Below are 57671 nucleotides of genomic sequence, written 5' to 3'. Positions count from 1 at the left end.
CGATGCGGGCTATGCCGGGATCAACTGGCCGACCGAATATGGTGGCCAAGGGCTGACCCATCTCGAAAAAGTGACTTTCGACGCCGAGGAAATGAAGCACGGTTTCCCCAGCTTCTACTTCGGCATCTCGCTCGGCATGCCGGTGCCGGTGGTGATGCAGTTCGGCAGCGACAAGGAATTCGTCAAGGAACGCGTGCTGAAGGCGCTGAAGGGTGAGGAAATCTGGTGCCAGCTGTTCTCCGAGCCCTCGGGCGGCTCGGACCTCGCGGGTCTGCGCACCCGCGCCGAACCCGACGGCAATGGTTGGAAGATCAACGGCCAGAAAGTGTGGACCAGCTGGGCGCATTACAGCGACTATGGCGTCATCGTCGTTCGCACCGACCCGACCGTGCCCAAGCACAAGGGGCTCACCTATTTCTGGGTCGACATGAAAGCGCCGGGGGTGACGGTGCGGCCGATCAAGCTCGCAGGCGGCGACAGCCATGTGAACGAGGTGTTCTTCGACGATGTGAAGATCAGCGACGATCACCGCATGTCGCCCGTCGGCGGCGGCTTTGCGGTCGCGATCACCACGCTGATGATCGAACGCTATGTCGCGACCGACAGCGCGGGTTTTGGCCCGCACCTCGACCTGTTTGTCGATCTGGCCAAAGACACCTCTCTCAACGGCAAGCCCGCGATCGAAGACGGCCGCATCCGGCAGCAGATCGCGCGCAATTATGCGATGCGGTCGGGGCTCGATTCGATCAACGTCCGCGCGCGGCTGATGATGCAGGCGGGGATGATTCCGGGCGCCGAGGGATCGCTCAACAAGCTGGTCGCGGTGCGTTCGCGCCAGAAACTCTCCGAACTCGCGATCGACCTACAAGGCACCGGCGGTTTCGCGTTCGACGAACATGCCTCGCAAAAGGAGGATTGGGCGTCGAGCTGGATCAACGCCCCGACCGGACGCATCGCCGGCGGGTCCGACGAAACCTTGCTCAACACGATCGCCGAAAAGGTGCTCGGCCTGCCGCAGGACCACCGCCCCGACAAGGGCGTCCCGTTCAACCAGATCCCGGCCTGAGGAGGCGCGCATGAAATTCGATTCCACCACATCGGCCGTTGTTACCGGCGGCGCTTCGGGACTTGGCCGCGCCACCGCCGAAGCGCTGGCGGCGGCAGGGGTCAAGGTCGCGATTTTCGACATCAACGAAGCGCTCGGCGAAGAGGTCGCCGCGTCGATCGGCGGGTTATTCTGCAAGGTCGATATCACCGACGAACAATCGGTCTTGGACGGCTATGCCAAGGCACGCGCAGCCCACGGCCAAGAGCGCATCTGCGTCCACTGCGCAATGACCTCGCGCCGCGGCAAGACGCTCGCCTATGACAAGGAAACCCGCACCTTCCGCCGCACGCCGACCGAGGACTATGCCTATGGCGTGGCGGGCATCTTGACCGCCAGCTATCGCATCGGCTCAATCGCGGCCGAAGGCATGGCGACCTTGCCCGACCTCGAAGACGGCGAACGCGGCGCGATCATCTTCACCGCCTCGGTCGCGGCGCAGGACGCGCAGATCGGGCAGGTGATCTACGGCTCGGCGAAAGCAGGCGTGAACGGCCTTGTGCTGCCGATGGCACGCGACCTGATGGACCTTGGCATCCGCGTCAATTCGATCATGCCCGGCGTGTTCGGCACGCCCTTGCTGGGCAATATGAACCCCAAGGTGAAGGAAAGCCTCGAAGCGTCGGTCCCCTTCCCCAAGCGGCTCGGCAAGGCCGAGGAATATGCCAGCCTCGCGATGGAAATGATCCGCAACACCTATTTCAACGGCCAGGCCGTCCGTCTCGACGGCGCGATCCGAATGGCCCCCCGTTGAGACATGACACCGTCCCCTTTCCGTTCGTGTCGAGCGAAGTCGAGACAGGTAAAGCCATGCACGAACTCGGCGTGTCTCGACTTCGCTCGACACGAACGGGGTAGAGGTCAGCAAATCCCTAAATCATGATGTTCCCATAATTTCCTTCTGAAAGGATACTTCCATGCCCGAAGCCTATATCATCGACGCCGTCCGTACCCCGCGCGGAGTTGGCAAGCCCGGCAAAGGCGCGCTGTCGCACCTCCACCCGCAACATCTCGCCGCCACGGTGCTGAAAGCGATCAAGGAGCGCAACAACCTCGACACCGCGACGGTCGACGACATCATCTGGTCGACGTCGTCACAGAATGGCAAGCAGGGCGGCGACCTTGGCCGGATGGCGGCGCTGTCGGCGGGTTATGACACCAAGGCGTCGGGGACGACGCTCGACCGGTTCTGCGGCGGCGGCATCACCTCGGTCAATCTGGCCGCCGCCACCGTCATGAGCGGCATGGAAGATTGCGTCATCGCGGGCGGCACCGAAATGATGAGCTACACCACCGCCTTCGCCGCTGAACAGGCCAACGCTGGCCTGCCGCCGCGGCTGATGGGATCGGGTCATGAAGCGCTCGACGAGCTCCACCCGCAATCGCATCAGGGCGTCTGCGGCGACGCGATCGCGACGATCGAAGGGATCAGCCGCGAAGATCTCGACGCGCTCGCGCTGGTCAGCCAGCAGCGCGCCGATCGCGCAATCAAGGAAGGCCGTTTTGCCAAATCGGTCGTCCCAGTGCTCAACCCCGACGGCAGCGTGGCGCTCGACCATGAAGAATTCCCGCGCCCCGAAACCACCGCCGAAGGACTGGCGTCGCTCAAGCCCGCTTTCACTGGCCTGGCTGATTTTGACCTGGGCGGCGGCTTCAGCTTCCGTAAGCAGATCAACCGTCGCTATCCCGATGTCGAAATCCAACACTTCCATCATGCCGGCAACTCGTCGGGCGTTGTCGATGGCGCCGCCGCGATCCTGCTGGCGTCCAAAGACTATGCCGACAAGCACGGCCTGAAACCCCGCGCACGCGTCGTCGCTTATGCCAATATCGGCGACGATCCGACGCTCATGCTCAACGCTCCCGTCCCCGCAGCGAAAAAAGTGCTCGAAAAGGCCGGACTGAGCAAGGACGACATTGACGTCTGGGAAATCAACGAAGCCTTTGCGGTCGTCGCCGAAAAGTTCATCCGCGACCTCGATCTCGACCGCGATAAGGTGAACATCAACGGCGGAGCGATGGCGCTTGGTCACCCGATTGGCGCTACCGGTTCGATCCTGATCGGCACCGCGCTCGACGAGCTCGAACGCTCGGGGGGTCGCTACGGCTTGGTTACGATGTGCGCCGCGGGCGGCATGGCGCCCGCGATCATCATCGAACGCATATAATCAACCTTTGTCATTGCGAATGGAGCGAAGCAATCCAGAGCGGATTACGCGCGCACTGGATTGCTGCGTCGCTTCGCTCCTCGCAATGACGAGCTGATATAAATCTGGGAGACACGACATGGCTGGGCCGCTGAAGGGCATCCGCATCATCGAATTTGCCGGGATCGGCCCCGGTCCCTTCTGCGGCATGATGCTCGCCGATCATGGCGCCGAGGTGATCCGCATCGACCGCCCCGGCGGCTTCATGGACCCGCGCGATCCGCTCAGTCGCAACCGGACATCGATCGCGCTCGACATGAAAAACCCGGAAGCGGTCGCGATTGCGCGCGATCTTTGCAAAAGCGCCGACGGGATCATCGAGGGATATCGTCCCGGCGTGATGGAGCGGCTCGGGCTTGGTCCCGACGTGCTGCTCGCCGACAATCCCAAACTGATCTACGGCCGCATGACCGGCTGGGGGCAGTTCGGCCCCTACTCCCAGGCCGCGGGCCACGACATCAACTATATCGCGCTCTCGGGCGTCCTCCACGGCATCGGGCGCGCGGGCGAAAAGCCGGTGCCGCCGGTCAATTATGTCGGCGATTTCGGCGGCGGCGGGATGATGCTCGCCTTCGGCATGGCGAGCGCGCTTGTCCATGCGGCGAGGACCGGCGAGGGTCAGGTGATTGACTGCGCGATGACCGACGGCTCGGCGCTGCTCGCGGGCATGACCTGGGGCTTCAAGGCGATGGGACGACTGAAGGACGAAGCAGGCGTCAACCTGCTCGACGGCGCGGCGCATTTCTATGACAGCTATGTCTGCGCCGACGGCAAATTCATCTCGATCGGGTCTATCGAACCGCAATTCTATGCACTGCTGCGCGAAAAGACCGGCCTTGCCGGCGATCCCGATTTCGATGCGCAGCTCGATCCGTCGAAATGGCCGGTGCTGAAAGACAAGCTGACGGCGTTGTTCAAGACCAAGACGCGCAACGAATGGTGCGCGATCATGGAGATGACCGACGTCTGCTTTGCGCCGATCCTGTCGCTGACCGAAGCGCCCCAGCATCCGCACAATGTCGCGCGCGAGACGTTTCTCGAGGTCGGCGGCGCGGTCCAGCCCGCTCCCGCACCGCGCTATTCGGCGACGGTCAACGACACCCCGCGCGCGGCTCCGGCGGTCGGCGCCGATGGCGATGCGGTGCTCGCGGGGCTTGGTTATGACGCGAGCAAGATTGCGGCGCTTCGCGATGGTGGTGCGGTTCGGTAGTGGATGCTCGTTCAATCTGAACCGTAGCCCTGAGCCTGTCGAAGGGCGCTTCTCGGATAAGCGCCCTTCGACAGGCTCAGGGCTACGGTGATGACCGCGTGGTACAGATCAGGCTTACCGCGCGGTCAGCGCTTCCCACAGCCCCTGTCCACCAAGCCCGGACACCTGCCGCCCCAGCTTCGCCGCCCAATAAGCATCATTGCCATGCTCGCTGCGCCAGCGCATCAGCGGGATCGTCACGCGGTTCAGTTCATATTCGGCGGTAAAGCCGATCGCGCCATGCACCTGATGCGCGATTGCGGTCACCACCCCGACCGCGCGGTTGGCGCGCAACTTCGCCGCCGCCATCTCGAAATCCGCCGCGGCAGGATCGAACCCCACCGCATCCAGCCGCGCTGCCAGCGCCGCCGCCGCCGCCTCGACCGCGCGCACCTCGCACGCCATCACCGCAAGCGATTGCTGCACCGCCTGGAATTTGCCTAGCGGCCGTCCGAATTGCTGCCGCGTGTTCACATGCTCGATCGATAGCGCCAGCGCCTGTCCCATCGCTCCCGCCATCAGGCTGACCGTAGCGGCAGGCTGCACAGCGTCCGGCGCGATCAGCCCAGCCACCGGCAGGTCTGGGACCATCACCCCCGCGATCTGCAACACCGCATTCACGTCGCCCCAATCACCGCCGAAACCGCCATCGGCTTCGGGCACGAGCAGCAGGCCGAACCCGGCCTCGTCAATCGGCGCCATCCCCGCGGTGGCGGCCTCTGCAAACACCGCCCGCGCGGTATCGCACAGCATCTCGCGCGCCGCGCTCATCTGAGGCCCAATCCGCGTGCGATGATCCCGCGGATCACCTCGCGCGTTCCGCCGCGCAGCGAAAAGCTGGGCGATGCGATCAACAGCGCGCGCAGCAATCGGCCAAGGTCGCCCGGATCGTCCCACGGACAATCGACGATGGCCTGCACCCGGCGCGGCATGTCCTGTTCGAACGCATTGCCCAATTCCTTGACCACCGACGCCTCGACCATCGGATCCTCACCCGCCGCCAGCTTCGCGGCGGTCGACATCGACAATTGGCGCAGCGTCCACATCTCGGCGGTGAGCTCTCCGATCAGCGTCGCGACAGCGGCATCGGGATCGGCGCCCGCCGCATCGATCAGCGCGGCGAGCAGCGCGTGACTTGACAGATAGCGCTCCGGCCCCGACCGTTCGAGACCCAGTTCAGCGGTGACCTGTTGCCACCCTTGCCCCCGCGTCCCGACCAGCGCGCCAAGCGACACCAGCACATCGTCGAAAAACACCTCGTTGAAGTCGTGGTTACCCGCCATGTCGATGATCGGGCGGATCGTGATGCCGGGAGTGTCGAGATCGATCAGCAGCTGGCTCAATCCCGCATTGCGCTCGCTGCCCTCCTCGGTGCGGACGAGCGCCAGCATGATGTGCGAGAAATGCGCTCCGGTGGTCCAGATTTTCTGACCATTGATCCGCCAGCCCTCGGCGGTTTCGCGCGCCGTGGTCCGCACCGCCGCCAAGTCGGACCCTGCCCCCGGTTCGGACAGCCCGATGCACGCATAAAGTTCACCCTTCGCAATTCCCGGCAAATAGCGCTGGCGCTGTTCCTCGCTGCCATAACGCACGATCAGCGGCCCGGTCTGCCGGTCCGCGATCCAGTGCGCCCCGACCGGCGCGCCCGCCGCCAGCAATTCCTCAATGACCACATAGCGTTCCAGCGGATGCCGATCGCCGCCGCCATATCGCGTCGGCAAGGTCATCCCGATGTACCCCGCCGTCCCCAGCGCGCGGCTGAAATCAGCATCGAAGCTCGCCCAGCTATTGGCACGCGCGACGACATCGCCCTGCGGCTGGTTCACCGCGAGCCATGCCCGCAATTCGGCGCGCAGTGCCGCAACGTCGCCGGGCGGATCGAAGGGATAGAGCGCAAAGCCTTGCATGTCCCGACAGCCATGCAATAGCTTTTCCCGAGCAGCAAAAGGATTTTCACATGGGCGAGTTTTTGAGTGTCGAGCGGCGGGGCAAGATCGCGATCCTGACGATGATCAAGCCCGAAAGCATGAACGCGATTGGCACCCATGAAGACTGCCAGGACATCATCGACACGCTCCGCGATCTTCGCGAGGACCGCAGCGTCAGCGCGATCATCCTGACCGGCAGCGGCAAGGCGTTCAGCGCCGGCGGCAATCTGAAGGGCATGCAGGATCGCACCGGCATCGGCGTGCTCGACCAGCCCGATTCCACCCGCAGCAATTATCGCAAGGGCGTACAGGCAGTGATCCGCGCGCTCATGGACTGCGAAGTGCCGATGATCGCCGCGGTCAACGGCCATGCCATCGGCCTGGGCGCCGATCTGGCCTGCACCTGCGACATTCGCATTGCGGCGGAAAGCGCAAAGTTCGCGTGCAGCTTCATCAAGGTCGGGATCGTTCCCGGCGACGGCGGAGCATGGCTGCTGCAAAAGATTCTCGGCTATCCGCGCGCCGCCGAACTGTTCCTGACCGGCGACCGCTTTGACGCCGTGCAGGCAAAGGAATATGGTCTGGTCACGGACGTCGTCCCCGACGCGGAACTGCTCGATCGCGCCGTGGCGATTGCCGAACGGATCGTGTGCAATCCGCCGCGCGCGCTGCGCCTCACCAAAAGGTTGCTGCGCGAGGCGCAGCATAGCCGGATGAGCGACATCTTGGAGCTCAGCGCTGCCTATCAGGCGATCGTGCACGAAACGGCCGACAATCGCGAGGCGATCAACGCCTTCGTCGAAAAGCGCCCACCGGTGTTTACAGGAGAATGACCATGATTGCCGAGCGCGTCCTGCCCCTGAGCGGCGTCCATAATTTCCGCGATTATGGCGGGTATGCGGTCGAGGGCGGCGGGCGGCTTCGCGACGGCATGCTGTGGCGCTCGGCGCATCACGAAGCGGCCACCGACGAGGATCTGGCGGCGCTTGACGCGCTGGGGCTCGAAACCATCATCGACCTGCGCGGCGACGACGAGCGCGAATTGCATCCGTGCCGCCGGTCGGAGAATTTCTCGGCGCGCGTCTTGTTCGCGGGCGGCGTGACTGCAGGGTTGGCGCCGCATCTTCAGGCGGCAGGCGGGACGATCGATGTCGAGACCGCGCGGGCGCGGATGATCGACACCTATGCCGGCATGCCCTATCGCCCCGCGCTGGTCGCGACGCTGCGGCTCTATCTGGCGGCGCTCGCCGAATATGACGCGCCAAGCCTCGTCCACTGCGTCGCAGGCAAGGACCGCACCGGCTTTGCCGTCGCGATCGTCCACCGGCTCCTCGGCGTCCATGAGGACGATCTGATGCACGACTATCTCCTCACCAACACCGCGGGCAAGATCGAGGAACGGATCGCGCAGGGCGCGGCGCATATCCGCGCGCGCTATGGCGCCGAAATCCATGACGACGCGATCCGCGCGCTGATGTCGGTGAACCCCGCCTATCTCGACGCGGCCCTCGCCACCGTGCGCCGCGATCATGGCGATGTCGCGACCTATGCCGAGGCGGTGCTGAACTTCACCCCCGACATGCGCGAGGCGATCGTGGACAAGCTGGTGGTATACTGAACCATCCCAAAAACCGTAGCCCTGAGCCTGTCGAAGGGCGCTTCTCGGGTAGGCGCCCTTCGACAGGCTCAGGGCTCCGGTGAGACTCTTACTCCGCCTTCACCAGCACCCCGCCCTTGACCACCGCATCGACGCTTTCCAGCTGGCGAACATCGGCCAGCGGATCGCCATCGACTGCGACGATGTCGGCATAACGCCCCACCGCAATCGCCCCGACGTCCTTTGCGCGGCCCAGCGCCTCGGCCGCATTCTTCGTCGCCGCTTGGATCGCCTGCAGCGGGGTCATCCCATATTCGACCATGACGCGGAACTGCCCGCCGACCTGGCTGTGCGGCATCACCCCGGCGTCCGACGCGAACACCATCCGCACCCCGGCGCGGTGCGCTTTCCTGAAATTGTCGCGCTGGATCTGCGCGATCTCGCGATCCTTGCGCAGATTGTCCTCGAGCACGCCGTTCTTCGCGCCCTCGGCCTGCGTATATTCGGTGTTGAAGATGTCCATTGCGAACCACACCGGCTGCTTGCGGGCCACCGCCATGCGGATGCCCTCGTCGTCGACCAGGCTCGCATGTTCGATCGTGTCAATCCCCGCAGCGATGGCGGCGCGGATGCCCGCCGCACCATGCGCGTGCGCAGCGACCCGCAATCCCCATTGATGCGCCTCGTCGGCAATCGCGCGCAGCTCGTTCTCGGGCACCTGCAACTGCCCCGGTTCGGTGTTGCGCGAAAAGACGCCGCCCGTCGCGCAGACCTTGATCACCTCGGCGCCATATTTGCGTTGGCGGCGAACCTGATAGCGCAGTTCTTCGGGATTATCGCCGATCCCCTCTTCCTTGCCGTCCGCTTTCTCCAGGCTGGGCGGCAGGAAAGTGCTGTCGCAATGCCCGCCGGTCGCACCGAGCGCATAGCCCGCGGGGACGATGCGCGGCCCGGTGGCGTAGCCAGCATCGATGGCCTGTTTCAGCCCGATGTCGTTGCGGTCGCCTGCGCCGACGTTGCGTACCGTCGTGAAGCCGGCGTCGAGCATGTCGCGGGCATTTTTGACCGCAGTCATGCCCCAGAAACTGTCGGTAAACTCCAGCCCGCGATAACCGCCGATGTCGGCGGGACCGTCGAGATGGACGTGCATGTCGATCAGCCCGGGCAGCAGCGTCTTCTGCCCCAGATCGATATGCTTGACGTCACTGCCCCAGCGGACCGTGCGCGCATCGGCAATATTGGTGATGCGGCCATCGGGTCCGACAAAGATCGCGGGATATTCGACCGTCTTGCCGGTCAGGACATCGACATAGCGCGCCGCGGTGATGACGGCCTGACCCGTCGGCGCCTGCGCTGCCGCCGAGACAGCAAAAAGCGCCGCCGAGCCCAAACCGATTCCCCGCAGAAAACTGCCGAACTTCACTCGCGATTGCATGTTTGACCCGCCCTGTTGTTGGTGCCCATCACCCTGATGGCAAAGGCGATAAAATTAGGACAGCGGAATCTTGTGCTGCGCCAGATAGTCGTAGTCCGGTCGGCAGGCGTCGGCGACGCTTTGCGCCCCCGAAGTCAGGTCGGGCTGCGGCTTGTCGGGCGCGCCGAAGCCGATGCTCGATGCCACCGCATCGTACCAATGCGAACCCCACACACCATCGGTCGGGCGCAATCCGGCCTCCCAACGCAGCATCGCCGGATCCCACCCGATTCCGAGCGCCGCGCACAATTTTTGCAACATCGCCGCCGGATCGCGCAGGATGTCGGCACTGTCGATCACCGGCGGGGCATGGCCAAGCCGATCGGCCTCGCGGTCGAAAAATTCGACCTGCTTGTCGGTGCCGAGATGGTCGGGACGCACCGCGACGCGCTTGGCGGCATAGCTCGCCACGACGCGCGCCGGGTCGCGGATCAGGAACGCGTGGCGCAGGCCCGGCAGGTCGTGATGCGCGATCGGTCCGACCATGTGGTGCGCCATATGCTTCTGGTACCAGATCGGCGCGCCGGTCGGACATCGTCCGCTCATCGCCCGCGCCACGCCGTGCCAGTCGCAGTCCATCGACGCCATAACCTCGTCGGCCATCGGCTGCGGGTCGCCGGTTGCCTTCAGATAGGCGCCGTAAAAGGGCTCGTCGGTGACGAAGCTGTCGGCGCGGCTGCCGAAGCTGCGCATCATCGCGGTCGACAGGTTGCGCGGTCCCGACCACATTGCGATCTTGAGCGGCTCCCCGCTCGGGGCGATGCGGATCGTCATCGCGCCGCTTTCCTTCTTCCGTTCGTGTCGAGCGAAGTCGAGACACGCTGGCGCCAGACGTGTCTCGACTTCGCTCGACACGAACGGGATTGGGAGGGCCGCCTATCCATCGAGCGCGCCCGCAATATCCCGCTCGATCAACGCCTTGTACAGCCCCTGCAGCCGCTCGACCATCGGCCCGCGACCGTCGGTGAGCTTGCGGCCGTCGATCGTATGCGCCGGAACCACTCCCGCAAAGGTGCCGGTCACAAAGGCCTCGTCGGCGCCGTGAACCTCGGTCAGTGAGAAATTCTTCTCGAACACGGGAATATCATTCTCGCGGCAGAGGCGGATGACATTGCTGCGCGTGATCCCGGCGAGGCAATAGTCGCCGCTCGACGTCCACACCTCGCCCTTGCGGACGATGAAGAAGTGCGTCGAATTGCACGTCGCGACAAAGCCGTGCGGATCGAGCATCAACGCCTCGTCGGCGCCCGCCTGTGCCGCCTGAATACAGGCGGTGATGCAGTTGAGTTTCGAGTGCGAATTGAGCTTCGGATCCTGCACCGCCGGATCGCCGCGGCGCACATGTACGGTGAACAGCGACAGGCCTTTTTCGACCGTCGAGGGGAGTGGATCCTTATGCTCGGCGATGATGACGATCGTCGCGGGCGAGATGACGACGCGGGGGTCCTGATACGGAGTCGAGCGGATACCGCGCGTGACCATCAAGCGGATATGACAGGCGTCCATGCTGTTGCCGTCGATCGTGTCGTAGAGCCGCTGCACCAACGCGTCGCGGCTGATCCCGATGTCCATCGCGATCGCCTTGGCCCCTTCCCACAAGCGGTCCAGATGCTGGTCGAGGAACGCCATGCGTCCCTTGTGGACGCGAATTCCTTCCCACACGCCGTCGCCCAGCATGAAGCCGCTGTCGAACACCGACACGCTGGCCTGTGCACGTGGCACCAGCGTGCCGTTGATGTTGATCAGGATCGCGTCGTTGCGCGGATCGGGGACGAAGTCATGCGTGCCTTGGGCCATGCCCCCTTGGTAGCCGCTCGCGCGCGGCTGTCGAGAGCGAAGCGGCCGCTAAATTGCCTTGCGTCCAAAGCTGGCGGGGTGCGTCGACACGTGGGACGCGGCGTCGTCGGCATCGACCGACACGTCGCCGACCAGCCCGGCCTCGCGCTTGCTCATATAATTGGCAAAGGCGGCATCGGGATCGAACTCCGGTTCGACCAGAACCTCGCCCGGTTTCAGCCTGGCTTCGAAACCCATATCCGCACCATTTTGGGCGCCAGCAGCCGTACCCAGATTCTTGATGATCAGCGGCAGCGCGATCAACAACCCGCCGACCACGACCAAAATGATCCAAGGGGAAATGTCCATGCCGAAGCTCCCGCTATTCAGCGGAGCGCAATAGCAGTGACAGTTTACGATTCCCTTAGTGCGCCGCTGCCGTTCAGGCGGCCACGCGCGACCCACCACACCGCCGTCAGCGCGAACGCCGTGCCGAGCAACGTCCCGCCGACGATGTCGCTCGCCCAATGGACGCCTAGCATGATGCGCGAAAAGGCGTTGAGAAGGATCATCGCGATCGCCAGCGTCCAGGCCGCGGCGCGCCAACGCGGCGGTGCCAGCCAGGCAAGCAGCAGATAGACCACCGCCGCGCTCGTGGCATGCCCGCTGGGGTAGGCAAAGCTCGTCTGATGATCGAGGTGATCGATCACATCGGGCCGCGCGCGACCGAAGCCGAGCTTGAGCAGGCTCGACGCCAGGTTGGCGAGCAGCGACGCCCCGCCCAGCGCCACCGCGCAGCGCGGCCCGCACCAATGCCAGACGAGCCCGCACAACAGAATGACGATGATCCAGCGCGGAATGCCGCCGCCGATCCAGCTCACCGCCTGCATGAACGTCACCAGCGCCGGATCGACCAGCTCGACGCGCAGCGCGAGCGCGGCGGAAACCGCCCGATCGATGTCTTCGGTCCATCCCGCGCCGACCGCAAAGCCCAGCAGGATCATCGCCATCAGCATCAGCGCCGCCATCGTCGGCACCTGCCGCCCCGTCATGCTCACCCGCCCGTCTCCCTTGTCATGCGCGCGCCCGACCGGCGCCATGCGTCCAGCTGTCCGGCAAAGCGCCGCAATTGATCGACCCCGCCCTCGACATCATTGTCGAACAACCGCACCTCCCGGTCGCCGCCTCCGCTGCGGTAGCGAAGGTACAGTCCGTGCCGCAAACGCGCGCCGATCCGCGCCGCGCCGCCGCCGCCCTCGCCGGGCAGGCGATCGGCGCGGTCGACAATCATCTGGGCAATATCGCCCACCGGCACCGGCTTCGCGGCGCCATAGCTTGCATGAAGATGCAGCGCATGGCCCTCGATCCGCGCCGCAACCCCGCCGCGCACCACGCGCACGCCGAACCGCCCGACATAGAACAGGCTGGCGCTGCCCAGCAGCAACAGGAACGGGATTTGCAGCGATCCGAGCACGCCGTCGCCCCGACGGACCGGCGCGGGAAATTCCAGGCCCGGCAGCCCGATGGTCGGCGGCGGCGCGATACGCTCGGCATGTTCGATCCACGCCAGCGCGAACGCCGCGGCGGCGAACACGGCGAACAGCAGCGCCTTGCGCAGGTTACCCGTGCGCGAGAAATACAGGATCGACGGGTTCACGCGGCGGCGCCGGATCGCGGCGCGCGATCAGATATGCAGCGGCCGCCCGAACGCCGCCAGCACGCCCTCGTGCATCGTCTCGCTGAGCGTCGGATGCGGGAAGACGGTGCCGATGAAGTCATCCTCCACCAGTTCGGCGGTCTTGCCGATCGTATAGCCCTGAATGAGCTCGGTGACCTCGGCGCCGATCATGTGCGCGCCGAGCAGCTCGCCAGTCTTCGCGTCGAACACGGTCTTGGTGAACCCTTCCGCCTCGCCCAGCGCAATCGCCTTGCCATTGCCGATGAACGGGAAGGTACCCGCCTTGACCTCGTAACCCAGCTCCTTCGCCTTCGCTTCGGTCAGCCCGACGCTCGCGATCTGCGGGCGGCAATAGGTGCAGCCGGGGATGTTGCGCACGTCCATCGCGTGCGGGTGATTGCCCGCAATCGCCTCGACGGCGATCACCGATTCGTGCATTGCCTTGTGCGCAAGCCATGGCGGCGCGGTGACGTCGCCGATCGCCCAGATGCCGGGCACGTTGGTGCGGCACATCGCGTCGGTGTCGATATGCCCCTTGGTCGTCTTCACGCCCAGCGCTTCCAGCCCGATATTCTCGGTGTTCGGGACGATGCCGATCGCGACGATCGCGTGGCTAAATTCGGCGGACTCGGTCTTGCCGTCCTTGGTCTTGATCTTGGCGGTGACGCCGTTCGCAGTCGCCTTCAGTTCTTCGACCCCGGCGCCGGTGAAGATCGTCATGCCCTGCTTCTTGAGCTGCTTCTCAAGGAACGCCGACACATCGGCATCTTCGACGGGGACGAGCCGGTCGAGCAATTCGACGACGGTGACTTCGGCGCCCATATCCTTGTAGAAGCTTGCAAATTCGATCCCGATCGCGCCCGATCCGATGACAAGCAATTTCTTGGGCATTTCGGGCGGGACGAGCGCGTGGCGATAGGTCCAGATGCGCTTGCCGTCGGCGGGCGCGAAGGGCAGATCGCGAGCGCGGGCGCCCGTCGCGACGATGATATTCTTGGCGGTCAGGGTTTCGCTACCCTTATCGCCTTTGACTTCCAATTTGCCCGGAGCCGTCAGCTTGCCCTCGCCCATATGGACGGTGATCTTGTGCTTCTTCATCAGGAACGCCACGCCCTGGCTGAGCTGTTTCGCGACCCCGCGGCTGCGCTTCACGACCGCGTCGATGTCGGCGCTGATCTGCTGCGCGATCAGGCCATAATCGCCCGCATGCTGCATATAATGATAGATTTCGGCCGAACGCAGCAGCGCCTTGGTCGGGATGCAGCCCCAGTTGAGGCAGATGCCGCCGAGATTCTCGCGCTCGACGATCGCAGTTTTGAGCCCGAGCTGCGCCGCGCGGATCGCCGCGACATAGCCGCCGGGGCCGGAGCCGAGGACGATGAGGTCGTAGTTGGTGTCAGCCATTATGGGCTCCTTGAAAAGCCCCTCTCCCCTTGCGGGAGAGGGGTTGGGGTGTGGGGTCGGCGCGCGTCTGCGCGCCAGAAGAATCGATGGCGTGCAATATTGCTTCGGCAATACCGTCGCAGTTGTTCAGCACGTCGTTGTTCCAGAAGCGCAGAATACGAAAGCCTTGCGCTGCCAGATAGGAATCGCGGTCGGCATCATAGGGGCTTTCTGAATGCTGCCCACCGTCCGCCTCCACAATCAATCGATGCTCGAAACAGACAAAGTCGGCGATGTAGAGATCGTCGATGATGACCTGCCGCCGCCATCGCAGGTCGGCCAACCGCTTCGCGCGCAGGATTGACCAGAGCCGACGTTCGGCGTCGGTCGGGCTCGACCGCATCGCGCGGGCGCGTTCGAGCAAAAGTGCCTTGCGGGCGAGAATGTCGGTTACTGTCTTATGCGCCGCAGACGCGGCGCGGACCCCACTCCCCAACCCCTCTCCCGCAAGGGGAGAGGGGCTTTGGCCCCTCGCGGGCATCTTACGCCACCAACCCCAGCGGGTTCTCCACCAGTTCCTTGAAGGTCTTCATCAAGAGCGCGCCGTCGGCGCCGTCGATCGCGCGGTGGTCAAAGCTGCCGGTGGCCGACATGACGGTCGCGATCGCGAGCGCATCGTCGACCACATAAGGCCGCTTCTCGCCCGCGCCGATCGCCATGATCATCGCCTGCGGCGGGTTGATCACCGCGGTGAACTGCTTGATCCCCATCATGCCCATGTTGGAGATGCTGGCGGTGCCGCCCTGATATTCATGCGGCTGGAGCTTGCCTTCCTTCGCCTTCGCCGCGAGTTCGGCCATTTCGGTCGAGATTTTCGACATCGACTTGCCGCCCGCGTCGGTGATGATCGGGGTGATCAGCCCGCCCGGGATGCTGACCGCGACCGAAATGTCGGCGCGACTGTACTGGCGCATCACATCGCCGCCGAAGCTGACGTTGCACGCCGGCACGCGTTCGAGCGCGACCGCGAGCGCCTTGATCAGCATGTCGTTGACGCTGAGCTTGACGCCGCGGCTTTCGAGGCTGGCGTTGAGCTCGCCGCGCAGCTTGAGCAGCGCGTCGAGGCGGATGTCGACGGTCAGGTAGATGTGCGGCGCTTCCTGCATCGACTGCGTCAGGCGGCGCGCGATCGTCTTGCGCATGCCGCTGAGCTTGGTGTCCTCGTGCGGGATGCCGAAATCGGGGATCGGGCCTGCCGTGGCAGGAGCCGAAGTCGCAGCAGGCGCTGCTGCCGCAGGTGCGGCTGTGCTGGGGACGGCTGCGGGCGCAGCGACACCTGCCGGAGCGCCGTCGAGGTCGTCCTTGACGATGCGGCCGCCCGGGCCGGTGCCGGTGATCGTCGCAAGGTCGATGCCGCGTTCGGCGGCAAGCCGCTTGGCGAGCGGGCTGGCTTTGATGCGGTCGCCTTTTTCCGTCGTCCCAGCGGAAGTTGGGACCGCTGGGGTGGGTTCGCTGACGGGAGCGGCCCCAGCTTCCGCTGGGGCGACGTCTTTGGCTGGCGCGGGCGCTTCGGCCTTCGCCTCAGCCGCGGCAGACGCAGCAGCAGGTGCCGGAGCCGCCTTCGCGCTCCCCGCGTCCTCATCGTCACCCGCGATCACCGCAATCACGGTGCCGACCTTCACCCCATCGGTGCCCTCGGCGACCAGGATCTGGCTGACCACACCCTCGTCGACCGCTTCGAATTCCATCGTTGCCTTGTCGGTCTCGATCTCGGCCAGCAGGTCACCCGATTTGACGCTGTCACCTTCCTTGACCAGCCATTTGGCCAGCGTGCCTTCCTCCATCGTCGGCGAGAGGGCGGGCATCTTAAGTTCGATTGGCATGTCTAGGCGTGTCCCTGTCAGTCTTGCAGGCCGGGCCTGCCGCTACGGATTCGTCCCTCGTCATAAGAGCATCGTTCGTCAACGTCCATTGGCGCAAACTTGCGTTTCATACGAATGTGACGCACTCTCTACGCACAAAAAGCATAGGGGGTCGGGGCGATGCGGACATATCTGGTGGTAATCGACGACAGCCCCGAAGCGAGTATTGCGCTGCGCTTTGCGGCGCGGCGCGCGGCGCGGACCGGCGGCGGGGTCGCGGTGCTGGCGATCGTGTCGCCGCAGGATTTCGTCGCCTTTGGCAGCGTGCAGGCGACGATCGAGGCCGAGGCGCGCGAACATGCCGAGGAACTGGTTGCCGCCGCCGCCGATGCGGTCGTGCAAGAAGCGGGGGTGACGCCGCAGATCATGGTCAAATCGGGCAAGCCCGCCGATGTCGTGCGCGAGGTAATCAACGCCAGCGACGAGATTGCGGCGCTGGTGCTGGCCACGGCAGCGAGCGGCGCGCCGGGGCCGCTGGTGGCGCACTTCACCGGGCAGGACGCCGGAACGCTGCCCTGTCCGGTGATGATCGTGCCGGGCGGGATCGACCTCGCCCGGCTCGATGCATTGAGTTAGACGGTAATCGTGCGCGGCAATGCCGCCGCGCCCTTCGCTTCGTAAATCGCAAAAAACAGCACGCCGATCGCCTGCACAAAAACAACTGCGATGCCGATCGCGGTCATCTGGGCCGCGAACATCGCCAGCACCACAAAGCTTGCGATGACCCAGCCAAGATTGCCGACCGCGATCAGGTTGGCGAGCCCCTTGTTCGGCGCCTTCTGGCTTGCGACGAACAGCATCAGCAACGCTGACGGCAACCCGATCCAGCCTGCGACGGTCACCAGTTCGGAGGGGAGGCCGAGCAGGGTGGCGACCGTCGCAGTTGCAAAGACGCAAAAGACGAACAATCCGGTGCAGGTGATGGCATCGATAATCAGCGTGTTCTTGAGATTGAAAAGCGACATTGGGGTTCTCCTTTCGGGATGACCCCTTCCGTCTGCCGCGCGGAACGCCGCCAGTCGATTACGCGCAAGGTAATGGAAAAGCAGAAAGCCGGGGTATAGCTCTCGCGGCAAAGGAGACGATGATGCAACCCGCACCCTTGGGCGCCCAACTTCGCGAATGGCGCAGCCGCCGCCGGATGAGCCAGATGGACCTGGCGCTCGACACCGAGATGTCGACCCGGCATTTGAGCTTTATCGAAACGGGGCGGTCAAAACCGAGCGCGCAGATGTTGCAGCGGATCGCCGATCGTCTGGAAGTCCCGCACCGCGCCCGCAACGCGCTCCTCCTCGCCGCGGGCTATGCCCCAGACTATCAGGAACGTCCGCTCGACAGTCCCGAAATGGCGGGGGTGCGCGCGATCGTCGAGCATGTGCTGAAGGGTCACGAGCCCTATCCCGCGCTCGCGGTCGATCGCCACTGGAACCTGGTCGCCGCGAACGGCGCGATCGCGATCCTCACCGCGCAGGTCGCGCCCGCGCTGCTGGCCCCGCCGGTCAATGTGCTGCGCATCGCGCTGCATCCCGAGGGGCTGGCGCCGCAGATCGTCAACTATGGCGAGTGGCGCGCGCATATATTGGAGCGGATCGACGTCCAGATTGCGACAAGCGCCGATACCGGATTGATCGCGCTGCGCGACGAGCTGGCGAGTTATGCGGTGCAGAGCGACGACCACAGCGCCGAACATCGCGACAGCCACGCGAGCAGCATCGCGGTCCCGCTGATCCTCGACACCGATGCCGGGCGGATTTCATTCGTGTCGACGGTGACGATTTTCGGAACGCCGGTCGATATCACCCTGTCGGAACTGGCGATCGAAGCGTTTTTTCCGGCGGATGCAGAGAGTGCAGCGTTGTTGCAGAAATTGGCGGGCAAGTGATCTCCCTTCCCTTGCAGGGAGGGAGAGTTAGCGCCGCCGCCCCTTGTGCTTGATGTTCGCCGGCCGCCCGCGCTTGCCGACCATATGCTTGCCCGCCTTGTCTTTCCCGGTCGCCTTCCCCTTCACCCCGTCGCGGCGCGGCGGGCGATTGCGGAAGCCGCCTTCGGGCGCATCGGGCAGCTCGAAACGCAGCGCGCCGCTCACCGGGTTGGCGTCCATCAGCCGCAGGTCCAGCCGCTGACCGACGCTATAGCTGACGCGGCCATGCTCGCTGTCGAGGCTGCGCGCCGCTTCGTCGTAGAAGAAGCGTTCGCTGCCCAGCGTCGACACCGGCACCAGCCCGTCGCCGCCGAGACCGTCAACCGTCGCGAAAAAGCCGAAGGGCTGCACCCCGGTGATCCGCGCCGCGACGATCTCGCCGGTCTTGCCCGCCAGATAGGCCGCGACATAGCGATCGACCGTCTCGCGCTCGGCCTCCATCGCGCGGCGTTCCAATGCGCTGATCGCTTCGCCGATGCGCGACAGCCCCTTGGCATCGGCCTCGCCCAGTCCGGTGCGCGCGGGCAGGTTCCTGGGTTTGCCCGGGACTTCGAGCCGGTAACTGTCGACGAGCGCGCGGTGGACGATCAGGTCGGCGTAACGCCGGATCGGTGAGGTGAAATGCGCATAACTGCCGAGCGCGAGGCCGAAATGGCCTGCATTGGCGGGGCCGTAATAGGCCTGCGTCTGGCTGCGCAGGATCGCCTGCATGATCTCGGGCAGCCGGTCGTCCTCCGAAAAGCCGTCGATCAGCCGGTTGAACACCGCGGGCGTGATCACCTGCCCCAGCGCGAAGCTCTGTTCAAAGGTTTCGAGATAGTCCTTGAGACTGACCAGCTTCTCGCGGCTCGGCGGCTCGTGGATGCGGTACATGACCGGCGATTTCTTCGCCTCGAGCGCTTTTGCCGCCGCGACATTCGCCGCGATCATATAATCCTCGATCAGCCGCATCGAATCGAGCCGGTCGCGCACGCGGATTTCGGCAATGCCGCCCGCCTCGTCGAGGATCACCTGACGTTCGGGCAGGTCGAGGTCGAGCGGCGCGCGGGCGGCGCGCGCTTTCGCGAGCAAAGCCCAACAAGCCCACAGGCTCCGCAGCGTCGGGAGCACATCGGCATCCCAATCATCCCGCGGCGTATCGGCATCATAGGCCGCTTGCGCATGTTCATAGGCGATGTTGGCGCGCAGCCGCACGAGCGCGCGGTTAAAGCGCCATGACGTCACCTTGCCATGCTTGTCGATAACCAGGTGGCACGCCATCGCGGCGCGGTCTTCGCGCGCTTTCAGCGAACAAACCCCCGCCGACAGCGTTTCGGGGAGCATCGGCACGACGCGGTCGGGGAAATAGACGCTGTTGCCGCGCCGCCGTGCCTCGCGGTCGAGGTCGCCGTCGGGGCGGACATAAAAACTGACGTCGGCGATCGCGACGATCGCCTTATAGCCGCCCTGGTTGCCCGGATCCTCGTCGGCGATCGCCCAGACGGCGTCATCATGGTCGCGCGCGTCGATGGGGTCGATCGCGACGATCGGCAGGTCTCGCAAATCCTCGCGCCCGTCGGCGGTAAGCGGCAGCCCGGCCGCGCGCTCGGCCTCGGCGATTGTCTCGCCGTCGAAAACATGCGGGATTTCGTGCCGCGCGATCGCGATCATGCTCAGCGCCTTCGGCGCAAAGGGGTCGCCGATCCGGTCGATGACCTTCGCCTTGATCGCCGCGCCGCGTCCGGTCAGCTCGGCGCGCACGAGGTCGCCGATGTCGGCATCGCCCTTGTCCGCAACCGCGAAGTCGAACCGTGCGCGCTTGTCGGCGGGACGCAGCCAGATCATCGGCTTGCCGCCCGGACCGACGTCCTCGACCAGCACGCCGATCACCGTCTCGGCGCTCGCCGCGAGCCGTTTCATCGGATGCGCGACATGCCCGTTGCCGCGCTCCTCGGTGCGCGCAAGGATGCGGTCGCCGACGCCAAGCGCGCCCTTTCGTCCCTGCTCCATCACGCGCAGCCGCGGCGGCGGCGCGGTTCCTTCCCAGCGGTCGGGAACCGCCCAGAGGTTGCTGCCCTCGATCGCGACGACGCGCAGCACCGTCACCCGCGGCAGGCCGCCATGCTTGTGGAACGCCCGGCCCGGCGCCATGTCGACCAGCCCCTCGTCGGTCATGTCCTTCAGCAGCGCCTTCAATGCGATCTTGTCGTTGCCGTGCAGCGCAAAATGTTTGGCGATCTCACGCTTGCCGACCGCATCCTTACTCGCTTCGATAAAGCGAAGGATCTGCTCGCGCGTCGGGAGTCCGGGCTGTGGCTTGGGCTTTTTCATCCGACGTCGCGCAGTTTGTTCGCACGAAGACACGAAGACACGAAGAGCGTCGGGTCATTCAGCAGGCGCCGGACGCCTTCCTTAAATGTCGGGGTACCGAAGTTCATGACAAATCCGTGGGTCAAACCCATTAATCTCAAATAAGTAATAACCTGCTTCGCATGAACCGGGGCGGTTGTCTCGCTCGACTTGAGCTCTATCAAGCCCCTATCATCGACCAGCAAATCGATCCGAAAGGCGTTGGGAATGGCAATGCCGTCGTAGGTCAAGTCGATCGGTACCTGCCGATCGACTTTTAGTCCTAATGCACACAGTTTGGCCGCCAACATCGCTTCGTAGGCCGACTCCAGTAAGCCGGGGCCAATATCCTGATGAAGTTTGAAGCCGCAATCGACGACGATAGTGCAGAGCTGTTCGATATCCATGCCCTGCCCCCTTCGTGTCTTTGTGTCTTTGTGCGAACCAAATCTCGCAACGCCTAAATCAGTAGGTCCGCCCGATCAGCACCCGCTCGACCGCCGGTTCGCCAGTGAAGAAGCAGGCACCGTCGGCGGGCGCGGCGTCCATCGGCGTGTTGCGCATCGTGAGCTTCAGCGACTTGAGTTGCTCGACGATCTTGTCGAGCGCCGCGCCGGTCGGGCGCGACCATTGCACTTCGGCCCAGCCGACGAACTTTTCGTCGCCCGCAAAATGCGCGGCGAGGTCGGTGACGTCGCGGCGGATATTCGCGTCGAGGCGCTGTTTCGCCTCGGCGTGGAGGCTCGTCTGGATGTCGGCGAGCGTTGCGACCGCATCGGCGACGAAATCGCCCTTCGCGATGAACGCCGAATTGAGCTTGCCGTCATCCTTGTACAGCCGGTCGCGGCGGATGATCGCCACATTGCCGCCCGCAACGTCGCGCGGGCCGACCTCGACGATGATCGGTGCGCCCTTCTTGACCCAGCCCCAGCGTTTGGTCTGCGCCTTGTTCGCGCCGGTATCGAGCAGTACCCGCACCGGTTCGCGGAACGCGTCGAGCGCTTTCAGCTGCGCCTCGAGGTCGCGGCAATAATCGAGGATCGCGGCGTCCTCGTCATTGTCGCGCAGCATCGGCACGATAACGATCTGGTGCGGCGCGATGCGCGGCGGACAGCGCAGGCCATCATCGTCACCGTGCGTCATGATCACGCCGCCGATCATGCGCGTCGACACGCCCCAGCTCGTCGTGTGGCACAGCGAATGACCGCCGTCCTTATCCTGATACCGAATGCCCGCGGCCTCGGCGAAGCCGGTACCGAGGTAATGCGAGGTGCCCGCCTGCAAGGCCTTGCCGTCCTGCATCATCGCCTCGATCGAATAGGTCGCGACCGCGCCCGGGAAGCGCTCATTCTCGGGCTTTTCGCCCGCGACGACCGGCATCGCCAGCACATCCTCGGCAAAGGCACGGTACATTTCGAGCGCGCGCAAGGTTTCCGCCATCGCATCGTCCTTGTCGGCGTGCGCGGTATGCCCCTCCTGCCACAGGAACTCGCTGGTGCGCAGGAACATGCGCGTGCGCATCTCCCAGCGCACGACATTGGCCCATTGATTGACCTTCAGCGGCAGGTCGCGCCAGCTCTGTACCCAACGGCTCATCGCGGCGCCGATCACCGTCTCCGACGTGGGGCGAACGATCAGCGGTTCTTCGAGCTTTGCCTCGGGGTCGGGGACCAGCTTCCCCTTGCCGTCGCCGATCAGGCGGTGATGGGTAACGACCGCCATTTCCTTTGCGAAACCATCGACATGATCGGCTTCCTTCTCAAAGAAGCTCAAGGGTATGAACAAGGGGAAATAGCAGTTCTGGACCCCGGCATCCTTGATCGCCGCGTCCATCACCGTCTGGATGCGTTCCCAGATGCCATAACCCCACGGCTTGATCACCATACAGCCGCGCACGCCCGATTCCTCGGCGAGATCGGCTTCGGCAATGACGTCCTGATACCAGGCCGCAAAGTCGGCCTGCCGGGTTACGCTGAGCGCATGTTTGACCATGAAATATCCGATTTTTCTGTCGTTGAGGGCGCCGCGGCACCCATCTGTCACTTCTTCGCGAGTTCGGCCTTCAGCGCCGCCACTTCGGCCTTCAGCGCCGCGATTTCGGCGTCCTTGGCCTTCGCACCGCCCGCGCCCGGGATAAATGCCCCCGCGGCCTGCTGGAACATTTCCATGTTGCGCCGCGTAAGCTCGGCCAGCGGGTTCGAACCCAGCGCGCCTTCGAACGCCGCACGGACATCCTGCTGGTTCTTGCGGAAGGCGGTCATCGATGCTTCCAGATATTGCGGTACCATCGACTGCATCTTGTCGCCATACATGCCGATCAGGTGGCGCAGGAAATTGACAGGCAACAGCGTTTCGCCGCGCGTTTCCTCGTCCATGATAATCTGGGTTAGCACATTATGCGTAATGTCCTCGCCGCTCTTGGCATCGACGACGCGGAATTCGCGCCCGTCGCGGACCATCGTCCCCAGATCTTCGAGCGTGATGTAACAGCTGCGTTCCGTGTCATAGAGCCGCCGGTTGGCATATTTCTTGATCGTGACGACGCCATCGTCCGCCGCCGCCTTGGACTTCGCCATCTTGACCCGCGCTCCTTGTTGTACCGCATCCTGGCGACTGCGCCGCGCGGGATAAATGTTTGATCGGTGCATTAGCACCAAATTATGATGCATCGCAACATGCGCGACCTACGGTCCGGCGATGCGGGCAGCGGTCGATTCGGCGTCCGCGACATGCGCGTACGTGATGGTTGTGCATTGCAGCGTCGGCAAGCGGCCAAGCCCCCGCGAGCGCTTGCAACCACGCCACCAAAGGCGCGCAAGGCACCTTGCGTAATTTAGTTTCTTCTGAAATTACAATTTTGGCATAAACGGCGTGAAAAATCCCATTCGACGGAACTTCATTACCGCACCTTCGACTGGCCGCATGAACGCCCTATCGGAGGCCCGTCTGCCGACCTGTTGCGAAAATGGCACAACCCTCGACCGAGTTGAACCGGTGCCACAAAAATCACATCAAAATTTCATCAAAAGCTTGTGCCGCTCGAATTTTTTGTCTTTTTAGAGGGCAACCCGTTCACTCTCATCTTTTGAACGGCAACCGGGGAATAACATTATGAAGAAGACTAGCCTGCTAGTGCGGGGCTCGGCCCTGACTCTCGCTTTGTTCAGCGCCATGCCGGCGATGGCCCAGGATCCCGTCGCGCCTGCCGACGAAGCAGCGACCGCCGATGAAGGCACCATCGTCGTCACCGGGTCGCGCATCCGCCGTCCGAACCTTGAATCGACCGTGCCGATCACGTCGATCACGGGCGAGAGCTTTTTCCAGCAGGGTCAGACCAATATTGGTGACACGCTGAACGATCTTCCCCAGCTGCGCAGCACCTTCGCCCAGCAGAACCCGGGCCTCGGCATCGGCATCGCCGGTCTGAACCTCCTCGACCTTCGCGGTCTCGGCACGCAGCGCACGCTGGTTCTGGTCAACGGCCGCCGTCACGTCCCGGCCGACATCCTCAACAACGCCGTGTCGCCCGACATCAACACCATCCCGAACGACCTCATCGAGCGCGTCGACATCGTTACCGGCGGTAACTCGGCGATTTACGGTTCGGACGCCATCGCCGGCGTCGTCAATTTCGTGCTCCGCCGCGACTATGAAGGCATCCAGCTGCGCGCCCAGGCCGGTGTGGCCGATTCGGGCTTCGGCGGGAACCAGTATATCTCGGGCATGGTCGGCAAGAATTTTGCCGAAGATCGCGGCAACATCACGCTGCACGCCGAATATGCGCGCAATGACCGCGTTTTTGCGTCGGACATTCCGGAATTCCGCTTGAACAACGGCTTTGGCGTTATCGATGCCGATGCCGGCGCCGGTATCGTCAACGGTGGCGACGGTTTCCCCGATCGCACCTTTTTCCGTGGCCTGAGCAGCGCCAGCATCCACTTCAACGGCCTGATCCCCGTCAACCAGCAGAATACGCCTGCCGCAGCCTGCGGCCGCGGTACGGCAGCGAATAACGGTGGCCCGAACAGCAACGGCACACCGTATAACTGCACCTATATCTTCACCAACGATGGCCGTCTGGTTCAGCAGACCGGCACGCGCTTCGGCTCGGGCATCATTGGTGGGATCGTCGGCGGCAATGGCCAGACCGGTCGCGAAGGCAAGACCCTGTCGGTTTTGCCGTTCACCGAACGCTACAACTTCAACATGCTGTCGCGCTACGAGTTCAGCGAAGCCGCTGAAGTCTTCCTTGAAGCCAAGTGGAACCGTGTGAACGCACTCGGCAACAACGCCGGTCCGTCGTTCTTCCAGGGCGTGCAGTCGGCGTTCGACTTCCGCGAACGTCCGCGCATCGACAACCCGTTCCTGAACCCGGCCGATCGCACGACGCTCGCCAACGCGATCCTCGCGTCGGGGTGCCGCACCGACCTTCAGGTAACCTGCCCCGCCGGCGGCAACCTGACCGCAACGGACATCGCCAACATCAACAACGGCAGCTACCGCTTCGTTCTGGCGCGTAACCTGCTTGACGTCGGGCTTCGTGACGAAGCGTTCCAGCGCGACACGTGGCGCGTGGTTGGCGGCCTTCGCGGCACGTTCAACGAAGACTGGAGCTACGAAATCTCGGCGAACTATGGCAAGTTCAAGGAAGCCATCACCACCGACGGCTTCCTCGATCGCCAGCGTTTCATGCTGTCGATGGACGCGGGCCGCAACCCGGTGACCGGCCAGATCCAGTGCCGTTCGCAGTTCGACCCGACCGCGGCGCTGCCGATCCAGCGGACCGACGCTGTTTCGACTGCAATCGCGGCGCGCAATGCTGCTCGCCTCGCCGCCGATATTGCTGCCTGCGTTCCCTACAATCCGTTCGGATCGCAGGACAACACGGCCGCCAAGAACTATTTCGCCCGCACCTTCACGGCGCGTTCGGGCCTCGACCAGCTCGTGCTGTCGGGCTTCGTCTCGGGTGATACCAGCGGCTTCTTCAACCTGCCGGGCGGCCCGGTCCGCTTCGCAATCGGTGCCGAGTATCGCGAAGAAAACGCTTTCTATCAGCAGGATGCGTTCGTGACCGACGGCTTCACCAATGGCGTCTCGATCCCGAGCTTTGAACCGAATACGTTCAAGGTGAAGGAATTGTACGGCGAACTTCAGCTGCCGCTGCTCAAGGAAGTGCCGTTTGCGCACGAACTGACGATCAGCGGTGCGGGTCGCGTTGCCAAATATCAGGGTAACGTCGGCACGGTGTATTCGTACAACGCCGGTCTCGACTGGGCGCCGGTCGAAGACATCCGCTTCCGCGGCAACTACAGCCGCGCCGTTCGCGCACCGAACGTGTCGGAAACCGCATTCCCGCTGGTCCCGAACTTCGCGCCGAACTTCGTCGATCCCTGTAACCCCGCGCAGCGCGGTTCGGGCGTTCGTCTGGCCAACTGTACGGCGGCCTTGGGTGCGTTCCTCAACAATCTGACCGACATCACCCAGTCGTTGGCGATCGTCAGCGGTTCGAACCCGAACCTGACCGCGGAAACATCGGACAGCTACACCTATGGTGTGGTCATTCAGCCGCGCTTCATCCCGGGCCTGAACCTGTCGGTCGACTATTACGACATCAAGGTGAACGGTATCATCGTGGCGCTGACCGCACAGCAAATCGTGAACAGCTGTTACGACTCGGCGGATCTGAACAACGTGTTCTGCGGCCAGTTCACGCGTAACCTGAGCGGCGGGCCGAACAGTGCGGGTGACGCATCGGGCCGTATCGTCAGCAACTCGCTGATCGTGGCGCCGGTGAACTTCGCCAAGCGCGTTCGCGAAGGTATCGACGTCAACCTGTCGTATCGCACCGATCTGGGTTCGGTGAAGTTCAACACGAACCTCATCTACACCCACAACCTGACGGTCAGCAACTTCCAGGACTCGGTCAATCCGGACTTCGAAAACCGGATCCTGGGCGAGCTGGGCGACCCGAAGGACGAATTCCGTTGGGACTTCGACTTCGAAAAGGGTCCGTTCACGCTGGGCTACCGTCTGCGCTACATCGGCCCGATGCTCCTCACCACCTATGAAGATCTGAACGAGCTGAACGGTCTGCCGCCGGCAAACATCGACTTTGCCGACCGCGAAAAATATCCGGCCGTTTTCTATCACGACCTTCGCTTCGAATGGGACGTGAACAAGGAAGCGGGCGGCCCGAACCTGAACTTCTACGTCGGGATGGACAACATCCTCGACAAGATGCCGCCGCTGGGTACCACGGCAACGGGTGCGGGTAGCGCGATCTACAGCTTCCGTGGTCGTACGGTTTACGCTGGCGCTCGCGCCCGCTTCTAATCGCGACGCGATCGAAATAGATTGGGGGTCGGGACGTTGTTCCGGCCCCTTTTCTTTGCTCAAAAGGACAGGTTTTGCAGCTGAGCAATCACGATGCCGAACGCCTCGCAAAAGAAGGCGTCGATGCACTCCAGCGTGGGCAATCGGCCATCGCCCGCGCGCGCTTCGAAACAATCACGCAGAGCGGCCGCGCCAATGCGCAGATTTGGCTGCTCCTCGCGGTCGCCTGCCGGTCGGATGGCGATCGCGTTGCCGAAGAAGCCGCGCTCGATCAATTGCTCGCCCTCGAACCGCAAGCGGTCCGCGGACACATCATGAAGGGTGACTGCCGCGCCCATGCTGGCGATGATCGCAATGCGCTGCAACGCTATGAAATCGCCCTTCTTGTTGCCCAGCGCCAGGAGCTGCCACCCGACCTGCACAGCGAAGTGCAGCGCGCGGAAACATGGGTCGCGACGTTCAAGGCGCGCATTGTCGAGCAGCGCGAAGCCAAACTCATCGATGCCGGGCTGCCCCCCGACGCCCGCAGTCCCCGCTTCCAGCAGTCGCTCGACATACTCGCGGGCCGCAAGCGCATCTTTGTGCAGGAACCCACGGGCTATTACGTCCCCGAGCTGCCGCAGATCCAGTTTTACGACCCTGCCGCGTTCGCTTGGGCTTCGGCGCTTGAGGCTGCGACCGGTGCCATCCGCGACGAGCTTGTGGCGCTGCTCGCGGCGGGGGGCGACGGATTCCGGCCCTATATGACGTCCCACGTCGATCGGGCGCGCGCCGACGCCAATCCATTGCTCGACAATAGCGACTGGAGCACCTTGTTCTTTGCCGAAAATGGTGCGCTGTCGGACGATGTCATCGCCCGCTGCCCCAGGACCTGGGAGGCAGTGAATGCCGTACCGCTGCCCTGGATCGCGAGCTCGCCGACGGTGATGTTCTCTTTGCTCCGCCCCGGCGCGCGGATTGCCCCGCACAACGGGATGCACAACGCCCGGCTGATCTGCCACCTGCCGCTTATCGTGCCCCCGCAATGCGCCTTTCGCGTCGGTAATGACGTGCGGCAGTGGGAAGAAGGCAAGCTGCTGATCTTTGACGACACGATCGAGCATGAGGCATGGAACAACAGCCACGAGGATCGCGTCGTGCTGATCTTCGACATCTGGCGCCCCGAACTTAGCGACCGAGAGCGTCAGGAAATTGCGACCTTCTTTGCCAATCCAGCGCTGGATTGAAGCGCGTGCAGTCGTCGAACATCGTCGAACGAGCCAATGCGTTGCTGGATGCCGGGCGCGCGCAGGCGGCGGTCGACCTCCTCATCGACGCGGCGAAACGCGGGTATGGTGACGCGCTTTACGAGCTCGCGCTGTGGCACGTGTATGGCACCCCGGTGCCGCGCAGCTTTGCCGCGGCGCGGGCGCTGTTCGAAAAGGCCGGCGCGGCGGGGCATCGCGGCGGGACGCTGACCCATGCGGTGTTTGTCGCTATCGGCGCGGGCGGCCCAGCGGACTGGGGCGCGGCGCTGAACCTGCTCGACAAGGCGGCCAAGCATGATCCCGACGCGGCGCGCCAGCGCGAACTGCTCGCGGCGATGGCGCTGACCCCGACGGGCGATCCGGCCTCGACATCGCCGGTCGAAACGCTGGCGACGTCGCCGACGCTCGGTGTCGTGCGCGGCCTGCTCACGCCCGATGAATGCGCGCACATCATGGCGCTTTCAGCGCCCAGGCTGGTGCCGTCGATCGTCGTTGATTCGACCACGGGCCGTGAAATTCCGCACCCGATCCGGACCTCCGAGGGTACGGTGCTGGGCCCCATCCAGCAGGATCTGGTCATCCACGCGATCGACCGGCGGATTGCAGCGGCGACACGCACGCGCGCCGAGCAGGGCGAACCGCTCACCGTTCTACGATATGCGCCCGGTCAGCAATATCGGCTGCATCATGATTGCCTGCCCGGCGAAAGCAATCAGCGCGTGATGACGGCCATCGCCTATCTCAACGACGATTATGACGGCGGTGCGACGCAGTTTCCGTCGGTCGGCGTCGAGTTTCGCGGTCAAACCGGCGACATGATCCTCTTCGCCAACACGCTCTCCGACGGCCAAGTCGACGAGCGCAGCCGCCATGCCGGGCTACCCGTTACCCGCGGCGAAAAATGGATCAGTACCCGCTGGATACGCATCCACGACTTCGACCCGTGGGGGATGCGTCCGGTTTAGCCCCAGACGCGCTCGAACCGGCGGCCGAGCCCGGTGAGCAACTCATATTGCGACAGCCCGCTCCGCGCCGACACGGCGGGCAGGTCGTAGTCGAGGCCCAGCCATTCGCCCTCACCCAGGCCTGCCGCATCGCTGACATCGAACGCGGTGAGGTCCATCGACACACGGCCGACCAGCGGCAGTGCCCGCCCCTGCCACGTCGCGCGCCCGCTGCCCGCGTGACAGCGCAGATAGCCGTCGGCATAGCCGAGGTTGACCACCGCGATGCGGCTGTCGCGCGCTGCCGTCCACGAAGCGCCATAGCCGACCGTCTCGCCCGCGGGGACCGGACGCACTTGCAGCACGCGCGCTTCTGGAAACGCCACCTGACCGATATGGCCTGCAGCCTCGCCGCGCGGGATGCCGCCATAAAGCGCGATCCCCGGACGCGTCAGGTCGAACGCATATTCGGCGCCCAAGCAAATCCCGGCGCTGTTCGCGAGGCTGTATCGCCGCGCCGGGATCCGCTCGCGCAGCGCCCGGAACGCGGCGAGCTGCCGCGCATTCTGCGCGCTGTCCTCGTCCGCCGACGCCAGATGGCTCATCAGCGTGTCGATCACCAGTCCGTCGAGCGCACCGCCCAGCGCTTCCTCGACCCGCAGCCCCAGCCGGTTCATGCCCGTGTCGACCATGACGTCGCACGGTCGCGCTTCACCGGCGTCGCGCCAGCGCCGCACCTGTTCGACGCTGTTCAGCACCGGACGCGCCGGTAGCAGCCGCGCGGCGACCATGTCGCTCGCTCCGACCCCATGCAGGACCGACAGCGACACGCCCGCGGACAGCGGCATCAACGCGGCCGCTTCGGACCAGGTGGCAACGAAAAAGTCGCGGCACCCCGCGGCGGCAAGATGCTGCATCACGGCGCGCGCACCGAGGCCGTAGCCGTCGGCCTTGAGCGCCGCGCCGCACGCGGCGCCGCCGCCGCTCTCTGCCGCCAGCCAGCGCCAGTTGGTAACCAGCGCGTCGCGGTCGAGACACAGGCGGAGGGGCGAAGGCACGGCGATCATCGGCGTGCCCTATACGGGTTGGCGGGCTGCGCCAATGGGTTCGATCAGGCCTCCGCCGTCCCGGATGGCTGTTTGTCCCACTGCCCCTCAACCGGATCCTTCAGCATGAAGGCGGTCACCAGAAACGCCACCAGCACGACGACCCAGGTGTACCACAGCCCCGAATAGGCATTGCCGGTCTTGGCGATGATGAAACTCGCGATCAGCGGCAGGAAGCCGCCGAAATAGCCGGTCCCGACATGATAGGGAATCGACAGCGACGAATAGCGGACATGCGGCGGGAACATTTCCGACAACAGCGCCGCGACCGGGCCATAGGTAAAGCCCGACAAGGCACTGAGCCCGAGCAGCGCGAGAAAAATGATCGCGATGCCACCCCAGCCCGGTACCTGCTTGGCGAAATCATAGCCGCTCGCTTCCAGCGCCGGTTTCAGCAGCGCAGGATCCTCGCTGGCCACCTCGCGCTCGCCGATACGGATGGTGACGCTGTCGAAGCCGCTGCCGGTCGCCACGACGCTGTAGGAGACGCCAAGCTTGGTGAGTTCACCCAGCGTCTTGCCGCACGCGGTTTGCTGGACCTGCGCAAAGGGATCAAAGCTGCACTTCGACCCGGTCACGGTCACCGGCGCTCGCTCGGCCGCCGCCGACAGGGCGGGATTGCCGACGCTGCCCATCCACCAGAACAGCGGGAACAACAACAACAGCGTGGCGCCATAACCCCATACGATCGGCTTCTTGCGTCCGATCCGGTCCGACAAATGCCCCGCCCAGATGAAAAAGCCCATGCCGACCGCCGCCGCGACGCCGACGATGATCTCGGCGGCGGTATCTTCGACCTTCATCGGCCCTTTCAGGAACGACAGGCCCGAAAACATCGCGGTGTACCAGATCACGGTCAGACCCGCCGCGATCCCGAACAGAGCGATGAAGATGCGGCGCGGGTTGCCGGGATAGGTGAAGCTTTCCTTCAGCGGATTCTTCGCCAGCTCGCCCTGCGCCTTCATCGCCTTGAACACCGGACTTTCGGACAGTTTCAGGCGCATCCACAACGAGATCGCGAGCAGGATCAGCGACAGCAGGAACGGCACCCGCCAGCCCCAGCTTTCCCAGACCGCATCCGGCATCAACGCCTTGCATCCCAGCACCACCACCAGGCTGAGCACAAATCCGCCGACGACGCTGGCCTGGATGAAACTGGTGTAGAACCCACGCTTTCCGGGCGGCGAATGTTCGGCGACATAGACCGCCGCGCCGCCATATTCGCCGCCGAGCGCCAGTCCCTGCAACACGCGGAGCAGGATGACGATGATCGGCGCCGCGATGCCAATCGTCGCCGCCGACGGGATCATGCCGACACCCGCGGTTGCCACGCCCATCAGCGTCACGGTGACCAAGAATGTATATTTGCGCCCCAGCCGATCGCCGAGGAAACCGAACAGCACCGCGCCGAGCGGACGAAAGCCGAAGCCGACTGCAAAGCCCGCCCAAACGAGCAGCGTTTCCAGCGTCGCATTGTCGCTCGGGAAAAATGCCTTGCCGATGATCGCGGCGAGTGTGCCGTAGATGAAGAAATCATACCATTCGAACACGGTGCCTGCCGACGAGGCGGCGATGACCATGCGGATTTCTTTCTGCGTCGGTTCGTAAACGGCGCCCGCGGCACTGGCTTCGGTCATATATTTCTGGCTCCCCCACCCCGTCGGGCTTGTCACTTTTCCGTTCGCATCGAGCGAAGTCGAGATGCCTCGCGCGCATCGCCGAAGCGGGGTGTCTCGACTTCGCTCGACACGAACGGTTACGCTACGTCTAGTTGCACCGCGGCGTGGTGCAAGCCTTCTTGGCGCGAGCCGCCGTTCGTGTCAGACTGCGATCATGCAGTTCATTGACCTGTCTATCCCGATCACCAACGATGTCGTTTCGGACCCGCCGGTGATGCGCCCCAACATCACCTATATGACCCATGAAAATACGTGGGAGCAGATCGCGATGTTCTTTCCCGGGCTGACCCGCGAAGACCTGCCTGACGGCGAAGGCTGGGCGGTCGAGATGCTGTCGCTGAGCACGCACAACGGCACGCATATGGACGCGCCCTGGCATTATCACTCGACCACCGACAACGGCGCCTCGCCCGCGCCGTCGATCGACGAAGCCCCGCTCGACCTGTTCTTTCGTCCCGGAGTCAAACTCGACTTTTCGGACCGCCCGCACGGCCATGTCGTCAGCGGCGCCGAGGTCGAGGCCGAACTCGCGCGGATCGGGCATAATCTCCAGCCGCTCGACATCGTGCTCGTGCAGTCGGGTGCCATCTATGGCACCGACAATTTTACCGATCAGGGCTGCGGCATGGGTGCCGAGGCGACGCTGTACCTGACGGAGCGCGGCGTGCAGGTCGTCGGCACCGACGCATGGAGCTGGGACGCGCCGTTCAGCCATACCGCGCGGCGCTGGGCCGAAACGCGCGACCCGTCGATCATCTGGGAAGGCCATAAGGCGGGGCGCATCCGGCCGTACTACCAGATCGAAAAACTCACCAACCTTGCCGCGATCCCCGCGACCGGGTTCACCTTCAGCTGCTTCCCGGTGAAGATCGAGCGCGCGAGCGCCGGGTGGATCCGCGCGGTGGCGCTGGTCGAGGACTAGATTACGATGGCCTGCGCGGCGCTGGACCGCCGCACATGACATCAATCTATCCCGACCCTAGTCATCGCTCGTCGCAAAGGACAAACCAAACCGGACCCGCTTTGCGGTTGGTGGTGCGGTGTCGGGTGGCGGCGACTGCAAGCGATACCGCGTCGACAGACGCAATGCCGCCAGCCCGAACCGATGACCTGCCGGGCTTTCCGACACCACGCGACAATCGGTCAGGCCACCACCGGCCCCAGATGCGCAGTCAAGCACGACTGTTCCGTTCAGCCCGTCGCGGAACGCTTCGCGCGGATAGGCCAAGAGAATGTCATTCGCATTTGGCGTACGGACGAATTGGGGCGCCGCGGCGGGCGATTCCATCGCCGGTGCAGGCGATGGTACCGCCGTCAAGGTTGCCAGCATGATAACCGTGCTGAAGATCATTCGTACGTTGCCCCTGTTGGCCGCCAAGCCTCACGCCATATCTTGCCAAGGAAACGAGCCCATGTCGCGGTGATCAATGCACTGGTGCGACGTTCGCGGTCCGGAACCAAGGAATCCCCTTAAAACAGCCTTCTGCCTGCGACGACCTTAAAGATTGACCGTCACCAGCATCCACAACGTCCACCCACCGAGCGCCAGCAGCGTGATCCATGTCGCAGCGACTCCGATCTGCCGGGTGACCGGCGGCTTGCCGGGTTCGACCGGCGCATGCAGCCCGGCGATATGCGCGACGCGGCCGATCAGGAACAGCGCGCCGATGATCATCAGCGCCATATGATTGGCGCGCGCTGTCTCTAGCAGGCCCAGCAGGATGACGACGATCGGCGCATGTTCGGCAAGGTTGCCGTGGCTGCGGCTCGCCGCGATCAGTTTCGCGTCGCCCTGATCGCCGAACGCGGCTTTCAGGCGCAGCCGCTGGCGCACCGTCAGCATCGCGGTGAACAGCAGCAGCAGCGCGCAGATCGCGCCGACGAAGGCGGTAACCGGTAATGTCATGATCGTGTCTCCCCCGAATGCCGGTGCAACCTAGCCGGTCACCGGCGACTTGGCACGAGCAATCGCGCACCGCGCGCTATTCGTTATTCAGATTGGCGTCGAGAAAGGCGACGATCCGCGCCGCGACGGGCGCGCGGCTGACCTTGTCGCCCAGCCCCACTGCCCCCATCGGATAGAAGTGCCCGAAACCTGGCACCCATACGGTTTCGCTCGCGATGCCCTTGTTGCCGAGCGCCGCGGCGGTATGGCGCGTGCCATTGAGCACCCCCACATAATCATTCTGACCGAGGATCAAGAGCGCGGGCGGCATGCCGTTCTTCGCCGTCTCATAAGGAATATAGCCGCTGATCCCGCCCGACAACGACACCACGGCTTTTGCGCGAACACCCAGACCATAAGCGGTGTTGAGCGCAGTGATCGCCCCCGCCGAAAAGCCGCCGATCGCGAGCCGGTCGCCGTCGACCCCGAATTCCTCCGCCCGCGCACGGGCAAAACCGACCGCCATCGCCATGTCGTCGGCGGCGGCAAAGGTCGCATACCAATAGTGCGTCAGCGTCGTCTCGTCGAACGGCGGCAGCTTCATCTGGTGGCGCACTTCGGCGATCCGCTCGAGCTTTTCGGGCGACAGGTTGACCGCGCGCGGCACGATGCGCTTTTCATCGAGTGGGCGGACGAGCCCCGGCTGCTCCTGCACGAAGCGATATTCGATCGAGAAACAGGCGTAGCCCGCGCGCGCAAAACTGCGGCAATAATACGCCATTGAGCTGTCCTGCGCGCCCTCGACGGTGAAGTTGAAATCGCCCTTGTCGCCGCGATGAAAGGCGCCGCCGAACGCCATGACGACCGCGGGGCGGCCCGTCAGCGGCTTGCCGTCGGCGGCAACCGGGCGATAGACGTCGAGCAGCAGATCGCGCGCCTTGGCGCCGTCGGCCGATACGCCGACCGGCGCGCGGCCATAAACAACGTCGCGCGTCTCGATCACGCCATAGCTGCGCTTCCCGACCTCATTCGCGCTACTGGTTGCCGCGGTCGCCAACGCCATACCCATCGCCGCCACGACCATAGCTGCACGCCGGACCATCGGCCCCTCTCCCGTTGATTGTTGCTTTGCCGACGCCACCTAATCGCGCCGCCGACGGAACGCTGCGATCGAAATGAGCTAGTGCGCCGCGGGGATCAGAACAGCCGCGAGCCGTTGGGGACCGGCACGTCGGGCGCGAACAGGATCACCGCGCCATTTTCATCGGCGAACCCCAATGTCAGCACTTCGGACATGAATTTGCCGATCTGGCGCGGCGGGAAGTTGACCACCGCGGCGACCTGCCGACCGACCAGATCGTCCAGCGCATAGCGATCGACGATCTGGGCGTTGCTTTTCTTCACCCCGATCGCCGGACCGAAATCGATTGTCAGCTTGAACGCGGGTTTGCGCGCTTCGGGAAAGGGCTCGGCCGCGACGATCGTGCCGATGCGGATATCGATGCGGAGGAAGTCGTCGAAGGTGATTTCGGACGCGGCACCCGCATCGGTGTCGTGATTGACGTGCATCCCTCAAACTCCGGTCCAGCCGTGTCCCTGCGAAGGCAGGGACCCATCTCCGATCGGTGCCAGATAGCACGGACCGGAGATGGGCTCGTGCTTTTGCAGGAGCACAGTCAGAATCACTCCATCTCCAAAATCACCGCATCGACCGCCAGGCTGTCGCCCTGCGCCGCGTTGACGCTTTTCACGACCCCCGATTTTTCGGCGCGCAGGATATTCTCCATCTTCATCGCTTCGACCGTCGCGAGCGGCTGGCCCGCCTCGACGGCGTCGCCTTCGCCGACATGCAGCGCGACGAGCAGGCCCGGCATGGGGCAGATCAGGAATTTCGAAAGATCGGGCGGGATCTTCTCGATCATATGGCTCGCGAGCGGCGCGACATGCCAGGGCAGCACGCGCACGTCATGGATATGCCCGCGCGTCGTCATGCGCCAGCCGGTGCGCGTCTTGGCGACCTTCACCGCCAGCTCGCTGTCGTCGATCTCCGCCACCACCAGCCGGTCGCCGGGCGTATATTCCAGCGCGATGTCGACCTTGTCGCCATCGACCTTGATATGTTTGTGGCCCAGCTTCACCTTGTGCTCCACGCCGCCCACAGTGACCTGCCATTTGGCGGGCGGGTCGAGCCGCTCGCCGAGCTGGCCGTCGGTCCGGCGTGCGCGGTCGGCCTCGGCCGACGCCATGAAGCCTGCGATCGCGGCGAGCGCGCGGACGATATGATCCTCGGTCGCGGCGCCATGGAAGCCTTCGGGATATTCCTCGGCGATGAACCCCGTCGTCAGCTCGCCCGAGCGGAAGCGCGGATGCTGCATGATCGCCGAGACGAAATCGATATTGTGGCCGAGCCCCTCGATCTCGAACCGGTCGAGCGCCGCGATCTGCAGGTCCGCTGCCTCGTCGCGCGTCTTGCCCCATGTCACCAGCTTGGCGATCATCGGGTCGTAGAAGATCGACACCTCGCCGCCCTCTTCCACGCCAGCGTCGACGCGCACGCCGTCGACGCCGCGCTCGTCGCCCTTCCACGCCGTCACCGGGGTACGATAGCGCACAAGTCGCCCGGTCGAGGGCAGGAAACCGCGATAGGGGTCCTCGGCATAGACGCGGTTCTCGATCGCCCAGCCATCGATCTTGATGTCGTCCTGCGTCATCTCCAGCTTCTCGCCAGCCGCGACGCGGATCATCTGTTCGACCAGGTCGATGCCGGTGATCGCCTCGGTCACCGGATGCTCGACCTGCAGGCGCGTGTTCATTTCAAGGAAATAGAAGCTCTCCCCGGTCGGGTCGGCGCCCGACACGATCAGTTCGACCGTACCGGCGCTATAATAGCCGACCGCGCGCGCCAGCGCGACGCACTGCTCGCCCATCGCTTTCCGCATCTTCTCGGTCACGAACGGCGACGGTGCTTCCTCGACCACCTTCTGGTGCCGCCGCTGGATCGAACATTCGCGTTCGTTGAGATAGAGGATGTTGCCGTGCTGGTCGCCCAGGATCTGGATTTCGATGTGGCGCGGATTCAAGATGAACTTCTCGATGAACACCCGGTCGTCGCCAAAGCTGCTCAGCCCTTCGCGCTTGGTCGCCTCGAACCCCTCGCGGACGTCCTTTTCGTCATAGGCAAGGCGCATCCCCTTGCCGCCGCCGCCCGCCGACGCCTTCATCATCACCGGATAGCCGATCTCGTTCGAGATGCGCACCGCATGTTCGGTATCGTCGATCTCGCCGACGAAGCCCGGGACGACGTTGACCCCCGCTTCCTTCGCGAGCTTCTTCGACTCGATCTTGTCGCCCATCGCGGCAATCGCGTTCACCGGCGGGCCGATGAAGGCGATATTTTCCTTGGCGAGCGCCTCGGCAAAGCTGGTGCGCTCCGAAAGGAAGCCATAGCCCGGATGCACCGCCTCGGCGCCCGTCGCCTTGCAAGCCGCGATGATCTTGTCCGCGATCAGATAGGATTCGGATGCAGGCGACGGCCCGATATGCACCGCCTCATCGGCCATCGCCACGAAGGGCGCGCGCGCGTCGGCGTCCGAATAGACGGCGACGGTCGCGATGCCCATGCGCCGCGCGGTCTTGATAACGCGGCAGGCAATTTCGCCGCGATTGGCGATCAGGATTTTTTTGAACATCGGCTTACCGTTTCTCTAATTCGCTAACCAACCACGGGCAGCTGATGGTTCCAATACGCCCAGATCGTTCAACTTCATGTCGGCCTACTCCCGTCCAGTATAGACAACGAACAGATTGGCCATTTCCATATGACATCGATTTTCTTCCGGTCAGGATGGCACGATCACTCAACGTCAAACTGAGCCACCCAACAAACAGCAAACTCAGTAAAACCGTCTTCGTATTGAGACTTATTTTCACGATACGGCTCGCATCGGCTCTTCGCTGATCATCGGCACGATCCCCAGCTTCGCGAACAGCGCCGCATCGGCATTGTCGCCGCGGTTGCCCGTCGTCAGCAACTTGTCGCCGGTGAAGATGCTGTTCGCGCCCGCCATGAAGCAGAGCGCCTGCGTCGCCTCCGACATGCTCTCGCGCCCCGCGCTCAACCGCACCATGCTGAGCGGCATGGTGATGCGCGCGACGGCGACGGTGCGGACAAATTCGATGTCGTCGATCTTCGCCAGCGGGGTGTCCGCCAGCATGTCGCCCAGCACGGTCCCTTTCACCGGCACCAGCGCGTTGATCGGCACGCTGCCCGGATGTTCGGGAAGGGTCGCGAGCGCGTGGATGAAGCCGACGCGGTCGGCGCGCGTCTCGCCCATGCCGACGATCCCGCCCGAGCAGACGTTGATCCCGGCGCTGCGCACCTCTTCCAGCGTGTCGAGCCGCTCCTGAAAGGTGCGCGTTGTGATGACATTGCCGTAATTTTCCGGCGAAGTGTCGATATTATGGTTGTAATAATCGAGCCCCGCAACCGCCAGCGTCTGCGCCTGTTCCTTGCTGAGCATCCCCAGCGTCATGCAGGTTTCCATGCCCATCTGGCGCACGCCCTCGATCATCTCGACGATCGCGGGCATGTCGCGGTCCTTGGGGTTGCGCCACGCGGCGCCCATGCAGAAACGCTGCGATCCCGCATCCTTCGCCTGCGCCGCCGCCTGCAGGACGGCGCGCACGTCCATCAGCTTGGTGGCCTTCAGGCCGCTGTCGGCGTGCTTCGACTGCGAGCAATAGCCGCAATCCTCGACGCAGCCCCCGGTCTTGATGCTGAGCAGGGTGCAAAGCTGGATCTCGCCGCGCGCATGGTGGCGACGGTGGACGCCCTGCGCCTCCCACATCAGTTCGTCGAACGGCAGGTCGAACAGTGCGGCGATTTCTTCGCGGGTCCAGTTGCGACGAACTTCATCGTCGCACCCCGGCGAAAGCCGGGGCCCAGGGCGGTCCAGAACCGCCGGTGCCATATCGCTCTGGACCCCGGCTTTCGCCGGGGAACGGTCAATGTTCAAATTCACGCAGCTTCTCCAATCGGCGGCATATTATGCCCCAGCAAGCGCAGCACATCGGCGGCGCATTCCACGACGTTCGAGCCGGGGCCGTAAATCCCCTGCACCCCTGCGTCGCGCAAAAACTGATAGTCCTGCGGCGGGATCACCCCGCCCGCGATCACCTTGATGTCACCGCGCCCCGCCTCTTTCAGCTTGTGGATAAGTTCGGGGATAAGTGTCTTGTGCCCGGCGGCAAGGCTCGACGCGCCAACGACATCGACCCCGCTGTCGAGCGCCAGCACCACGGTCTCGTCGGGGGTCTGGAACAACGGCCCCGACACGATGTCAAACCCCATATCGCCGAACGCCGATGCGATCACATTGGCGCCGCGGTCGTGGCCGTCCTGCCCCATCTTGGCGACCAGCAATTTCGGCTTACGTCCCAACCGCCGGGTCACCGCCTCGACCCCGTCGAGCACCTGCGCCCAGCGCGCGTCGCCCTCATAAGGCGCGCCATACACGCCCTTCACCGGGGTCGGCTGGGTGCCGTAGCGGTCGAAACTTTCCTCCATCGCCGACGAAATCTCGCCGAGCGTTGCGCGCGCCCGCGCCGCCTCAACCGCGAGCGCGAGCAGGTTGTTCTCGATGCTCGACGGCTTGGCCGCCCCATCGCGCAGCGCGGACAGCGCCGCCTGGCATGCCGCCTCGTCGCGCTCGGCCTTGGTCTTCTTGATCCGCGCAATCTGCCCCTCGCGCACCTTGGCGTTATCGACCTCGAGCGTTTCGAGCAGGTCTTCGTCCTGCAGGCGATATTTGTTCACCCCGACGATGACATCGTCGCCGCGATCGACCCGCGCCTGCCGCGCCGCCGCAGCGGTCTCGATCATCGCCTTGGGCCAGCCCGCCGCGACCGCCTTTGCCATGCCGCCCTCGGCCTCGACGCGGTCGATGATCTCCTGCGCCTTGTCGACCAATTCCTGGGTCAGCGCCTCGACATAATAGGAGCCGCCGAGCGGATCGACGACCTTGGTCATCCCGGTCTCTTCCTGGATGACGATTTGCGTGTTGCGCGCGATGCGGGCGGAGAAATCGGTGGGCAGCGCGATCGCCTCGTCGAGCGCGTTGGTGTGCAGCGACTGGGTGCCGCCCAGCATTGCCGCCATCGCCTCGATCGTCGTGCGCATCACATTGTTGTAAGGGTCTTGCTCGGTCAGCGAGACCCCCGACGTCTGGCAGTGGGTGCGCAACATCTTCGACCGCTCGTCTTGCGCGCCGAGCTTGGTCATCGCGCGATGCCACAGCACCCGCGCCGCGCGCAGCTTGGCGATCTCCATGAAGAAGTTCATGCCGATCGCGAAAAAGAAGCTCAGCCGCCCGGCGAACTTGTCGATGTCGAGCCCCGACGCGACGCCATATTTCACATATTCGATGCCGTCGGCGATGGTGAAAGCCAGTTCCTGCACCTGCGTCGCGCCGGCTTCCTGCATATGATAGCCGGAAATCGAGATGCTGTTGAACTTCGGCATCTCGCGCGACGTATAGCCAAAGATGTCGCTGATGATCCGCATCGAGGGTTCGGGCGGGTAGATATAGGTGTTGCGGACCATGAACTCCTTCAGGATGTCGTTCTGGATCGTCCCGTCGAGCAGCTTGCGGTCGACCCCCTGCTCCTCGCCCGCGACAATGAAGAACGCCAGGATCGGGATCACGGCGCCGTTCATCGTCATGCTGACCGACATCTGGTCGAGCGGGATGCCGTCGAACAGGATCTTCATATCCTCGACGCTGTCGATCGCGACGCCCGCCTTACCAACGTCGCCGACGACGCGCGGGTGGTCGCTGTCATAACCGCGGTGCGTCGCAAGGTCGAAGGCGACCGACAGGCCTTTCTGCCCCGCGGCGAGGTTGCGGCGATAGAAAGCGTTCGATTCCTCGGCGGTCGAAAAGCCGGCATATTGCCGGATCGTCCACGGCCGCCCCGCATACATCGACGCGCGCACGCCGCGGGTGAAGGGCGCGAAGCCGGGCAGGCCGGGGTCGGTCGTCACATCCTCCGCCGTGTAGAGCGGCTTGACGTCGATTCCCTCGGGCGTGTGCCAGGTGAGGTCTTTGCCTTTGACTTCCTTGTCCGCAGCGGCGGCCCATTGGTCGAGGGTTGGCTTGTCGGTCATATGCAGTCTCTAATCCCAAACCCCCTCTCACCTTGCGGGAGAGGGATGCGAAGACTTGGCGGCTTTGCCGCCTAGTCGTAGCTGGGAGAGGGGTCGCGGGCCGCAGGCTCGCCAACCAACCCCTCTCCAAGTTCCGGTAGGGGACAAGTCCCCAACCTCCACTTTCCTCCCCCGCAAGGGGGGAGGAGCAATTAATGCGCCCCCTTCGGCGTCTCCATAATCTCGGTCAGCACCCCGCCCATATCCTTGGGGTGCAGGAAGAAAATCAGCGTCCCATGCGCCCCGATCCTTGGGCTCCCCAGCACCCGTTTGCCAAGCGCCTCGAACGCCGCCTTCGCCGCATGAATATCCGGCACCTCGTAACAAACATGATGCTGCCCGCCCGCCGGGTTCTTCTCCAGAAACCCCGCGATGGAAGTGTTGCCAGGCAGCGGCTCGACCAGCTCGATCTGCGTCCCGTTCAGCGCGCCGTCGGCACCGGGCGTGTCGACAAAACACACCTTCACCCCCTGCTCGGGGAGGTCGAACGGCGCGTGGATCTTCGTCGCGCCCATGACGTCGCGGTAAAAGACGATGCTGTCGGCGATCGACGGCGTCGCAACGCCGATATGGTTCAATCTTCCAAGTTTCATAATACGTCCTTCAATCCTCCCCGCTCGCGGGGAGGTGGCAGCGCGCAGCGCTGACGGAGGGGGGTGGCATCCTGACGCGACGCAGCTCAAAATCGACAGCCCCCTCCACCATGCTTCGCATGGTCCCCCTCCCCGTTCCGGGGAGGATTCGGTTGGGACGGCCTGGTTTCATGGCTTCCAATGCTCCACTTCCTTACGGATCGACACGATGAGCTTGTCGTAGACCATATTCATAAAGTGACGCCCGGCCTCGGGACTCTCGAAATGAATGTTGACACCCAGCCCATCGTTTATCGCCGGTCGAGGATCATATTGCGAAGACTCGACGTTGTTCCAGTCCCACCATTGTCGCACGATTGTCTGCCGCATTTCGACGGGGTGATCGCCGATCGCCCGATAAATCGCCGCCTCCGGGCTCGCATCGAAACGGTCCCAATCTTCGTGCACATAGCTTTCAAGGAACTGTCGAAGGTCGGGCCAGTTCTCCTCTGCCTTCAACCGGCGCTCTCGCGTTTCCCTGCTCATAGCGGAATATTATCATGCTTCTTCCACGGGTTCTCGAGGCCCTTGTTCCGAAGCTTCCGTAACCCCAGCGCAATCCGCCGCCGCGTCGAGTGCGGGTAGATGACCTCGTCGATATAGCCCCGCTGCGCCGCAACAAACGGATTGGCAAAACGGTCCTCATATTCCTTCGTCCGCTGTGCGATCTTCTCCGGGTCACCGATGTCGCTGCGGAAGATGATCTCGACCGCGCCCTTTGCGCCCATCACCGCGATCTCGGCGGTCGGCCAAGCATAGTTTAGGTCGCCGCGCAGATGCTTTGACGCCATCACGTCATAGGCGCCGCCATAGGCCTTGCGCGTGATCACCGTGATCTTGGGCACCGTCGCCTCGGCATAAGCGAACAGCAGCTTCGCGCCATGCTTGATGATGCCGTTAAATTCCTGCGCCGTGCCGGGCAGGAAGCCGGGGACGTCGACGAAGGTGATGATCGGGATTTCGAATGCGTCGCAAAAACGCACGAAGCGCGCCGCCTTCTTCGACGAATTGATGTCGAGCACACCCGCGAGCACCAACGGCTGATTCGCGACAATGCCGATCGTCCGCCCCTCGATGCGCCCGAAGCCGCAGATGATGTTGCCCGCATGCGCCGGCTGCACCTCGAAGAAGTCGCCCTCGTCGACTGTTTTGCGGATCAGCTCGTGCATGTCATACGGCTGGTTCGCATTGGGCGGGATCAGCGTGTCGAGGCTCATCTCCGCGCGGTCGAACGGGTCGCTCGTCGGGCGTACGGGAACCCCGGCACGGTTGTTTTCGGGCAGATAGTCAAAGAAATCGCGCGCCGCGAGCAGCGCCTCGATGTCGTTCTCGAACGCCAGATCGGCGACCGAGCTCTTGGTCGTGTGCGTGATCGCGCCGCCGAGTTCTTCTTGCGTCACCACCTCGTTCGTCACCGTCTTGACCACATCGGGGCCGGTGACGAACATATACGAGCTGTCTTTCACCATGAAGATGAAGTCGGTCATCGCGGGGCTGTAAACCGCCCCGCCGGCGCACGGACCCATGATCAGGCTGATCTGCGGCACCACGCCCGACGCCAGCACATTCTTCTGGAACACATCGGCATAGCCGCCAAGCGACGCGACGCCCTCCTGGATGCGCGCGCCGCCGCTGTCGTTCAGGCCGATCACCGGCGCGCCGACCAGCATCGCCTTGTCCATCACCTTGCAGATTTTTTCGGCATGGCGTTTCGACAGCGAACCGCCAAAGACGGTGAAATCCTGGCTGAACACATAGACCAGACGGCCGTTGATCGTCCCCGATCCGGTGACAACGCCGTCGCCGGGGATCTTCTGATCCTGCATCCCGAAATCGACGCAGTCATGCTCGACATAGGTGTCGAGCTCTTCGAACGATCCCTCGTCGAGCAGCACGTCGAGCCGCTCGCGCGCCGTCAGCTTGCCCTTGCTGTGCTGCGCGTCGATGCGCTTCTGCCCGCCGCCCAGCGCGGCGGCGGCGCGGCGGCGTTCCATTTCGGCGATATTGGCGGACATCCGGCTCTCCCAAACAGGTTAAACTGTCGCTTGCCCGCTTACAGCGCGCCGCGCAAATGCGAATTTGCAAAGTTGCAAAGTCAATATTTGCAAATTAAGGTCCCGCCGATGGTTCCGAACCGACTCTACGCTGGGCGGCAACTTCGCCAACTTCGGGAAGCCCGCAACCTCCGCCAGTCGGACTTCGCGGCAAAGCTCGGCATCTCGGCCTCCTACCTCAGCCAGATCGAGCATGACGACCGCCCGCTGACCCCCGCCCTCCTCGACCGGCTGCAAAAACTGTTCCCGCTCGAATGGGAAGAAGTCGCCGCCGATGCCGGCGACCGCCGCGCCGGGGCGCTGCGCGAGGCCGCGGCCGACCCCCTGTTCGCCGCCGCGCCGCTCCCTCCCGAACAGCTCGAACGCGCCGCGCTGCAACAGCCGCAGCTTACCGACCAGTTCGTCGCGCTCCACGCCGCCTATCGCCGCGCCGGCCAACGCCTGCAGATCATCGACGAGGCGCTGACCGGCGGGACCGCCGAGGGCAGCCGCCTGCCGTGGGAAGAGGTGCGCGACTGGTTCCACGATGCGGGCAATTACGTCGATAGCATCGACCGCGCCGCCGAGGCGCTGGCAGGGCAATTGCGCGGCAAAGAGCCCTCGCCCGCGATCGAGACGATCGAGCGGCGGCTGCGCGACGCGCTCGGCATTTCGATCGTCTATACGCAGACGCAAAGCCTGCGCGATTTCGACGCGACGATGCGCCACCTCGTCATCGACCCGTCGCAGCCCGCCGAGAGCCGCCGCTTCCAGCTCGCGCATCAGCTCGCCGCACTGGCGCTGGCGCGCGAGATCGCGGCGGTGGTGGAGGCGTCCCCACTTCGGACCGCAGCGGCACGGCAGCTGCTTCACGTCGGCCTTGCCAACTATGCCGCAGGCGCGGTGCTGATGCCCTACGCCCCGTTCCGCGCCAGCGCGCGCGCCGTGCGCCACGACATCGACAGGTTGCGGCTGGAATATGGGGTGAGCTTCGAACAGGCATGCCACCGCCTCTCGACCCTCCAGCGCCCCGGCGCGCGCGGCATTCCGATGTTCTTCTGCCGCGTCGACATGGCGGGCAATATCACCAAGCGGCACTCGGCGACGCGGCTGCAATTCGCGCGCTTCGGCGGCGCCTGCCCTTTGTGGATCGTTCATGAGGCCGCAGCGATCCCCGACCGCATCCTGTTCCAGCTGGCCGAGACCCCCGACGGGTTGCGCTATGTGTCGATGGCGAAGGGGTTGGTCAAACCGTCGGGTAGCTATGCGCGATCGCCACGCCGCTACGCCGTCGCGCTCGGGTGCGAGGCGCAATATGCCGGGGACTTCGTCTATGCCGACGGGGTGGATGTCGGCGCCCCACAAGCGGCATCACGCATCGGCCTGTCATGCCGCATCTGCCCGCGTGACGATTGCGACCAGCGCGCCTTTCCGCCGAGCGATCGGCCGATTTTGGTCGATCCGGACCGGCGCGATGTTGTGCCGTATCGGATTGGGTGATTTCGGGAATACCAACCTAAAGTCCGTTCGTGTCGAGCGAAGTCGAGACACGCTGAGTTAGCGGCAGACTTAACGTGTCTCGACTTCGCTCGACACGAACGGGAGGCATTGGTCTGCGACGGACTATTTCAGCAAAACCAACTCTTCCGCCATGCTCGGATGCAAAGCCACCGTCGCGTCGAAATCGGCCTTGGTCAGCCCTGCCTTCACCGCGACCGCCGCCGCCTGCAAAATCTCCGGCGCGTCCGGGCCGATCATGTGCAGCCCGACAACCTGGTCGGTCGCCTCATTCACCACCATCTTGTACAGCGCGCGCTCGTTGCGCCCCGCCAGCACATTCTTCATCGCGCGGAAATCGCTGGTATACACGCGAACCGTGCCGAGCTTGTTGCGCGCCTCGGCCTCGGTCATCCCCACCGCGCCGATCGGCGGGTGGCTGAACACCGCGCTCGGGACATTGGCGTAATCGACGACCGTCGGCTTGCCGCCGAACACGCTGTCGGCAAAGGCCTGCCCCTCGCGGATCGCGACCGGGGTCAGCTGGATGCGGTTGGTGACGTCGCCGACCGCATAGATGCTGGGTACCGACGACTGGTTCGTTTCATCGACCTTGATCGCGCCGGCCTGGTCGAGTTCGACGCCGGCCTCCTCTAGCCCCAGCCCCTTGGTGTTGGGCACGCGCCCTGCCGCAAACAGCACGATGTCGGCGTCGATCGGATCGCTATTGCCGAGGTGGACCGTCAGCGAACCGTCGGCCTTCTTCTCGATCGATTCGAACGGGGCGTTGAACTTGAATTCGATGCCCTTGGTCATCGAGATTTGCAGCAGGCGGTCGCGGATCTGCTCGTCATAGCCGCGCAGGATCGTGTCGCCGCGGTTGACGATCGTCACCTTGCTGCCGAATTCGTTGAAGATGCCGGCAAATTCATTGGCGATATAGCCACCACCCGCAATCACCACCCGCATGGGCAAGCGGTCCAGATGAAAGACCTCGTTCGAGGTGATCGCATGTTCGCTGCCCGGAAATTCGGGAACGAACGGCCAGCCGCCGGTCGCGATCAGGATGCGTTCGGCGCTGATTTCCTGCCCGTCGCTCAGGCGGACTTTCTGCGGCCCGACGATCGTTGCGCGCGATTTGAACAGGGTGACCTTATGATTGTCGAGCGTCTGGCCGTACAGCCCCTCAAGCCGAGTCACCTCGTTCAACACATTGTCGCGCAGCCGGTCCCAATCGAACTTGCAGTCGGGAACGTCCCAGCCGAAGTGGCGCGCATCCTTCAGATCTTCGGCAAAATGGGCGCCATAAACGAGCAGCTTTTTCGGCACGCAGCCACGGATCACACACGTGCCCCCTACCCGATGTTCTTCGGCCACCGCGACGCGCGCGCCATGCGAGGCGGCGACACGCGAGGCGCGAACCCCGCCCGACCCGGCGCCGATGACAAACAGGTCGAAGTCGAAATTGCTCATGAAGGAGATCCCCGAAAATTGGCTTGGCTGACGTTGGCAGCGCGCGCCTATGTGGTTACGCGCGCCGCATATGCCAATCGATTTTTGCCATTACAGATAGTGGCGCGACCTCATTCGCCCAGCGCGGCGGCCATCAGCGCCTGTGTCGCGGGGTCGAATTCGACGGTCCCCTCGGCCAGCCCCTTCGCCATCTCCTTGCCGAGCTCGACCCCGAACTGGTCGAACGGGTTGATCCCCAGCAGCACCGCATTGGCGAACACGCGATGCTCGTAAAAGGCGATCAGCGCGCCGAGCGCGTGCGGGGTCAGTTGATCGAGCAGGATCGTCGTCGAGGGCCGGTCGCCGGGATAGTGGCGCGCGCCATCGGCGCTGGCCCGCCCCGTCATCAGCGCGGCGCCCTGCGCGATGCAATTGGCGACGAGCGTTTCGTGATGCGCCTCGTCGAGCAGATGATCGGGCTCGCGCGCGACGACGAGTTCGACCGGGACGAGGTTCGTTCCCTGATGGAGGAGCTGGAACACCGCATGCTGCGCATCGGTGCCGACCCCGCCCCAGGTGATCGGCGCGCTGTGCCGACCCAGCGCATCACCCGCCAGCGTCACCGACTTGCCGTTGGATTCCATCTCCAGCTGTTGCAGATAGCTAGGCAGCAGGCGCAACCGTTCGTCATAGGCGAACACCGCGCGCGTCTGGCACCCCAGCCGGTTGGCATAAAGCTGATCGACGAAGGCGGCGAGCAGGCAGACATTGTCGGCGCCATCGGCCAGCCGGAAATGACGGTCCATCTCGGCCGCGCCCTCAAGCAGATCCTCGAACGCATCCCAGCCGAGTGCGAGCGCCGCGGGGAAGCCGATCGACGACCACAAGGAATAGCGCCCGCCGACCGTCTCGCTGAACGGCAGGATGCGCGTTTCGTCGATCCCCCATTCGATCGCGCGATCGGGCATCGCGGTCAGCGCGATGAAACGGCCGAGCGGGTCGGCAACCCCGGCTTCATCGAGCCATTGCAGCGCCGAATTGGCGTTGAGCAAGGTTTCGGTGGTCGTGAAGGTCTTGGACGCAACCGCGACCAGCGTATGTTCGGGGCTGAATTTGGCGAAGGCTTCTTCGAGCGCCGCGCCGTCGACGTTCGACACCACCGCGACATCATAACGGTCGCTGTGGCGCCCCAGCGCATCGACGAGCAGGTCCGGGCCGAGCGCCGACCCGCCGATGCCGATGTGGAGCAAGTGACGGATCTCGCCGAATGCGCCCGCCTCGATCGCGTCGATCATCATTCGCATCCGCTGGTGCAGCGCCTGCGCGCGATGGACGGATTCGGGCGCGCCGTCGCCGCGTTCGGCGCTATGTTCGGCGGCGCGGTTTTCGGTGGGGTTCGCGATGCCGCCCGAAAACAGCGTCTTGCGCCGCCCGCCGAAATCCTGCGCCGCGGCGAGGTCAGACAGGATCGCGACCGCAGCATCGTCGAGATGCGTCTTGGCGAAATCGAACCGGATGTCGGCAACGCTGCGGACCATCGCGTCTAGGCGGGCGGCGGGATCGGCGGCGACCAGGCCGGTCAGTTTCTGCGGCTGCCAGTCGGCAAGTGCCTGCCAGGCTTGATCGGCGGTTATCATCGTCCACATCCTCCCTCATCCGTTCGTGTCGAGCGAAGTCGAGACACGCCGAGGGCGCCCAAGGCCGATGGGCATCTCGACTTCGCTCGATGCGAACGGGAAAATAATGGCTCGTTCCATAGGTCCGCCGCCGCGCGCGCGCCAGTACGATCCGCCGATATTTGCTTGCACGCAGACCTATTCACCGCCAAATGCCGCGACATGACCAATGCCAGCTTTACCGCCGATGTAACGCCCCCGACCGAGCCCGCGCCCGCCCCGGCGCCGGTGTCGGCCAAGGAGGAAGCGGTCGATACCGTTCGCTTCCTGGCCCTGCTCGCGATTGCGGTGCTGATTTTCCGCAGCTTTTTCCTGTCGCCCTTCAATATTCCTTCGGAATCGATGCAGCCTCGGCTGCTGATCGGCGATTATCTGCTCGTCAACAAAATGGCCTATGGCTATTCGGAATACAGCCTGCCGTTCAGCGTGCCGCTGATCCCTGGACGGGTATTTGCCCGCACTCCCGAACGCGGCGACGTGGCGGTGTTCAAGGCGCCGCCGACCGCCCAGAATGATTATATCAAGCGTGTCATCGGCCTGCCCGGCGACAGCGTGCAGGTAAAAGGCGGCATTGTCTGGCTCAACGGCAAGCCGCTGAAGCGCGAAGCCATGCCCGATTTTGTGATTCCGGTGACGGCCAACATGATCGAGGCGTCGCGCGCGATGGGCACGCTGCCCTGTTATTCGATGGAATTCGAGGAAGTCGGGGCCAACGGCCAGCGCCAGTGCCGCTACAAGCAGTTTCGCGAAACGCTGCCGAGCGGCAAAAGCTATGCGATCCTCGACATCGCGCCGATCGCCGAAGACAATACGCCGCTGGTCATTGTCCCCGAAGGTCATTTGTTCATGATGGGCGACAACCGCGATCGCAGCGCCGACAGCCGTTTTCCGGCGATGGAAAACCAGGGTATCGGGCTGGTGCCAGAGGAGAATCTGGTCGGCAAGGCGCTGGTCGGCATGTTCTCGACCGACGGATCGGCGAGCTGGATTAACCCGATCAGCTGGTTCACCGCCGCGCGCTGGGACCGCATTGGGGACGGTTTTTGAACGACCCGCTGAATGGCGGGGCGCTGGCCGAAATCCTCGGTAGTACCCCGGACGATCTGGCGCTCTACGAACTGGCGCTGACGCACGGCAGCACCGGGCGCGCCGATTACCAGCGGCTCGAATTTCTGGGCGACCGCGTGCTCGGGCTGGTCATCGCGTCCGAACTTTACACGCGCTTTCCAAACGCTAGCGAGGGCGAAATGTCGTCGCGGCTGCATGTGCTGGCGTCGGGTGCAACCTGCGCCGCGATCGCGCAGCGGCTGAACCTCACCGCGTTGATCCGTTTTGGCGCGCAGGCCCGTAACGACGGCGGCCGCTACAGCGACAATATCGCCGCCGATGCGATCGAGGCGCTGATCGGCGCGCTTTATCTCGACAAGGGCATCGATACCGCGCGGGCCTTTGTCATCGCCCATTGGGGCGAGATGATCGACGGGCAGGCGGCGGCGCCAAAGCATCCCAAGGCGGCGCTGCAGGAATGGGCGCTCGCCCGGCGGCGGCGCCCGCCCGAATATGAAATCGTCGCGCGCGAAGGGCCGGACCACGCCCCCCGCTTTCGTGTCGCGGTCAGCATCGGCAAGCTCGCGCGCGCCGAGGCCGAAGGCGCCAGCAAACAGGCGGCGGAAAAGGCCGCCGCGGCACTCTTGCTTGCCGAACTCGAAGGACAGGAAAAATGACCCACCGCTGCGGATTTGTCGCCGTCGTCGGCGCGCCGAATGCGGGCAAATCGACGATCGTCAACGCGCTCGTCGGCCAGAAGGTGGCGATCGTCAGTCCCAAGGCGCAGACGACGCGCACGCGGCTGATGGGCGTCGCGATGGAAGGCGACACGCAGATCGTGCTCATCGACACCCCGGGCATCTTTGCCCCCACCCGCCGCCTCGACCGCGCGATGGTCGCCGCGGCGTGGGGCAGCCTCGAGCAGGCCGAAGCGATCCTTGTGATGGTCGATGCCGCTGCCAAGCTGACGGGCCGCGTCGAGCGCGTCCTGGAGGGCATCGCGAACCGGCCGGAGAAGAAATATCTGGTGCTGAACAAGGTCGATCTGACGCGGAAGGACAAATTGCTGACGATCGCGACCGAGCTGAACAGCCGCGTCGCCTTCGACGAAACCTTCTTCATCTCGGCCAGCAGCGGTGACGGGGTTCCCGAACTGAAGGCGCATCTTGCGGCGCTGATGCCCGAGGGACCGTGGCACTTTCCCGAAGACGAGGTCAGCGACGCCCCCGAACGCATGCTGGCGGCCGAAATCACGCGCGAACAGCTCTATCGCCAGCTCCACGAAGAACTGCCATACCAGTCGACCGTAGAGACCGAGAAATTTACGACGCGCCCCGACGGCAGCGCCGAAATCCACCAGCAAATCCTCGTTGCGCGCGACAATCAGCGCGCGATCATCCTTGGCCACAAGGGCGAACGAATCAAGGAAATCGGCAGCAAGGCGCGTGCCGAGCTCTCCGAGCTGTTAGGCCGCAAGGTCCACCTGTTCCTGCATGTGAAGGTCAAGGCGAACTGGGACGAGGATCGCGGCGTGTACCGCGACATGGGGTTGGATTGGGTCGATTGAGAGGCAGACAGTGACGCGTCCGGCATCCATCATAAATTTCGAACGCTGTTTCTGGGCATCCATGCTGCTCGGCGTTGGAAGTTTGGCGCTTCATTGGTCAGGGATGATCGACGGGCTCAAAAGCGATCCGACCGTCGCGCCCATGGTCGAGTCGGCCGTCATCTTTGTCGGCGTAGCGCTGGGTATTGGTTTCGCGCTATCCGTCCTGCTCTGGTATTTTGTCGCCAGAAAGGCGAACAATATCGCCAAATGGATCTACGTAGTGGTCATGGGATTTGGGGCGGTTTCGACGCTTACGTCGCTCAACGATCCCACGTCGCCGACGGGACTGGCACTCGCGATTTCGCTTGTCAGCACCGCGCTGACGGCGCTTTCAATCCTGTTCTTGTTCCGCCCCGACGCCCGCGCCTGGTTCGGAAAAGACGCCGTCGATCCTCGAACGTTCGAATAGCCAGACTATATCCGCCGACAATCGTTCGGCGCTGGATTGCCGTCAAACCGCGAGGTGATCCAGCCGATCGTTTCCTGCGCGCTGTCTTTGGCGCTGCTGCCATGATCGCCGGTCATTTCGATCCAGCGGATGCCGGTCCCGCGCCGACAAACCGCCTTGGCGAATTTGCGCGTCACTGACGGCGCGACGATCGTGTCCTTGCTGCTCTGCGCGATCAGTAGCGGTCCGGGGACGCGCGCGGCGTCGACGCTGTTGGCGCGGGCGAAGCTGCCGAAGGGTTCGATCCGCGCGATGTCCTTGTTCCTTGTCGCGCGGGCGACGGTGAGGATGCCAAGGATCGTGCCGAGCTTTGGCTTCGCGTTGAGGCTGACGCAATTATTCTGCGCCAGTCGGTTGATGATCCCCTGGTTCGCCCGGTTGGCGATGCCATCCATCGAAAAGCCATATAGCGTCGACCAGCTATGCAGCGCGAACGACAGCAGCAGCGCGCGCGCATTCTTGTCGCCCGCTTCGCGCAGATTGGCGGCAAGGTCGGTGGGCGGCGCGGCGGCGGCGGTCGCGACGAGGTTCAGGTCGGGCGCATAGGCGCGCGCCGCGATTGCCGTCCACAGCGCAGCATGACCACCCTGCGATTCGCCCCACACGGCGAAATCGCTGCCCGCCGCGGCACCCGGAATCGCGCGCGCCGCCCGCACCCCATCGAGCACCGATTGGGCAGTGTCGGGGCCGACGAGAAACGGGTGCATCGTCGGGCTAGCGAGCCCGATATAGTCGGGCGCAACGACGACATAACCGCTGCGGACGGCGTCGATCCCGGCGGTCGCGGCGAAGAAATTGGGGCTGAGCGACGGCGCGCATCTTTCGGCCACACCCCACGCGCCGTGGGTCCACGCAATGACGCGGCGCGGGCGCGGTGGGAGCGCCTCCATCGGCGCCGCGACGACGCCGGTGACCGCCAGGCGCTGGCCGCTACCGTTCGTGGTCCAATATTGCACGCGCCACGCTTGGGTGCCGGGCGGTGTGCCGGGCATCGGCTCGGCAGCGATGAGCGTGCCGGGCTGCTGCGCGATGGCAGGCACGGCGAGCAAAGCGAAAAGGGCGGATAAGGCGGCAAGCAAATGGCGCATCGAAACACCTCCCGATGCGCCAGCCTAACATAGCAGAATATAATCGTCATCCCGGCGAAGGCCGGGATGACGTTTTTGTATCAAGGCTATTCCTTAGCCGACTTCTTCTTGGCGGGTGCCTTTTTGGCCGCTGGCTTTTTTGCTGCCGCCTTCTTCTTTGGCGCGGCCTTTTTCTTGCCCTTCGCCGGTCCCTTCGCGGCGCGTGCATCAATGAGCGCGATCGCCTCTTCGAGCGTCAGCGTTGCCGGGTCGGCGGTCTTGGGCAGCGTCGCATTGGTCGTGCCGTCGGTCACATAAGGACCGAAGCGCCCTTCCATCAGCTTCATCTCGCCACCGCTGGTCGGATGCGGGCCGAAGGTATTTAGCGGTTCGGCCTTGGTCCGTCCGCGCCCGCCGCCCGCGGCGGCTTCGGCGATCCGGACGACCGCAGCATTCATCCCGATGTCAAAGATTTCGGCGGTGCCGGTCAGTTTGGCATATTTGCCGTCGTGGAGCAGATAGGGGCCATAGCGTCCCAGCCCGGCCATGATCGGCTTGCCGCTTTCGGGATGCACTCCGACCTCGCGCGGCAGGCTCAAAAGCCGCAGCGCATAATCGAGATCGAAATCCTCGCCGGGGATGTCCTTCGGGATCGACGAACGCTTCGCCTCCTTGCCGTCGCCGAGCTGGATATAAGGGCCGAAACGCCCGCTGCGCTTCGTCACTTCCAGCCCGCTGTCGGGATCGGTGCCGAGCGTCTCGGGGCCGGTATCGCCCGCATCGCTGCCGCCCGGTTGTGCGAATTTGCGGGTGAATTTGCAGTCGGGATAGTTGCTGCACGCGATGAACGGCCCGAACTTGCCGCCGCGCAGCGCCAGCTTGCCCGTGCCGCAATTGGGGCAGAGCCGCGGGTCGCTGCCATCGCCCTTGTCGGGGAAGAGATAGGGGCCGAGGAATTCGTCGAGCGCCGCGGTGATCTCCGACGGTTTCTGCTCCATCACCTCGCCGGTGCGCGGCTTGAAATCGCGCCAGAAGCGCTCGAGCACTGCCTGCCACTGCGCGCGGCCACCCGAAACATCGTCGAGCTCTTCCTCGAGCCCCGCGGTGAAATCATAGCCGACATAGCGTTCGAAGAAGCGTTCGAGGAATGCCGTCAGCAGCCGCCCGCTCTCCTCGGGGATGAAGCGGTTCTTCTCGACCGTCACATAGGCGCGGTCCTTCAGCACCTGCAGGATCGAGGCGTAGGTCGACGGGCGCCCGATGCCGAGCTCCTCCATCTTCTTGACCAGGCTCGCCTCGGAATAGCGCGGCGGCGGCTGCGTCTCGTGGCTCTCGACCTCGACCCCGGTTTTCGCGGGCGCATCGCCCTTCGCCATCGCGGGCAGCAGGCGCGCGTCGTCATCGTCCCCGGCATCGTCGCGGCTTTCGTCATAGAGCGCAAGGAAGCCGGGGAATTTCACGACCTGGCCGGTCGCGCGCATCACCGTCTTGCCGGTGCCGTCGGAGAGGTCGACGCTCGTGCGTTCGAGCCGCGCCGACGCCATCTGGCTCGCCATCGCGCGTTTCCAGATCAGCTCATAGAGCCGTGCATGGTCGCCGCTGCCGGCCTTGTCCTTCGAAAAGTCGGTGGGCCGGATCGCCTCATGCGCTTCCTGCGCATTCTTCGCCTTGGTCTGGTACTGGCGCGGTTGGTCGGGGACATAGCCGCCGTCATAGCGCGTCGCGATGGCCTTGCGCGCGGCGCTGATCGCGCTGCCGTCCATCTGGACGCCGTCGGTCCGCATATAGGTGATCGCGCCATCCTCGTAGAGCGCCTGCGCGATCCGCATCGTATGGCTGGCCGAAAAACCGAGCTTGCGCGCCGCTTCCTGTTGCAGGGTCGATGTCGTGAAAGGCGGCGGTGGGTTGCGGGTGAGCGGTTTGGTCTCGACCGTATCGACCGTGAAATGCCCCGCCTTCACATCGGCTTCGGCGGCGCGGGCATCGGCCTCGCTGGTAATCGAAAGCCGCTCGATCTTGTCGCCCTTCCACCGCGACAGCCGCGCCTTGAACGGCGTGCCGCCCATTTCGAACAGGCCGGTGACCGACCAATATTGCTGCGCAACAAAGGCCTCGATCTCGCGCTCGCGCTCGACCACCAGCCGCAGCGCGACCGATTGCACGCGCCCCGCCGACTTGGCGCCGGGCAGCTTGCGCCACAGCACCGGCGACAGGGTGAAGCCAACGAGATAGTCGAGCGCGCGGCGCGCGCGATAGGCGTCGATAAGGTCGGTATCGAGCTCGCGCGGATGCGCCATCGCGTCGGTCACCGCCTGCTTGGTGATCGCGTTGAACGTCACGCGATCGACCGCCTGAGGCAGCGCCTTTTTGCTGCGCAGCAATTCCTGAACATGCCAGCTGATCGCCTCGCCCTCGCGGTCAGGGTCGGTCGCGAGGATCAGGCGGTCGGCGCCCTTTGCCGCGTCCTGAATTTCCTTCATCCGCTTGGTCTTGTCGGGATAAAGTTGCCACTGCATCGCAAAGCCGTCGTCGGGATCGACCGATCCGTCCTTGGGCGGCAGGTCGCGCACATGGCCATAGCTGGCCAGCACCTTGAAATCGCGCCCCAGATATTTCTCGATCGTCTTCGCCTTGGCGGGCGATTCCACAATTACCAATTGCATGGAAAAATTCGTTCCCCGATTACTCTCACGTACACGCGCGAGGGTGGCGGGCGCTCCGGCCCTCCGTCAAGCGGATTTAAGAAGCGCCCGCCGCGGGGTCAACGCAGCGCGCTGAGCCGACCGATCAGCATCTGGCTGGCAAGGCTTGCCGCCTTCGCTGCCCCCTCCTCGTAATTCCCCGGTTTGGCAGTGAATTCGAACTTGCGCGTCTTGCCGAAGCGCAGCCCGCCAAAGCCCGCGACGGCGGCAAGGCCACCAGCGACATTCGCTCCCGACTGCAGCGCCTTGTCGGTGCCACTCGTCGCGTCATTCTTTTCGACGAACTCGCCCTCGACAGCGACGGGCGCTTTCACCGTGATGACCGCCTGCTTTCCCGCAGGGGTGATCAGCGTCATGCGCGAATAATCGGCGCTGACCGACAAGGCGCTGTTCACCTGCAGCCCGCCGAAGCTGAAGGCGCCCGGTCGCTTCTGCTGCGAAAAATCGATCAGATAGACGACGTCGATCACGCCGACGCCGCTTTCGCGCGCATAATTGTTCAGCGCCATACCGGTCTGCCCCGCCGCCATGTTGATCCCCATGCTGCTCATGCCGCTGCCCATGAAATCACCGGGGATCATCAGCAGCGACGGCAACGCCGACGGTTTGAAATAGGTCGCCTTGCCCTTGCTTCCCTTTTCCAGCGCCAGGTTGATGTCGAGCGGCGCCGCCTGCGATTTGGTCTTTGCGAGCGCCGGATGAGCAAACAGATCGCCAGCCGTCTGGACCGAATAGCCGCCCGCGGTCAGCTGCGACACGAAATCGGCATAGGCAGCGTCGGTGATTGCCTGCATCATTTCCGGCGTAACCCCGACCAATTCGCTCTTCGCCTTGGTCGTCCCCCCGAACGCCCCCATTAATCCGCCCGAAGCCGCGGTGCGGTCGATCGATTCAAAGATGAAGCCGACGTTGAATGCACCGATCGCGACCGTCGTCACGCCCTTGGCGTTCGACGGGCCGGAAATCTTGACCGGTTCCTTTTCTTTTGCGGCAGTGGTGATGGGCTGCGCGAGCAGTACGGCCATGGCGATGCCCGCCAATAACTTCCTCATGGGTATTCCCCCTCCGACTCCCCACCCCGCCGGTCGACCCACCCGACCGGAAAAGGGAGTTATCGAAGCAACCCACGGCCCCCGCATCGGCCAGATGCGGGGGGTATGTCAAGCTTGTGACGTCACGCCGTCACCCGTTCTGCCACTTGAAATCGGCGGGCAGGATACATTTGCCCGCGTCATATTTGCCGACGCTGCGGATGATCTCCTGATCCTCGGGCTCGATCCGGCGGCCGCTGATCTGGCTGTCGATCACGCGGCGCACCAGCGCGTCGAGCCTGGTCACCAGATAGCAGTCGATCGCCGGCGGCGCGTGCGGATTGCCGACGCCACTATCGTCGGTCAGGAACAGGTATCGCGATTGCGTCGCCGCGGCCATCGCGCGCATTGCATATTCGGCCTTGTCGGCAACGCCCGATGCGGCAACCGGCGTGATGTGGATGCGCTTGGCGCGCGCGGCTTCCGCCGCCTGCCACGTCCGCCCGAACAATTGGTCGTGCGGCGGCGCATCGGCGACGAGCAGCAGCGACTTGACCGCGTCGGCGCGCCACTCCTGCCCGACGGCGCGGATCAGTGCCTGATCCATCGCTTCGGGATAATCGCCGCCACCGTTTGCATTCTGCCGTGCCAGCGCGCCCTGCACCCGCCCGACGTCGCGGTCGAAAACGACCGTGCGGGTGACATATTCGTCGCCCAGGTCGCGGTAGAAGACAAAACCGATGCGAATATCCAGATCGCGATGCTTGGCGGTGACCGCACTGATGATCGATCGCAGTTCGGACTGAAGATAATTGATCTCGTCGCCCATGCTTCCCGTCGTGTCGACGACCAGCATCAGGTCGAGCTTGGTCACCTTGGCCGCCGCTTGGTTGGCGGTCAGTCCGACGAGCTGGCCTCCCGCCGCGTTGGCGACGAGCACCGGACGCGCGTCGGCGATGGTGCGCCCCGCCTTGCGCGCGGTCACGGTGATCCGCTCGCTCAGCCGGTCGAGGCCCGGAAAGAACACCGCGCTGCCGTCGGCCTGTGTCGCCATGGTGATGCTGTTGCCGTCGCTGCACGTCACGATGACATCGGCAAAGGGGATGGGCTGGCCGCTCCGGTCGTTGACCTTCACCGTCACCACGCGCGTCGTGTCGACGCGCGGCAGGCTCTGCACCTCTTGCCCCAGATCGCCGCTGCGGCCGACATAGGCGGCGTAGAGTTCGGGGTTGAGCAGATCGTCATGCTCGCCCGCGGTCAATATGCCCGCCTGCGGCTGCGGCCGTGGATAGGGGCGCGGCGGATGCGGCAGGGCGATCCGCGCGTCGCCCAGCGAACCCGGCACCGGCGGAGCGGCCGATCGTTCGGCGCTCATTTCTTCGGCGCCGATGCTCGTCACCGGGCTCGGCGAATCGAGCGCGGGCGACGCTACGCGCGAACCGGTGACGACGACCTCCGAAACCTCTCCGGCATCGATATAGGAGGGCGCGGGCGGTGCCATAAGTGGCGGC

The 57671-nt window shown here is 64.3% G+C and carries 52 protein-coding genes (1 of these 52 running past the window's edge); 17 read left to right on the top strand and 35 right to left on the bottom strand.

Annotated features, from left to right (window positions below):
- The 4 genes from FFS18_RS11620 to FFS18_RS11605 form a co-directional block, all read left to right on the top strand.
- Positions 1-1066, top strand: partial view of an acyl-CoA dehydrogenase family protein gene (locus tag FFS18_RS11620; RefSeq protein WP_137870964.1) — the 3' portion only. The gene continues 140 nt to the left of window position 1, outside the view; 1066 of the gene's 1206 nt are visible here — the last part of the coding sequence; its start codon lies off the left edge, out of view; the stop codon is at positions 1064-1066.
- A gap of 10 nt (positions 1067-1076) precedes the next feature.
- On the top strand, positions 1077-1859 hold the full coding sequence (locus FFS18_RS11615) for an SDR family NAD(P)-dependent oxidoreductase (RefSeq protein ID WP_137870963.1): 783 nt from the start codon (positions 1077-1079) through the stop codon (positions 1857-1859).
- A 163-nt stretch (positions 1860-2022) separates the two neighbouring features.
- Positions 2023-3273: an acetyl-CoA C-acetyltransferase gene (locus FFS18_RS11610; RefSeq protein WP_137870962.1), complete on the top strand. Its 1251-nt coding sequence runs from the start codon at positions 2023-2025 to the stop codon at positions 3271-3273.
- A 118-nt stretch (positions 3274-3391) separates the two neighbouring features.
- Positions 3392-4522, top strand: coding sequence for a CaiB/BaiF CoA transferase family protein (locus tag FFS18_RS11605; protein ID WP_137870961.1), 1131 nt, complete (start codon positions 3392-3394; stop codon positions 4520-4522).
- Positions 4523-4636: 114 nt separating this feature from the next.
- Here FFS18_RS11605 and FFS18_RS11600 read toward each other — a convergent pair whose 3' ends face one another.
- On the bottom strand, positions 4637-5332 hold the full coding sequence (locus FFS18_RS11600; RefSeq protein WP_137870960.1) for an acyl-CoA dehydrogenase family protein: 696 nt from the start codon (positions 5330-5332) through the stop codon (positions 4637-4639).
- Positions 5329-6468 carry an acyl-CoA dehydrogenase family protein gene (locus tag FFS18_RS11595; protein ID WP_137870959.1) on the bottom strand — a complete coding sequence of 380 codons (1140 nt, stop codon included), beginning with the start codon at positions 6466-6468 and terminating at the stop codon, positions 5329-5331. The genes FFS18_RS11600 and FFS18_RS11595 overlap by 4 nt, the downstream gene beginning before the upstream one ends.
- A gap of 50 nt (positions 6469-6518) precedes the next feature.
- Here FFS18_RS11595 and FFS18_RS11590 point away from each other — a divergent pair, with 50 nt between their 5' ends.
- The gene (locus tag FFS18_RS11590; RefSeq protein ID WP_137870958.1) at positions 6519-7322 is read left to right on the top strand and encodes a crotonase/enoyl-CoA hydratase family protein; all 804 of its coding nucleotides are present in this window, start codon (positions 6519-6521) and stop codon (positions 7320-7322) included.
- On the top strand, positions 7319-8107 hold the full coding sequence (locus FFS18_RS11585; protein WP_137870957.1) for a tyrosine-protein phosphatase: 789 nt from the start codon (positions 7319-7321) through the stop codon (positions 8105-8107). Before FFS18_RS11590 ends, FFS18_RS11585 begins: the two co-directional genes overlap by 4 nt.
- A gap of 88 nt (positions 8108-8195) precedes the next feature.
- Here FFS18_RS11585 and FFS18_RS11580 read toward each other — a convergent pair whose 3' ends face one another.
- The 9 genes from FFS18_RS11580 to FFS18_RS11540 all read right to left on the bottom strand — a co-directional run bounded on the left by FFS18_RS11580 (position 8196) and on the right by FFS18_RS11540 (position 16280).
- Entirely contained in the window at positions 8196-9521 is a 1326-nt protein-coding gene (locus FFS18_RS11580) for a Xaa-Pro dipeptidase (RefSeq protein WP_137870956.1), read from the bottom strand.
- A 54-nt stretch (positions 9522-9575) separates the two neighbouring features.
- The gene (locus tag FFS18_RS11575) at positions 9576-10334 is read right to left on the bottom strand and encodes a sulfotransferase-like domain-containing protein (RefSeq protein WP_137870955.1); all 759 of its coding nucleotides are present in this window, start codon (positions 10332-10334) and stop codon (positions 9576-9578) included.
- Positions 10335-10436: 102 nt separating this feature from the next.
- Entirely contained in the window at positions 10437-11357 is a 921-nt protein-coding gene (locus FFS18_RS11570; protein WP_137870954.1) for an aminotransferase class IV, read from the bottom strand.
- Between the two features lie 48 nt (positions 11358-11405).
- A complete protein-coding gene (locus FFS18_RS11565; RefSeq protein ID WP_137870953.1) occupies positions 11406-11705 on the bottom strand; it encodes a hypothetical protein in 300 nt (99 codons plus the stop codon).
- 44 nt (positions 11706-11749) lie between these two features.
- The gene (locus FFS18_RS11560; RefSeq protein ID WP_137870952.1) at positions 11750-12436 is read right to left on the bottom strand and encodes a phosphatase PAP2 family protein; all 687 of its coding nucleotides are present in this window, start codon (positions 12434-12436) and stop codon (positions 11750-11752) included.
- Positions 12391-12993: a hypothetical protein gene (locus FFS18_RS11555; protein ID WP_137870951.1), complete on the bottom strand. Its 603-nt coding sequence runs from the start codon at positions 12991-12993 to the stop codon at positions 12391-12393. Before FFS18_RS11555 ends, FFS18_RS11560 begins: the two co-directional genes overlap by 46 nt.
- A gap of 27 nt (positions 12994-13020) precedes the next feature.
- Entirely contained in the window at positions 13021-14418 is a 1398-nt protein-coding gene (gene lpdA, locus FFS18_RS11550; RefSeq protein ID WP_137870950.1) for a dihydrolipoyl dehydrogenase, read from the bottom strand.
- Positions 14411-14821 carry an endonuclease domain-containing protein gene (locus FFS18_RS11545; protein ID WP_249340382.1) on the bottom strand — a complete coding sequence of 137 codons (411 nt, stop codon included), beginning with the start codon at positions 14819-14821 and terminating at the stop codon, positions 14411-14413. Before FFS18_RS11545 ends, lpdA begins: the two co-directional genes overlap by 8 nt.
- Positions 14822-14939: 118 nt before the next feature.
- On the bottom strand, positions 14940-16280 hold the full coding sequence (locus FFS18_RS11540) for a pyruvate dehydrogenase complex dihydrolipoamide acetyltransferase (RefSeq protein WP_137870949.1): 1341 nt from the start codon (positions 16278-16280) through the stop codon (positions 14940-14942).
- Positions 16281-16439: 159 nt separating this feature from the next.
- On the opposite strand from FFS18_RS11540, the gene FFS18_RS11535 reads away from it, so the two are divergent.
- Complete coding sequence (locus FFS18_RS11535; RefSeq protein ID WP_137870948.1) at positions 16440-16895, top strand: universal stress protein; 456 nt, start codon at positions 16440-16442, stop codon at positions 16893-16895.
- On the opposite strand, the gene FFS18_RS11530 is transcribed toward FFS18_RS11535, so the two are convergent.
- Positions 16892-17284 (bottom strand): hypothetical protein, encoded by a 393-nt coding sequence (locus FFS18_RS11530; RefSeq protein ID WP_120216479.1) that lies wholly within the window; start codon positions 17282-17284, stop codon positions 16892-16894. The two genes, FFS18_RS11535 and FFS18_RS11530, sit on opposite strands and share 4 nt — an antisense overlap.
- A 122-nt stretch (positions 17285-17406) precedes the next feature.
- On the opposite strand from FFS18_RS11530, the gene FFS18_RS11525 reads away from it, so the two are divergent.
- Complete coding sequence (locus FFS18_RS11525; RefSeq protein WP_137870947.1) at positions 17407-18201, top strand: helix-turn-helix domain-containing protein; 795 nt, start codon at positions 17407-17409, stop codon at positions 18199-18201.
- A gap of 27 nt (positions 18202-18228) precedes the next feature.
- On the opposite strand, the gene FFS18_RS11520 is transcribed toward FFS18_RS11525, so the two are convergent.
- Genes FFS18_RS11520 through phaR form a run of 4 tightly spaced genes read right to left on the bottom strand, consistent with a single transcriptional unit; the run spans position 18229 to position 23144 of the window.
- The gene (locus FFS18_RS11520) at positions 18229-20550 is read right to left on the bottom strand and encodes a ribonuclease R family protein (protein WP_137870946.1); all 2322 of its coding nucleotides are present in this window, start codon (positions 20548-20550) and stop codon (positions 18229-18231) included.
- Positions 20547-20975: a GxxExxY protein gene (locus tag FFS18_RS11515; RefSeq protein WP_137870945.1), complete on the bottom strand. Its 429-nt coding sequence runs from the start codon at positions 20973-20975 to the stop codon at positions 20547-20549. Before FFS18_RS11515 ends, FFS18_RS11520 begins: the two co-directional genes overlap by 4 nt.
- Positions 20976-21033: 58 nt before the next feature.
- Entirely contained in the window at positions 21034-22560 is a 1527-nt protein-coding gene (gene proS, locus FFS18_RS11510; protein WP_137870944.1) for a proline--tRNA ligase, read from the bottom strand.
- A gap of 47 nt (positions 22561-22607) precedes the next feature.
- Positions 22608-23144: a polyhydroxyalkanoate synthesis repressor PhaR gene (phaR, locus tag FFS18_RS11505; RefSeq protein WP_120218200.1), complete on the bottom strand. Its 537-nt coding sequence runs from the start codon at positions 23142-23144 to the stop codon at positions 22608-22610.
- Positions 23145-23748: 604 nt separating this feature from the next.
- On the opposite strand from phaR, the gene FFS18_RS11500 reads away from it, so the two are divergent.
- Positions 23749-26901, top strand: a complete 3153-nt coding sequence (locus tag FFS18_RS11500; RefSeq protein ID WP_249340381.1) for a TonB-dependent receptor domain-containing protein — start codon at positions 23749-23751, stop codon at positions 26899-26901.
- Positions 26902-26960: 59 nt separating this feature from the next.
- Here FFS18_RS11500 and FFS18_RS11495 read toward each other — a convergent pair whose 3' ends face one another.
- Positions 26961-27239 carry a hypothetical protein gene (locus FFS18_RS11495; protein WP_137870942.1) on the bottom strand — a complete coding sequence of 93 codons (279 nt, stop codon included), beginning with the start codon at positions 27237-27239 and terminating at the stop codon, positions 26961-26963.
- Between FFS18_RS11495 and FFS18_RS11490 the strand changes: the two genes are divergently transcribed.
- Together FFS18_RS11490 and FFS18_RS11485 are read left to right on the top strand one after the other, a co-directional pair.
- The gene (locus tag FFS18_RS11490; protein WP_137870941.1) at positions 27216-28127 is read left to right on the top strand and encodes an aspartyl/asparaginyl beta-hydroxylase domain-containing protein; all 912 of its coding nucleotides are present in this window, start codon (positions 27216-27218) and stop codon (positions 28125-28127) included. The two genes, FFS18_RS11495 and FFS18_RS11490, sit on opposite strands and share 24 nt — an antisense overlap.
- 5 nt (positions 28128-28132) lie before the next feature.
- Entirely contained in the window at positions 28133-29113 is a 981-nt protein-coding gene (locus FFS18_RS11485) for a 2OG-Fe(II) oxygenase (protein ID WP_249340383.1), read from the top strand.
- On the opposite strand, the gene alr is transcribed toward FFS18_RS11485, so the two are convergent.
- Together alr and FFS18_RS11475 are read right to left on the bottom strand one after the other, a co-directional pair.
- Complete coding sequence (gene alr / locus FFS18_RS11480; RefSeq protein ID WP_137870939.1) at positions 29110-30159, bottom strand: alanine racemase; 1050 nt, start codon at positions 30157-30159, stop codon at positions 29110-29112. The two genes, FFS18_RS11485 and alr, sit on opposite strands and share 4 nt — an antisense overlap.
- Positions 30160-30203: 44 nt before the next feature.
- Entirely contained in the window at positions 30204-31835 is a 1632-nt protein-coding gene (locus FFS18_RS11475) for an MFS transporter (protein WP_137870938.1), read from the bottom strand.
- Between the two features lie 196 nt (positions 31836-32031).
- Here FFS18_RS11475 and FFS18_RS11470 point away from each other — a divergent pair, with 196 nt between their 5' ends.
- On the top strand, positions 32032-32799 hold the full coding sequence (locus FFS18_RS11470; RefSeq protein WP_137870937.1) for a cyclase family protein: 768 nt from the start codon (positions 32032-32034) through the stop codon (positions 32797-32799).
- Between the two features lie 57 nt (positions 32800-32856).
- Here the strand turns inward: FFS18_RS11470 and FFS18_RS11465 are convergent, their stop codons facing one another.
- The 10 genes from FFS18_RS11465 to FFS18_RS11420 form a co-directional block, all read right to left on the bottom strand.
- Positions 32857-33228 carry a TonB family protein gene (locus FFS18_RS11465; RefSeq protein WP_137870936.1) on the bottom strand — a complete coding sequence of 124 codons (372 nt, stop codon included), beginning with the start codon at positions 33226-33228 and terminating at the stop codon, positions 32857-32859.
- A gap of 147 nt (positions 33229-33375) precedes the next feature.
- Complete coding sequence (locus tag FFS18_RS11460; protein WP_137870935.1) at positions 33376-33783, bottom strand: MAPEG family protein; 408 nt, start codon at positions 33781-33783, stop codon at positions 33376-33378.
- A 76-nt stretch (positions 33784-33859) separates the two neighbouring features.
- A complete protein-coding gene (locus FFS18_RS11455) occupies positions 33860-34864 on the bottom strand; it encodes an alpha/beta hydrolase (RefSeq protein ID WP_137870934.1) in 1005 nt (334 codons plus the stop codon).
- 95 nt (positions 34865-34959) lie between these two features.
- On the bottom strand, positions 34960-35331 hold the full coding sequence (locus FFS18_RS11450; RefSeq protein WP_137870933.1) for a tRNA-binding protein: 372 nt from the start codon (positions 35329-35331) through the stop codon (positions 34960-34962).
- Positions 35332-35444: 113 nt separating this feature from the next.
- Positions 35445-37451 (bottom strand): acetyl-CoA carboxylase biotin carboxylase subunit, encoded by a 2007-nt coding sequence (locus FFS18_RS11445; protein WP_137870932.1) that lies wholly within the window; start codon positions 37449-37451, stop codon positions 35445-35447.
- A 237-nt stretch (positions 37452-37688) separates the two neighbouring features.
- Positions 37689-38732, bottom strand: a complete 1044-nt coding sequence (bioB, locus tag FFS18_RS11440) for a biotin synthase BioB (protein ID WP_137870974.1) — start codon at positions 38730-38732, stop codon at positions 37689-37691.
- A 47-nt stretch (positions 38733-38779) separates the two neighbouring features.
- The gene (scpA, locus tag FFS18_RS11435) at positions 38780-40927 is read right to left on the bottom strand and encodes a methylmalonyl-CoA mutase (RefSeq protein WP_137870931.1); all 2148 of its coding nucleotides are present in this window, start codon (positions 40925-40927) and stop codon (positions 38780-38782) included.
- A 191-nt stretch (positions 40928-41118) separates the two neighbouring features.
- Complete coding sequence (mce, locus tag FFS18_RS11430; RefSeq protein ID WP_137870930.1) at positions 41119-41559, bottom strand: methylmalonyl-CoA epimerase; 441 nt, start codon at positions 41557-41559, stop codon at positions 41119-41121.
- A 168-nt stretch (positions 41560-41727) separates the two neighbouring features.
- Positions 41728-42084: a hypothetical protein gene (locus FFS18_RS11425; RefSeq protein WP_137870929.1), complete on the bottom strand. Its 357-nt coding sequence runs from the start codon at positions 42082-42084 to the stop codon at positions 41728-41730.
- The gene (locus FFS18_RS11420) at positions 42081-43613 is read right to left on the bottom strand and encodes an acyl-CoA carboxylase subunit beta (protein WP_137870928.1); all 1533 of its coding nucleotides are present in this window, start codon (positions 43611-43613) and stop codon (positions 42081-42083) included. The genes FFS18_RS11425 and FFS18_RS11420 overlap by 4 nt, the downstream gene beginning before the upstream one ends.
- 108 nt (positions 43614-43721) lie before the next feature.
- On the opposite strand from FFS18_RS11420, the gene FFS18_RS11415 reads away from it, so the two are divergent.
- Positions 43722-45131 carry a helix-turn-helix domain-containing protein gene (locus tag FFS18_RS11415; protein ID WP_137870927.1) on the top strand — a complete coding sequence of 470 codons (1410 nt, stop codon included), beginning with the start codon at positions 43722-43724 and terminating at the stop codon, positions 45129-45131.
- 123 nt (positions 45132-45254) lie between these two features.
- Here the strand turns inward: FFS18_RS11415 and gor are convergent, their stop codons facing one another.
- Positions 45255-46601: a glutathione-disulfide reductase gene (gene gor / locus FFS18_RS11410; protein ID WP_137870926.1), complete on the bottom strand. Its 1347-nt coding sequence runs from the start codon at positions 46599-46601 to the stop codon at positions 45255-45257.
- 110 nt (positions 46602-46711) lie between these two features.
- A complete protein-coding gene (gene pgi, locus FFS18_RS11405) occupies positions 46712-48217 on the bottom strand; it encodes a glucose-6-phosphate isomerase (protein ID WP_137870925.1) in 1506 nt (501 codons plus the stop codon).
- Between the two features lie 267 nt (positions 48218-48484).
- Between pgi and lepB the strand changes: the two genes are divergently transcribed.
- The 4 genes from lepB to FFS18_RS11385 all read left to right on the top strand — a co-directional run bounded on the left by lepB (position 48485) and on the right by FFS18_RS11385 (position 51321).
- Complete coding sequence (gene lepB, locus FFS18_RS11400; RefSeq protein WP_137870973.1) at positions 48485-49303, top strand: signal peptidase I; 819 nt, start codon at positions 48485-48487, stop codon at positions 49301-49303.
- The gene (gene rnc, locus FFS18_RS11395) at positions 49300-49980 is read left to right on the top strand and encodes a ribonuclease III (protein ID WP_137870924.1); all 681 of its coding nucleotides are present in this window, start codon (positions 49300-49302) and stop codon (positions 49978-49980) included. Before lepB ends, rnc begins: the two co-directional genes overlap by 4 nt.
- On the top strand, positions 49977-50870 hold the full coding sequence (gene era / locus FFS18_RS11390) for a GTPase Era (protein ID WP_137870923.1): 894 nt from the start codon (positions 49977-49979) through the stop codon (positions 50868-50870). The genes rnc and era overlap by 4 nt, the downstream gene beginning before the upstream one ends.
- Before the next feature lie 61 nt (positions 50871-50931).
- Complete coding sequence (locus FFS18_RS11385; protein ID WP_212743044.1) at positions 50932-51321, top strand: hypothetical protein; 390 nt, start codon at positions 50932-50934, stop codon at positions 51319-51321.
- A 5-nt stretch (positions 51322-51326) separates the two neighbouring features.
- Here the strand turns inward: FFS18_RS11385 and FFS18_RS11380 are convergent, their stop codons facing one another.
- The 4 genes from FFS18_RS11380 to FFS18_RS11365 form a co-directional block, all read right to left on the bottom strand.
- Positions 51327-52400, bottom strand: a complete 1074-nt coding sequence (locus FFS18_RS11380; RefSeq protein WP_171005295.1) for a lipase family protein — start codon at positions 52398-52400, stop codon at positions 51327-51329.
- Positions 52401-52534: 134 nt separating this feature from the next.
- Positions 52535-55090 carry a type I DNA topoisomerase gene (topA, locus tag FFS18_RS11375; RefSeq protein WP_137870920.1) on the bottom strand — a complete coding sequence of 852 codons (2556 nt, stop codon included), beginning with the start codon at positions 55088-55090 and terminating at the stop codon, positions 52535-52537.
- A gap of 98 nt (positions 55091-55188) precedes the next feature.
- Positions 55189-56181, bottom strand: a complete 993-nt coding sequence (locus FFS18_RS11370; RefSeq protein ID WP_137870919.1) for a hypothetical protein — start codon at positions 56179-56181, stop codon at positions 55189-55191.
- Positions 56182-56311: 130 nt separating this feature from the next.
- Positions 56312-57671: vWA domain-containing protein (locus tag FFS18_RS11365; RefSeq protein WP_137870918.1), on the bottom strand; the 1360-nt coding region annotated here is incomplete at its 5' end.

The organism is Sphingopyxis sp. 2PD (assembly GCF_005503695.1).
In the GTDB taxonomy this organism is placed as follows: Bacteria; Pseudomonadota; Alphaproteobacteria; order Sphingomonadales; family Sphingomonadaceae; genus Sphingopyxis.
The sequence above is the reverse complement of the archived record's forward strand: the minus strand, read 5'-3'. Positions and strand labels throughout refer to the sequence as shown.

Bases quoted from the DNA above. Each gene is read 5' to 3' on its own strand.
- FFS18_RS11580 (WP_137870956.1), bottom strand. From the start codon at position 9,521: ATGCAATCGCGAGTGAAGTTCGGCAGTTTTCTGCGGGGAATCGGTTTG.
- FFS18_RS11470 (WP_137870937.1), top strand. From the start codon at position 32,032: ATGCAGTTCATTGACCTGTCTATCCCGATCACCAACGATGTCGTTTCG.
- FFS18_RS11450 (WP_137870933.1), bottom strand. From the start codon at position 35,331: ATGCACGTCAATCACGACACCGATGCGGGTGCCGCGTCCGAAATCACC.
- FFS18_RS11605 (WP_137870961.1), top strand. From the start codon at position 3,392: ATGGCTGGGCCGCTGAAGGGCATCCGCATCATCGAATTTGCCGGGATC.
- FFS18_RS11515 (WP_137870945.1), bottom strand. From the start codon at position 20,975: ATGGATATCGAACAGCTCTGCACTATCGTCGTCGATTGCGGCTTCAAA.
- lpdA (WP_137870950.1), bottom strand. From the start codon at position 14,418: ATGGCTGACACCAACTACGACCTCATCGTCCTCGGCTCCGGCCCCGGC.
- FFS18_RS11445 (WP_137870932.1), bottom strand. From the start codon at position 37,451: ATGTTCAAAAAAATCCTGATCGCCAATCGCGGCGAAATTGCCTGCCGC.
- FFS18_RS11615 (WP_137870963.1), top strand. From the start codon at position 1,077: ATGAAATTCGATTCCACCACATCGGCCGTTGTTACCGGCGGCGCTTCG.
- FFS18_RS11530 (WP_120216479.1), bottom strand. From the start codon at position 17,284: ATGTCGCTTTTCAATCTCAAGAACACGCTGATTATCGATGCCATCACC.
- FFS18_RS11575 (WP_137870955.1), bottom strand. From the start codon at position 10,334: ATGACGATCCGCATCGCCCCGAGCGGGGAGCCGCTCAAGATCGCAATG.
- pgi (WP_137870925.1), bottom strand. From the start codon at position 48,217: ATGATAACCGCCGATCAAGCCTGGCAGGCACTTGCCGACTGGCAGCCG.
- gor (WP_137870926.1), bottom strand. From the start codon at position 46,601: ATGAGCAATTTCGACTTCGACCTGTTTGTCATCGGCGCCGGGTCGGGC.
- FFS18_RS11370 (WP_137870919.1), bottom strand. From the start codon at position 56,181: ATGAGGAAGTTATTGGCGGGCATCGCCATGGCCGTACTGCTCGCGCAG.
- FFS18_RS11585 (WP_137870957.1), top strand. From the start codon at position 7,319: ATGACCATGATTGCCGAGCGCGTCCTGCCCCTGAGCGGCGTCCATAAT.
- FFS18_RS11385 (WP_212743044.1), top strand. From the start codon at position 50,932: ATGCTGCTCGGCGTTGGAAGTTTGGCGCTTCATTGGTCAGGGATGATC.
- topA (WP_137870920.1), bottom strand. From the start codon at position 55,090: ATGCAATTGGTAATTGTGGAATCGCCCGCCAAGGCGAAGACGATCGAG.
- bioB (WP_137870974.1), bottom strand. From the start codon at position 38,732: ATGGCACCGGCGGTTCTGGACCGCCCTGGGCCCCGGCTTTCGCCGGGG.
- alr (WP_137870939.1), bottom strand. From the start codon at position 30,159: ATGATCGCCGTGCCTTCGCCCCTCCGCCTGTGTCTCGACCGCGACGCG.
- FFS18_RS11560 (WP_137870952.1), bottom strand. From the start codon at position 12,436: ATGGCGCCGGTCGGGCGCGCGCATGACAAGGGAGACGGGCGGGTGAGC.
- FFS18_RS11590 (WP_137870958.1), top strand. From the start codon at position 6,519: ATGGGCGAGTTTTTGAGTGTCGAGCGGCGGGGCAAGATCGCGATCCTG.
- FFS18_RS11415 (WP_137870927.1), top strand. From the start codon at position 43,722: ATGGTTCCGAACCGACTCTACGCTGGGCGGCAACTTCGCCAACTTCGG.
- FFS18_RS11595 (WP_137870959.1), bottom strand. From the start codon at position 6,468: ATGCAAGGCTTTGCGCTCTATCCCTTCGATCCGCCCGGCGACGTTGCG.
- FFS18_RS11535 (WP_137870948.1), top strand. From the start codon at position 16,440: ATGCGGACATATCTGGTGGTAATCGACGACAGCCCCGAAGCGAGTATT.
- FFS18_RS11465 (WP_137870936.1), bottom strand. From the start codon at position 33,228: ATGATCTTCAGCACGGTTATCATGCTGGCAACCTTGACGGCGGTACCA.
- FFS18_RS11420 (WP_137870928.1), bottom strand. From the start codon at position 43,613: ATGTCCGCCAATATCGCCGAAATGGAACGCCGCCGCGCCGCCGCCGCG.
- era (WP_137870923.1), top strand. From the start codon at position 49,977: ATGACCCACCGCTGCGGATTTGTCGCCGTCGTCGGCGCGCCGAATGCG.
- FFS18_RS11475 (WP_137870938.1), bottom strand. From the start codon at position 31,835: ATGACCGAAGCCAGTGCCGCGGGCGCCGTTTACGAACCGACGCAGAAA.
- phaR (WP_120218200.1), bottom strand. From the start codon at position 23,144: ATGGCGAAGTCCAAGGCGGCGGCGGACGATGGCGTCGTCACGATCAAG.
- FFS18_RS11565 (WP_137870953.1), bottom strand. From the start codon at position 11,705: ATGGACATTTCCCCTTGGATCATTTTGGTCGTGGTCGGCGGGTTGTTG.
- FFS18_RS11425 (WP_137870929.1), bottom strand. From the start codon at position 42,084: ATGAGCAGGGAAACGCGAGAGCGCCGGTTGAAGGCAGAGGAGAACTGG.
- FFS18_RS11490 (WP_137870941.1), top strand. From the start codon at position 27,216: ATGAAGGGTGACTGCCGCGCCCATGCTGGCGATGATCGCAATGCGCTG.
- FFS18_RS11520 (WP_137870946.1), bottom strand. From the start codon at position 20,550: ATGAAAAAGCCCAAGCCACAGCCCGGACTCCCGACGCGCGAGCAGATC.
- mce (WP_137870930.1), bottom strand. From the start codon at position 41,559: ATGAAACTTGGAAGATTGAACCATATCGGCGTTGCGACGCCGTCGATC.
- FFS18_RS11570 (WP_137870954.1), bottom strand. From the start codon at position 11,357: ATGGCCCAAGGCACGCATGACTTCGTCCCCGATCCGCGCAACGACGCG.
- FFS18_RS11495 (WP_137870942.1), bottom strand. From the start codon at position 27,239: ATGGGCGCGGCAGTCACCCTTCATGATGTGTCCGCGGACCGCTTGCGG.
- FFS18_RS11460 (WP_137870935.1), bottom strand. From the start codon at position 33,783: ATGACATTACCGGTTACCGCCTTCGTCGGCGCGATCTGCGCGCTGCTG.
- FFS18_RS11600 (WP_137870960.1), bottom strand. From the start codon at position 5,332: ATGAGCGCGGCGCGCGAGATGCTGTGCGATACCGCGCGGGCGGTGTTT.
- FFS18_RS11610 (WP_137870962.1), top strand. From the start codon at position 2,023: ATGCCCGAAGCCTATATCATCGACGCCGTCCGTACCCCGCGCGGAGTT.
- FFS18_RS11540 (WP_137870949.1), bottom strand. From the start codon at position 16,280: ATGCCAATCGAACTTAAGATGCCCGCCCTCTCGCCGACGATGGAGGAA.
- proS (WP_137870944.1), bottom strand. From the start codon at position 22,560: ATGGTCAAACATGCGCTCAGCGTAACCCGGCAGGCCGACTTTGCGGCC.
- FFS18_RS11455 (WP_137870934.1), bottom strand. From the start codon at position 34,864: ATGGTCCGGCGTGCAGCTATGGTCGTGGCGGCGATGGGTATGGCGTTG.
- scpA (WP_137870931.1), bottom strand. From the start codon at position 40,927: ATGACCGACAAGCCAACCCTCGACCAATGGGCCGCCGCTGCGGACAAG.
- FFS18_RS11525 (WP_137870947.1), top strand. From the start codon at position 17,407: ATGCAACCCGCACCCTTGGGCGCCCAACTTCGCGAATGGCGCAGCCGC.
- FFS18_RS11500 (WP_249340381.1), top strand. From the start codon at position 23,749: ATGGCCCAGGATCCCGTCGCGCCTGCCGACGAAGCAGCGACCGCCGAT.